Below are 57,671 nucleotides of genomic sequence, written 5' to 3' on the forward strand. Positions count from 1 at the left end.
TTGCCGCTGCGCTCGAAGCCGACGAATGCCTGATCTACACCGACGTGGATGGCGTCTATACGACTGACCCGCGCGTGGTAGACGACGCCCGTCGCCTGGACAAAATCACCTTCGAAGAGATGCTGGAAATGGCCAGCCTCGGTTCCAAGGTGCTGCAGATTCGCTCGGTGGAGTTTGCCGGCAAGTATCGCGTGAAGACCCGCGTGCTGTCGTCGCTGACCGACCCGCTGATGCCGCTCGACGTTGAGATGAACTCGGGCACGCTGATTACTTTTGAGGAAGATTCGAACATGGAAGCCGCCGCCATTTCCGGCATCGCCTTTGCCCGCGACGAAGCCAAGATCACCGTGATCGGTGTGCCGGACAAGCCTGGCATCGCTTATCAGATCCTGGGCCCGGTCGCCGACGCCAACATCGACGTCGACATGATCATCCAGAACCAGTCGGTGGAAGGTAAGACGGACTTCACCTTCACCGTGCCGCGTGGCGAATACCAGCGCGCCCTGGCGATCCTGAACGACAGCGTGAAGGCGCACATCGGTGCGGCCAGCGTGTCGGGCGACCCGAAGGTGTCGAAGGTTTCGGTGGTGGGTGTGGGCATGCGCTCGCACGTGGGCATCGCCAGCAAGATGTTCCGCACGCTGTCGGAGGAGGGCATCAACATCCAGATGATCTCTACCTCGGAAATCAAGATCTCGGTGCTGATCGATGAGAAGTACATGGAGCTGGCCGTGCGCGCGCTCCACAAGGCGTTCGAGCTGGATCAGGCGTAATCGGCTGAACTGGCGCCGGATGGCCCGGGGGTGGCGACCCCCGGGGCCGCAGATTCTCACCGCGTGTCATGCAGTTGTCGTTGACCGGGTGGGGTGAAGTGGCTAGAATACGCGCTTCGTTGCACGGGCTCCTTCGTGTGACGCAAGTTTGGGAGACGTGGCCGAGAGGTCGAAGGCACTCCCCTGCTAAGGGAGCATCCGGGCCAAAACCTGGATCGAGGGTTCGAATCCCTCCGTCTCCGCCAGTTTGGCGCTTCTCGCGGGAAGCGCACACAACAGGCGGATGCGAGTCGAGCTGACGTGACGGCTCGCATTGCACTGCACGTCAAAAAGCCCGCATGGTTTGCGCCATGCGGGCTTTTTCTTTTGTCTGCTCCGCACGCATGCGCCTTCCGAAGATGGCGCGCGCATGCGTTAGTGCATTAACGCATCAGCCTTGGCCGACGACGTCCGGCACACCGGCGGTCACGTTGAAGCCACAGTCCACGTACGTGATCTCGCCAGTCATGCCGCTGGCCAGATCCGACAGCAGGAACGCCGCCACGTTGCCCACCTCCTCGATGGTGACGTTACGGCGCAGTGGTGCCACGTCTTCCATGTACTTGAGCAGCTTGCCGAAATCCTTGATGCCGGAGGCGGCGAGCGTCTTGATCGGGCCCGCCGAGATGCCGTTGGCGCGGATGCCCTTCGGACCCAGCGCGCTGGCCAGATAACGCACGCTCGCTTCGAGCGACGCCTTGGCCAGGCCCATCGTGTTGTAGTTCGGGACCACGCGCTCAGCACCCAGGTAGGTCAAGGCCAGCAGCGAAGCATTTGGCGAGAGCATCGGCAGCGCGGCCTTTGCCAGCGCCGGGAAGCTATACGCCGAGATGTCGTGGGCGATGCGGAACGATTCGCGCGACAGGCCATCGATGAAGTTACCGGCAATCGCTTCGCGCGGCGCAAAGCCGATCGAGTGCACCAGGCCGTCGAAATGACCCCAGTGCTGGCCAAGATCTTCGAACACCTTGGCGATCTGTTCATCGCTGCTGACGTCGCAATCAAACACCAGCTTGCTGTCGAACTCGGTGGCGAATTCAGTAATGCGGTCCTTGAAGCGTTCGCCGACATAGGTGAAGGCCAGTTCCGCGCCTTCGCGCTTACAGGCGTTGGCGATGCCGTAGGCGATCGAGCGGTTGGACAGAAGGCCGGTAATCAGAATGCGCTTGCCAGCGAGGAATCCCATGGTTTCTCCGTACAAATGTGGGGCAACGTCGCGCCCGTATGTTGCTTGGGTTACTCGTCACTGCGGTTAGGCAGCGGCGGTATCCCGGGCACGAGGCAATTAGGTGGGCGCGATCATACCGGAAAGCGCGGGGCGGCTCCGCATTTGCGCAGTGCCGCACGACCGGCTGCCAGTCTTGTCAATGCGGGACGATCCTCGGGCCGGAATTGGTCGGATTGCCATGTGAGGGCGTTAGAATCGTCCAAAACAGTTTTTCAGACAGCGATCAATCGGATCAACGCATGCAAGGACATTGGGGGCAAGGGGCGCAATGAGCGTGCGCGTTGCGACACACAAGCGATTCATGGCGCTGGTCAGCCTGCTGGCGGCGCTCTGCGCGACACCCGCCTGGGCGGCCCATGGCTACGCCGAATATGGCGACCTCAAGTATCCGGCCGGTTTCTCGAACTTCGGCTATCTGAACCCGAAGGCGCCCATCGGCGGCATGCTGCTGCTCGGCAATCCAGACCGCCGCACGAGCTTCGACAAGTTCAATCCCTTCACGATCAAGGGGACGTCGGCACCGGGGCTGAATCAGCTTGTCTTCGAAAGCCTGCTCATTACAAGTTGGGACGAGACCGCCAGCGGCTATGGGTTGCTTGCCGACGACGTGACGGTGGCGCCCGACGAGCTTTCGGTCACGTTCCACATCAACCCGCGCGCCCGATTCTCCAACGGCGATCGCGTGCGCGCTTCAGACGTCAAATACTCCTACGACATGCTGATGGGCAAGGGTGCGAGCCCGGCCTACCGCAGCATGACCGCGGACGTGGCCAAGGTGACGGTGGTGGACGCCAGCACCATCCGTTACGACTTCAAGCGCAGGAACAAGGAGCTGCCGCTCATCGTCGGTGGGCTGCCGGTGTTCTCGCCAAAGTGGGGCAAGGGCAGTGGCAAGCCCGACGACCCGGACGGCGGTAAGGATGTCGCGTTCGACAAGCTGACCTTCCAGGACCCGATTGCCAGCGGCCCGTATGTGATCGAGCGCTTTGATCCGTCGCGCGGCATTACCTTTCGGCGCAATCCCGACTATTGGGGCCGTGATCTGAACGTGCGCCGTGGTTCGTTCAATTTCGAACGCATCCAGTACAAGCTCTACAAGGACGAGACGGCCCGCCTCGAAGCCTTCAAGGCCGGCGAGTACGACGCCATGGTGGAATACCGCGCCAAGAACTGGGCGAAGAGTTACGTCGGCGTGAAGTTCCGCAGCGGTGAACTGGTCAAGAGCGAATTCCCGCATCGCAACGGCGCGGGCATGCAGGGCTTTGTGATGAACCTGCGGCGCCCGCTGTTCCAGGACCTTCGGGTGCGCAAGGCGCTGGCGCTGGCGCTTGATTTCGAATGGCTCAATCGCCAGCTTTTCTATGGCGCCTATCGCAGGCTCGACAGCTACTTCGCCAATAGCGAGCTGGCCGCGTCGGATTCGCTTACGGGCATGCCTGGCAAGGGCGAACTGGCGTTGCTGGAGCCGCTGCGCAGCAAACTCGATCCGGACGTGTTTGGCGTGCTGCCCGCACCGCCTTCGACTGATCCTCCCAGTTCACTGCGTGACAACCTGCGGCAGGCGCGCCGCCTGTTGGCGCAGGCCGGTTGGACGTACGCAGACGGCGCGCTGCGCAACAGCAAGGGCGAGCCGTTCGTCTTCGAGATGCTTGACGACGGCGGCGCCATGAGCCGCGTCATGGCGGCGTATGCGCGCAACCTGGAAAAGCTCGGCATCCAGGTCAACCAGCGCATGACCGACTTCGCGCTCTACCAGAAGCGATTGGAGGAGTTCGATTTCGACATGATTTCGCTGCGCTTCCCCGATTCGCAAAGCCCCGGCAACGAGCTGAAGGACCGCTTCGGCTCTGCCGCGGCCGACGAGGCAGGCTCGGATAACGTGATCGGCCTGAAATCGCCCGCCGTCGATGCACTGATCGATGATGTGCTGCGTGCTGACAGCCGCGACGAGCTGGTCATCGCTTCGCGCGCGCTCGACCGCGTACTGATGCAAGGCTGCTATGTGATTCCGCACTGGTATTCGGCTTCCCACCGCGTGGCCTACAACAAGAACCTGATGTACCCGGATCGTCTGCCGTATTACTACTCGGCCGAGGCCTGGGTGCTGACGGCGTGGTGGCGGACGCCGGAATCCGCCCAATCGGCTGCCAAATGACCGCATCGGTGACACCATGTTCGCGTACCTGATCAAACGGTTGCTGCTTCTGATCCCGACACTGATCGGCGTGATCACGCTGACGTTTATCGTGATCCAGTTCGTACCTGGTGGCCCGGTCGAGCAGATGATGATGGAGATGAAAGGGCGCGGCGCAGGCAGCGAGGCCAGTGGCGGCGGTGCGTTTGACTATCGCGGCCGCCGCGGCGTCGATCCTGAGAAGATCAAGGAAATCCGCGCGCTGTATGGTTTCGACAAGAGCCCTGTCGAGCGCTACTTCCTGATGCTCGGCCGTTTTGCACGCTTCGACCTTGGCGAGAGCTATTTTCAGCACCGTAGCGTGTGGGACCTTATCAAGTCGAAATTGCCGGTATCGATTTCGATCGGGTTGTGGACGTTCTTTCTCACGTACCTGATAGCGGTGCCGCTCGGCATTGCGAAGGCCGTGCGGGCTGGCAGCCGGTTTGATCTGGTGACCAGCATCATCGTGTTGGTCGGCTACGCCATCCCGGGCTTCGTGCTCGGGGTGCTGCTGCTTGTGCTGTTTGGCGGCGGCACGTTCTTCCAGTGGTTCCCGATCCGGGGGATCACATCGGATAACTGGGATCAGCTCAGCCTGCTCGGCAAGATCACGGATTACCTTTGGCACATCACGCTGCCCGTCATGGCGTCGGTGGTGGGCAGCTTTGCCGTCATCACCATGCTGACGAAGAACGCGTTTCTTGAGGAAATCCGCAAGCAGTACGTGCTGACGGCACGCAGCAAGGGGCTGTCGGAGCGGCGCGTACTGTGGAAGCACATCTTCCGCAACGCGCTGCTGCCGCTGGTGACGGGCTTCCCGTCGGCCTTCATCGGGGCATTCTTCACTGGGTCGCTGCTGATCGAGCAACTGTTCTCGCTCGACGGCATGGGCTTGCTGTCGTATGAGGCGGTGGTGCGGCGCGATTATCCGGTCGTGCTCGGCACGCTGTACCTGTTCACGCTGATCGGGCTGGCCGCGCGCTTGATTTCCGACGTGTGCTACGTGCTGGTTGATCCGCGTATCCATTTCGGCTCGGTCGGGCGATAGGCGGGCCGGCAACCATGACCCAGTATTCGCGCACTTCCACGCATCCATCCAATACGGCAACGCCGCATCCCGTGCGGCATTCGCCGTCGCCCCTCAAGCGGGCGTGGCGCCGCTTCAAGCAGCATCGGCTCGGTTACTGGAGCCTGATCATCTTCGTGGCGCTGTTCGTGCTCAGTCTGGGCGCCGAATGCATCTCAAATGACCGGCCGCTGGTGGTCAAGTACCACGGCCACTGGTATTTCCCGATCGTGAAGGCCTACCCCGAGACGACCTTCGGCGGGGATTTCCCGACCCCGACGGATTACCTCGATCCGTTCATCCGAGACAAGTTCAAGGAGCCGGGAAGCTTTGCGATTTATCCGCCCAATCCGTATTCGTACGAGACGCTGAACTATTTTTCGAAAGAGCCCAACCCGGCGCCGCCCTCGGCTGAGAACTGGCTCGGTACCGATGACCGTGGTCGCGATGTGTTTGCGCGGCTGCTGTACGGCTTCCGTGTCTCGGTGCTGTTCGGGCTGGCGCTCACGGTGCTTGGCGTGCTGGTCGGCACGCTGACGGGCGCGCTGATGGGCTTCTTCGGCGGGCGCTTCGACATGGTGTCGCAGCGGCTGATTGAAATCTGGAGTTCGATGCCAGAGTTGTACCTGCTGATCATCTTCGCGTCGATCTTCACCCCCAGCCTTGGGCTGCTGATCATTCTGCTGTCGCTGTTCGGGTGGATGAGCCTGTCGGATTACGTCCGCGCCGAGTTCTACCGCAACCGCTCGCTCGACTATGTGAAGGCCGCGCGGGCGATGGGCCTGTCCAGTTGGCAGATCATGTGGCGCCACATCATGCCCAACAGCCTGACGCCCGTGATCACCTTCCTGCCGTTCCGCATGAGTGCGGCCATTCTTGCGCTCACCAGCCTGGATTTTCTTGGCCTGGGCGTGCCGCCATCCACCCCCAGCCTGGGTGAACTTCTCGCACAGGGCAAGGCCAACCTGGATGCGTGGTGGATCTCGCTGTCGACTTTCGTGGTGCTCGTGCTGACCCTCGTGCTGCTGACCTTCATGGGCGACGCGCTGCGCGATGCCTTCGACACGCGCCTGTCGTTCGCCCAACTGCGTACGCGCCAGAAACCGGCGGGGGTGAAATGACCCGCGTTGATCTGCATGCCTCCACGCCGAAATACGACGGCCCGCTGCTGCGCCTGGACGATCTGTGCGTGCATTTCGAATCCGAACACGGCGAGGTGACGGAAGCCGTCAAGCACGTCTCGCTCGACTTGCACGCCGGCGAGCGCTTCGCCCTGGTGGGCGAATCGGGCTCCGGCAAGTCCGTGACCGCGCTATCGATCATGCGATTGCTGGCCGACGCGCAATACAGCGGCCGCATCCTGCTCGAAGGCCGCGACCTGCTGGCGGCCAGCGAGCGTGAGATGCGCGGTCTGCGTGGCGCCGATGTCGCCATGGTGTTCCAGGAGCCGATGACGGCGCTCAATCCGCTGTACACGATCGGCAACCAGATCGTCGAAACACTGGAATTGCACGAGGGTCTGGACAAGCGCGCCGCCAAGGCGCGCGCGATTGCTCTGCTGGAACGCACCGGCATTGCCGAGGCGCCGCGCCGGTTTGACGCCTTCCCGCACCAACTGTCGGGTGGTCAGCGCCAGCGCGCAATGATCGCCATGGCGCTGGCGTGCTCGCCGAAGCTGCTGCTGGCCGACGAGCCGACCACCGCGCTGGACGTGACGGTGCGCATGCAGATCCTGCAATTGCTGCGCGAGCTGCAGGCCGAGTTCGGCATGGCCATCATGCTGATCACGCACGACCTGAACATGGTGCGCGCCTTTGCCGAGCGCGTTGGCGTGATGGAGCGCGGCGTCTTGGTCGAAACCGGCAACACGGCCGACGTGTTTGCCGCGCCCAAGCACCCGTACACGATCCGCCTGCTTGAGAGCCGCCCGCAGCGCGACGTGCTGCCGCTGGTGCCGCTTGCGCCCGTGCTGCTCGAAGCCGACAAGCTGACGGTCACCTACGAACGCCATCGCCCCGGGTTTGCCGGCTGGTTCAGGACCGACCCGTTCACCGCGGTCGACTCCGTGTCGCTGCAACTGCGTGAAGGCGAGACGCTTGGCATCGTGGGCGAGTCAGGTTCCGGCAAGACCACGCTCGCACAGACGCTGCTGGGTCTGCAGGCGGCAAAGAGCGGCGACCTGCGTTTCCTGGGCAATTCGCTGCTGCGTATTTCGCGCGACGAGCGCCGCGCAGTGCGGGCGCGCATGCAGGTGGTATTTCAAGACCCATACGGCTCGCTGTCGCCGCGCATGACGATCGAGGAGATCGTCGGCGAAGGGCTGGCGCTGCACCAACCGCACATCAACGCCACGGAGCGACGTCACCGCGTGATCGAAGCCCTGCGCGAGGTGGGGCTTGATCGCACGGCGCTGGGCCGCTATCCACATGAGTTTTCGGGCGGGCAACGCCAGCGCGTCGCCATTGCCCGTGTCCTGATCCTCAAACCGCAGCTGCTGGTGCTCGATGAGCCGACTTCAGCACTCGATGTGTCGATCCAGCAGCAGGTGCTTTCACTGCTGTCAGCCCTTCAGAAAAAGTACAACCTGTCGTATCTATTCATCAGCCACGACCTTGCTGTCATCCGCGCGATGTCACATCGCGTGGTGGTGATGAAGGATGGAAAAGTGGTGGAAGAGGGTGACACTGAAGCGGTGTTGGCGTCCCCCTCGCACCCCTACACCTGCAAGCTGATGGCGGCTGCCTCACTCATCCCTGCGCGGGATAACCCGTAAAACCCATCGCGTTTGCCCCGAATCAGTGCAGTTTTGATGCGCGGTTTTTGTAAGAATGCGCATCCAAAGTCATGTCTAAGTGCCTGATTTGCATGTGGATTCCGAAGAATTTGTAACGACCTTTGACAAGTCAAAGTGTCACTTTTATCATCCTGCGAGATTGTTTTAACAAGATTCGGACTGGTCTCATTTGCGGGGGCATATGTTCGCCGCATCATTACGAGTTTCCGAGGGAGAACCAATGCAGCATTTCGTACTTCATTCCATGGCGCGCCTGGCGGTAGGGGTTGTGATCGGCTGCGGCGTGATCGTGTCGAATGCAGTGCACGCTGATACGGTCTTCAAGGACACGGAAGTCCGCGCCGACGTCAAGCCTGAAGCCAAACCGGGCCTCATCTCCAACGTGATGAGCAAGACGGGTGACGTGGTCATGAACGCGCTGGGCATGATCGGCCTGCGTTACCGCTTCGGTGGCAACACGCCGGAATCGGGCCTCGACTGCAGCGGATTCGTCCGCTACGTCTTCAACGACACCTTTGGTTTCCTGCTGCCGCGTCGCGCTGTGGAAATGAGCCGCGTCGGCACCAGCGTGGACACAGCTGAACTGCGTCCCGGCGACTTGGTGTTCTTCAACACCATGCGCCACACCTTCTCGCACGTCGGTATCTATATTGGCGACAACAAGTTTGTGCACGCACCGTCCACGGGCAGCAAGATTCGCGTGGATGACATGACCGCCTCGTACTGGGTGACGCGCTACAACGGCGCCCGCCGCATCGAAGGCAACTCCGGTGCGGCCATCAAGGACGGCGCCGATAACTTCGTCGAGCAACTCAAGCGCGTCGATCCGAACGCCGCCGGCAAGCCACTCGCAATGTACGGCGGTTGATTCGCTCGGACTCGCTATCACACAATAGAAAAAAGACCGCCGCGGCGGTCTTTTTTGTTGCCTGCTGAAGGGGCATCAGCGGGGTGGCAGCGGGGTGCCGACGATGGTCTGCGTCAGATGCAGCTTCTCCCGCAGCAGCGGCATGGCGGCCTGGGCGGCCTGCTCGCCTGCCAGAATCGCCTCGTTGCGCGCGGTGAAGTCGCTGCCCTTAACAAACGGCAGCGATGGTGTGATCACCACGTCCGCCTGAGCCAGCTCGGTCTTGTTGATGCTCTGACCCATGATGGCCGTCGTCTGCAGCAGCATGCTCGCTTGCCCCGATACCGCCTGGTTGGACGGGTCTGCCGAGATATTCACCGCAATCACGAACGTTGCGCCCATCTGCTTGACGTACGTCACGGGCACGGGCGCCACCAGTCCCCCGTCGACGTATTGGCGGCCGCTGATCGTTACCGGCTGGAACACGCCTGGGATGCTGCACGACGCACGCACCGCCTGACCGGTATTGCCGCGCCGGAACAGGATCGGCTTGCCGCTCGCCAGGTCCGTCGCCACGATGCCCAGCGGAATATGCATCTGCTCGATGGTCTTCTGCTTGACCAGCCGGTTGATGTACTTCTCCAGCGCCTCGCCCTTGAGCCAGCCGCCGAAGCGCGTGCCGAACGGCAGAGCCCAGTCGGCGATCATGGCTTCGTCCATCTTGAGCGCCATGCGGTTCATTTCCAGCCCTGACATGCCGGACGCGTAGATCGCCGCTACCACGCTACCCGCACTTGTGCCGGTGATGAAGTCGATCTGAACGCCCTGGGCTTCCAGCATCTTGATGACCCCGATGTGCGCAAAACCGCGCGCGGCACCGCCGCCTAGAGCCAATCCGATTCGCACGGGCTGTGTGGCCGGCTGCGCCGTAGGCGGCAGCACGGCCGTGGCGGGAGTGGCAGGTGTCTCGGTTTTGCCGGATGAGAAACCCGTCACGGTGCAGGCGGAGAGGACGGCGGCGCCGGCGGCGCCCAGGAAGAGGCGGCGTTGCATGAGGAGGTTGGGGCGGTTTGATATGCCGCGCAGTGATGTTCAGTCGTAACCGAGCGCACTGCGGCCGGCCGCCATTGTGCCAAAGTTCAGCGACAGGTCGGCCGGATATGCGTGGCACGGTTGCTATAATTTCGGTTTTGATAGAGGCCGCTCAGGATCCGCGCTCGCGGTCCGACCATGCGGCCTTATTCGTTCAGCCATTCCTATGACACAGCGCGTCCGCACTCGTTTCGCCCCAAGCCCCACCGGCTTCATCCATCTCGGCAACATCCGCTCGGCACTCTATCCGTGGGCTTTCGCGCGCAAGATGAAGGGAGACTTCATCCTGCGCATCGAAGACACCGATGTGGAGCGTTCCAGCCAGGAAGCCGTCGACGTGATCCTGGAGGCGATGGCATGGCTGGACATGGACATCGATGAAGGCCCGTTCTACCAGATGCAGCGCATGGACCGTTACCGCGCCGTGGTCGCGCAGATGGTGCAGCAGGAACTGGCTTACCCGTGCTACATGAGCACCGAAGAGCTTGACGCCCTGCGCGAAGCGCAACGCGAGCGCGGCGAGAAGCCCCGCTACGACGGCACCTGGCGCCCCATGCCCGGCAAGGTCTTGCCCACGCCGCCGGCCGGCGTGCAGCCTGTGATCCGTTTCAAGAATCCCATCGGCGGTAGCGTCGTTTGGGACGATGCGGTGAAGGGCCGCATCGAAATCTCCAACGACGAGCTCGATGATCTCGTGATCGCGCGCCCGGACGGCACGCCGACGTACAACTTCTGCGTGGTCGTTGACGACATGGATATGCAGATCACGCATGTGATCCGCGGAGACGACCACGTCAACAACACGCCCCGCCAGATCAACATCCTGCGCGCGCTTGGTGGCACGCCGCCGGTCTACGCCCACTTGCCGACCGTGCTCAACGAGCAGGGCGAGAAGATGAGCAAGCGGCACGGTGCCATGGCCGTCACGGGCTACCGTGATGCGGGCTATCTGCCCGAGGCCATCGTCAACTACCTTGCCCGCCTCGGCTGGGCGCACGGCGATGCCGAGATCTTCTCGCGCGAGCAGTTCATCGAATGGTTCGATCTCGAGCACCTGGGCAAGTCGCCCGCGCAATACAACCCTGAGAAGCTCGCCTGGCTGAACAACCACTATATCAAGCAGGCCGACAATGCGCGCCTGGCTGATCTGGTGAAGCCGTTCATCGAAGAGCTGGGTGGCAAGGTGGATGGTGGCCCCGTCCTGGCTGACGTGATCGCTCTCGTGAAGGACCGTGCCAACACGCTGCGTGAAGTCGCCCAGACGGCGCTGCTGTTCTATCGCTCCGATCTGGCTGTCGAACCGGAGCTGGCCGCGCTGCACCTCACCGAGGACGTACGCCCTGGCATCGCAGAGCTGGCTGAGAAGCTCGGCGCGCTGCCTGAGTGGAAGCGCGAAGCGATTGGTGCAGCCTTCAAGGAAGTGCTCGCCGCACACGGCTGGAAGATGCCGAAGCTGGCGATGCCGGTGCGCTTGCTGGTGGCCGGGCAACTGCAAACGCCGTCGATTGATGCCGTGCTGGAACTGTTCGGCCGCGACGTTGTTCTGCGTCGTCTGGCGGCGTGACGAGCACGACGCAAAAAATTTTGCGAAAGGGTATTGCCAAGCGCTAAATACTTCCCCTATACTCTTGTTTTCGCTGCAACACGAAGCGAAATGCAGTAAGAAGCAAGCAGTAAAAGGCAGTACCTCGGGGCTATAGCTCAGCTGGGAGAGCGCTTGCATGGCATGCAAGAGGTCAGCGGTTCGATCCCGCTTAGCTCCACCAAAATGCCGGAAGATTCGATTCAAAAAATAATTTGAAAAGAGGCTTCCAAAACGCAAAAAAGTTCGTTATAGTAGCGGACTTCGCAGCGTAAGACAGAAAGCGTTGCAAAACAGTTTCTGTCCCCTTCGTCTAGAGGCCTAGGACATCACCCTTTCACGGTGAGTACAGGGGTTCGAATCCCCTAGGGGACGCCAAAACAAGAGCTTAACCAGAAGCTCATTAGCAAAATCAGTCTCTAGCTGATTTTGCAACCGACACGGAGCGGTAGTTCAGTCGGTTAGAATACCGGCCTGTCACGCCGGGGGTCGCGGGTTCGAGTCCCGTCCGCTCCGCCAAATCAAAACCCGCTGCTTGCAGCGGGTTTTTTCTTTTGCGCTTTCAATTCAAGCCACGCTAATCAAGATTGATGCTGCTTTAAAGTGAGTGTGAATGGCTCGCTTTAATTGGCAGCGCGGCTCACGCGATTGAAATAGCTGACCAGCAGCGCGCCAGCCACCAGCAAACTGAGCCCATTGGCGGCCCAGAAACCGGCTGCGCCGCGCAGTGCCGCAGCAATGTCCCCCAACAGCCCAAATCCAAGCACATAACCGCCGCCAAGCCCTACGCCCCACAGCGATAGCGCATAGATCACAGTCGGGATGAGCGCGATTTTGTATGCGCGCAGAATGAACGCCGTCATGACCTGGAGCGCATCGAACATCTGATAGAAGGCGATGAAAGGCAGCAGCGGCACCGCAATCGCCAGGACGGCGGCATCGTGCGTGTATAGGCTGACCAGCTCCCGCCGCAAGAACAGCACGGCCGCGCCAACGATGACCGCACACATCACCGCCAGCTTGATGCCATTCAGTGAGATGCGCCGTGCTGCTACGCGATCGCGGGCCCCAATTGATTGCGCGGCCAGCGTGGACGTCGCGATCGATAGCGACAGGGGCACCATATACGCAACCGCTCCAAGATTGGCGGCAATCTGATGCCCGGCCAGGACCACCGTGCCAAGGCGCGCGATGAAGATCGCCATCAACGTGAACGACGTGATCTCGATCAGGTAGGTGAAACCCATTGGCACGCCCAGGCGTACCAGCGCCCACAGCCGCGCGCGGTTAGGGGGCGAGTAGTGCGTGAAAATCGCGAACGGCTTATATGCCGGATTGCGCATCAGGATGATGACCGCTGCGACGAACCATAGCCAACTGATGATCATCGAGGCAAGTGCGCAGCCTGGGCCGCCCATCGCCGGGAAGCCCATGCCGCCGTACAGAAATAGTGCGTTGAGAGGAAACTTGATGGCGAGGCCTGCGAGCTGCAGTACCGTCACCATCACCGGGCGCGACAGCGCGTTGTTCAACGCAGAGTAGATCCGGAAGCCGAGTGCCGCAGGCAACGCGAGCGCTTCATACCGCAAATAGGCGGTGGCTTTCTCAGTGAGTTCTGGCGTGGCGTCCGCCAGGTGCAGTAGTGGGGCGGGGAACCAGAGGATCAGCATACCGATCGCGGCGAGCACCAGTCCGAGCCAGGCGGCCTGGCGCACTTCTTCGCCGATCTCGCTGTGCCTTTGCGCGCCGTAGAGTTGTCCTGCGATGGGCGAGAGCGCTTGCAGCACGCCCATCAGGCTGATGTACACCGTCACGTAGATCGAACCGCCGAGGCCGATGGCCGCGAGGTCTGCTGCAGAGGCGCGGCCAGCCATCGCCGTGTCCAGTACGCCGAAGGCGATGACAGCCAACTGGCCGATCAGTACCGGCCAAGCCAGTTCGGTAATGCGGCGGACGTCGGCGACAAACATGAGGGGCTACGGAAACCTTACTGGCGCAGCTTGCGTCGGCGTGTGGTTGCCGGGGTGGGCGGCGGATGTTTGGCGGCCGCGGCCTCAGTCAGGCGGTACATGCGGAAGTGCTCATCGCGATCGGCTGGGCGGCGGCCTTCCCAGATCAGGCGCCACTCGTAGTTGGAGACGCTCGTCGGTGCGCCGTAGTCGTACGGATCATGACGCAGCAGGATGTCGCAGTTGTCTTCGGCGCTGCCAAAACGGATGTGGCCGAAGTACGCAAATGAGGCGAGCTGCGCATCGCCCATACGGATCGGCTGCACGCACGTGTAGGTGCGCGGCAGTGCGAGGGCGGCCGACTGCGCGACATCGCGATATGTCTTGGCGTAATTGATGGTGGGTAGCCACAGCGTCATCATCAGCACCCACATTAGCGTGGTGCCGGCGGCCGAGATCACCACTGCGCGCCAGATGGCCTTTGGTGCGCGTGATGTACGCCAGACGACGATCAGCACCCACGCCGCGGTCACGAGCAGTGCGCAGACCAGTGCGGTCCAGCTGAACTCGGGGCGATAGCCCGGCACGATGCGGTACACGTTGCGCGCAAGCTGAGGCGGAAAGCCCGTCATCTTGGCGATCCACAGCAGCCAGAGGGTGCCACCCAGAATGGTGAAGGCCAGCAGCGCAAACCAGTCGATTGCGCTGATGGCGCCACGCTTGAGTGTCGGCAGCGCGAACGTGGCCATCACCGCCATCGGTGGAATCAGCAGCAGGAAGCCGTCGTCGCCCGGGTGGGGCTGCATGAGCAGCAGCACCAACTGCGGCAGCAGGACGGCCAAGGGCAACGTGATATGCGGAGCGGTGCGCATGCCGCCCCAGCTCTTCCACGCCCATGCGGCCAGCGGCCAGACCGGCCAGGCGAACAATGGCAGGTTGCGCGCGACAAAGCCGAGCGAATGCGCCGTCGGGCCAGCGTATTGGTGGCGATCGAAGCGTGCCCATTCGCGAACGTAGGTCACGGCGTCAGTCGGATTATTTGCCAGCAAGTACGCCATCGCCGGCCACGAGCATCCCAGTACGAGCGACACGGGCAGTGCCACTGTGAGCAGTGCGCGCAGCGGCAGCACGCGCGTGGCATGCGCGGCGATCAATACGGCCACCGTGATTGTCAGGGGCAGGATTGGGCCGCCCGCCAGCGACAGGCAACCGATGCCGATGCCGTAGATGAGACTGCCGTGCACCGGCTTGTCCAGCGCTCGGATCAAGCCATACACCGCGACCGCCACGAAGCAGAGCGCCCCAACCAGCGGTGTCGTTTCGTGACCGCGCTGCGCGAGGCCTACGCAGGCGAGGAAGATCAGTAGTGCGCCATCTGCCAGCGTACGGCCGTAGTCGCGCGTGTTGGGCTGGCCACCAAAGACGAATTCAAACGGTTGGACTTCCGCGCGACGACCCAGCAGATAGGCGCCATACCAGATGCACGCGCTGGTGACGAAGAAGAAGAGGGCGGTCGCCAGGCGCGACGCATCCGCGGGGCCGAGCCATTGTCCGAAGAGGCGAATGAACGCCCCGCCGATCCAGAACACCAGCGGCCCCGATTGCACGACAGGGCGCCCGACGATGTTCGGCATCAGCCAGTCTTGCGCGTTGCCGGTGGCCAGCGTCCACATCGCGCCGAAGCCGGCGGCGTCTTCGTTCTTCCACGGGTCGCGCGAAAACAGGCCCGACAGGCCGTAGATCACGCAGATGGCGAGCAGCAGCCAACGCGGCAACTCACGGGTGGCGGCGGCAGTCAGGCGGATGCGCGAGACGCGGGTGGTGTTCATCGAGTGTCAGACCGGGCGAGCCCGGCCGGGGTTGCACAGCGACGTGCTGATCGTAAAGAGAGGGGCCGAATCAACGGCCTAACATGTGCCGAAAAACAAAAAAGGCAGCCGGAGCTGCCTTTTTCTGACCACTAAGACGGTCTGCACTGAGCGGGTCATGCGCTGAGCCGTCTCCGGCGCCGGTATTACTTGGCAGCCTTGCCGATCTTGCTGCCGAACTTGTTGCGGAACTTTTCGACGCGGCCTGCCGTGTCCAGAACCTTTTGCTGGCCCGTGTAGAACGGGTGCGATTCGGACGAGACTTCGATCTTTGCCAGCGGATATTCCTTGCCGTCCAGCGTGATCATTTCCTTGGTCTGGATGGTCGAGCGGGTGATGAACTTGAAGTCGCTGGACATGTCCTGGAACACGACTTCGCGGTAATTCGGGTGAATGCCTTCTTTCATGATGGGCCCTGGGGTAGAGGTAGCCAATTCGCGGCGCGCTTCAGGTGCTCACATGGTAGGAGCCACCGTGCGACCAGCCCTCGAATCACTTGCCGGGTGGAGAAACGAGGATTATGCCAGACAAACAAAGGCTTGAGCAACGCGCCAGCCGCAAAATCCGTCGTGCCGGCGCATCGGAAAGTGACTTTAGGAGCCTATTTCGATCAAGGTTTGGCCAGACGCTCGATGGTGAGCACGCCGTGGCCGTCCAGATCCATGGTCCTGGTGTCGCCGATGCGCAACGAGGTGTCGAAGTTGCGCGCCCAGGTGTCGACGTGTGCAGGGGCCTCGGTGTCGGGCGACGGCTGGAACCGATGCAGCGTTACACCGATGGACAGCGTCTGGAACTCGCCCGACGCTCCCATCGGCCGCAGGGTGACGTCCACGCCGGTCTTGGCCCAGCGGTGGCGCATGAATTGGCAGGTAGTGGTGTCGCAGCCGAGCGGGATTGTGTCATCGGGCAGGCCGGCGGCGAAGCGCGCCTCCCATTCTTTCCTGGGCATCGAGCCGCCCACGTCGTACGTGTGGGTACGTTCGAGCAGTGCGATGTGCTCGCCCGTGGTGGATGTGTCGGCCGAAAGCGTGACGCGTTTGGTTTCTGATTGCCCATCGAATTGGGCGGTGACGCTGAGGATTACGGGCACGGCTGGCTGTGCCCACGCTGTGCCGGCAGCGAGACAACAACCGAGCAGCGTTGTGCGAAGCGCTTGGCGAATCGTCATGGCAGGAAACCCTCCGGGCGTTGTTCAGAATGCAGCACGCGCCGTGCCGGATCTTGCAGGTAGAAGGCTTGCAGGAGCACGTACAACGATGGAAGCGTCTCAAACAAAGCCACCGGTTCAACGAAGAACACTTCCGACGCTACCGCAAAGAACTCGGCCGGATGCTGTGCGCCATAGGGGTCGAGCAATGAAAGGATCGGGTCGTCGCCCCACCGGCGCTCGGGAATCTGGTCGCAACGATTGGCGAAGGCGTCGTACTCGGCATAGAGTTCATCGGCCCATTGCTCGCGGTCAACATCGGCATGCAGCCGCGATGAAAACGCCGGGACGCCGTCCGATTCGCCGTTGAGCATGTCGAGCTTGTGTGCAAACTCGTGCACGACCACGTTGTATGGCTGCGCGCCTGGCGCGGCCAGTGCGCCCCCAAGTTCAATGTCCTGCCACGAGAGGATGACCGGGCCGTGCTCCCATGCCTCGCCGGCGGCTTCTTCGCGCACGTTGTGTACGACGCCGTCTTCATCCATGACCTCCTTGCGGATGACGAACTCTCCGGGGTAGATGACCACCCCGTGCCATCCGGCATACCACGACATGCCCAACTCCAGGATCGGCACGCTGGCCTGCACGGCTACGCTGATCACCATGTCGTCGGTGAGCGGCAAATCGTGCGCGGTGGTGAATTCCTTTTCGGCGATGAAGAGCGTGGCCTTTTCACGCAGGCGTGCGAGGTCTGCGTCAGACCAGTCGACCAGGAAGGGCAGGCTATCGAGCGCACGTAACCACAGCGCGTCGGAGATGGCGTAACGGTTCAGCCGCCGCGTGCGTGCGCGGCCGGAGAACCACCGGAGGACAGACGAAAGCATGCGTCCAGTATATCGGCCGGCGCCTGCAGCTTTGCGACGCGCGCTAGCGCCCTTGTCGGGGAATCAGGCGACTGAGAGGAGTCGTGCACCGCGCTGATTGGCGACGTACACGGCCTCGGTGCGGCTGCGGACTTTCAGGCGCCGATACAGCGTGCTGATATGCGCCTTGGCTGTCGCCTCGGAGATGTTCAGCATGCGGCTGATGGTCTTGACCGGATGCCCGCGCGAGAGCAGCACCAGAATCTCGTACTGCCGCGGCGTGATTCCGAGCAGCTTCGGATCGGTCTGCGGGTCGCCTGCAAGCGCCGGGTTGGGTGCGCCGTCCAGGCGTGATTCCGGCAGCAGCGCGCTGGCCGGAATGTACTGACCACCCACCAGAACGAGCTCCAGCGAAGCCGCGATGACTTCGCCCGGCGAATGCTTGAGCGTGTAGCCTGACAATCCCATCTGCATGAGCGTACGGATGATGTCGGGCGATTCGGATTCGGCCAGCACGACCACGTGGCGCGCGTGCGGCCGATGCATGATTTCGCCGATGGCCGACAACTCGTCGAGATGTGGCAACGGCAGGCCGATCACAAGGAGTCCGGCGTCGGCATTGGTTTCGATGGCGTCGAACATCCCTTCGTCCGGTTCGACAACCGTGACGCCAGTGACGCCCTTGAGCGTCCGTAGCAGGTGCGCAATGCCTGTACGCACCAACGGATGGGCTTCGATCAAAACAGTGTTCATCGTTGTTCTCGACCTGTTACCGATCTTGCGAACATCCTTGTCGCCCAGGCGAGATACAGGCCGGAGCAGACCCCCGTTCCGAATCATTTTAGTGGCGGAAGTCAAAAATGACAGCCGCCACGGCCATGCCTCGGGACCCTCCTTGCGGCGTCCTGGGTACTGTAGCCCAGCGTTTGCCAGGGCGCGCAATTCGACCACCGCAGCACCTGCGCCCGATAACCGCGGATTTTGTGGCGACGGCTGTTTCAGTCGCGACACAAAAAGCGCATGCCATGCAGGGTCGCGCGGTTCTCCGTGTGGAAAATATCCCGTTAAAACAAGGCGTTAGCCATCATGGCATGGATGTCGCTCTATATCCCGTCGGGGAGGAGCGAGCCATGCCGACAATCGCGCAGCGCTGTGCTCGACGTTTGCCGTTCGGGTGGACGGTCGAGAAGACCGGAGTGGTCGCAAATCGCACGGCCATGATCGTCATGGTGCCTGCGCTTGCAGTAGACGGCGATTTCGTCGCGCGGCGTCCAGTTACACCGCTGATCGCCCTTCGAAGCGTTCTCGCCGATACGTTGCCGGCGCGACTCGCATTCGGTCTCATTCCCACCCGCGCATTCGATCCATCCACCGGTTCTGTCGTGTCCGCACTCACGGACGGCGAACTGAGTACGTCGCATGCGTGGCTTAACAATCCAACGGCGAAGGGGCTTTCGCAATCCCCCCGGAAGTGGGGTGCTTTGCGGTATGTGCCGCTTACCGTGTCAGATTGCCGGCGCCGCAACAGTCTCTTGGCAAAGGTTGTCGTTGGTTGCGCAGCCTTGGGCGCACCAAAATGTGGCGCTTTCGCAACGTGCGCCGAAGAGGCCGGCGTAGCGGCTCTTCAACGGTTTCGTGCTCCGTCCCCCGGCGGGCACTCTTTTCTTAATAGCCATCCTGGAGCTAGATCCCGATGCAAACCAACCTGGCCGCGTTTGCGGCGCTGGCACCGCCGATTGACTCCGTTGCCGGCAACTGAATTGAATGCACTGAACCAAATGCTGGATGAATCCGGTTGGGGGAAGCAGGCAGTGCCAGGTCGGTCATTTTTTGTTCTTGCCCTCAATGCCCCTCAGGAGCGCAGCGCTAACGCTACGCCCCCGATCGCATGAAACCGATGAGACGGACGACGCTCAGGCCGTATGCAGAGGATGCTCTGCGCGAATGCCGTGCTTTTGCATCAGCCGGTACAGCGTGACTCGGGACACCGCCAATTCGCGCGCCGTCATGCCCATGTGGAAGCCGTTGCGCGCGATGGCCGTACGGATGGCGTCCGACTCGGCGCCTTCGCGCGCTTCTTCCAGCGTCTGGCCCGACACGGATGCGTAGCCTTCGAGATGCAGGTCAGCGGCGGAGATCTTGCGGTTGTCGGTCATCACCAGCGCGCGGCGCACGCGGTTGATGAGTTCGCGTACGTTGCCCGGCCACGGGTAATGCATCATCGCGTGCAACGCGCAGGGCGTGAACCCGCGGATGCGGTGCGAGGCTTCGCTCGCGTGCTGGGCCAGGATGTGTTCGGCCAGCAGCACGATGTCGCTGCCGCGCTCGCGCAGCGGCGGCACCGACAGGGTCAGCACGCACAGTCGATGGAACAGGTCGGTGCGGAATCCGCCGTGGTGTTGGGCTGCCTCCAGATCCACGTGTGTCGCCGAGATGATGCGGATGTCCAGCGGGATCGCCTGGTGCCCGCCCAGCCGCGTGATCGTGCCTTGCTGCAGGAACCGCAGCAGGCTGACTTGGCTCTCGAGCGGCAGGTCGCCGATTTCATCGAGGAATAGCGTGCCGCCATTGGCATGCTCGACCCAGCCGATATGACGTTGATGCGCGCCGGTAAATGCGCCTTTTTCGTAGCCGAACAATTCGGACTGGATCAGGTGCGGCGGAATCGCTCCGCAGTTGATGGCGATGAACGGCCCGCCCGCGCGCGAGGACGCTTCGTGAATGGCCTGCGCTGTCAGCTCTTTGCCGGTGCCCGACTCGCCCGCAATGAAGGCTGGCGCACTGTTCTGCGCGACCTTGCGGATGGCGCGGAACAGGCTGTGCATGGCGGGGCACTCGCCCAGCATGCGAGCGTGATTCGCCTTGGGCGCCGGCGTGACTTCTTGTGCGAGCGAGGCCATGCCCCAGGCGTGACGCAGCGAATACGCGGCCTCATCCATACGCAGCGGCATCTGCACGTAGTCCACGCAGTAGTCGCGCACGAGTTGGCGCACGCGTTCGTGGTTCAGCATGGCGGGCGGTAGGGCGGCCACCCAGCCTACATGCGAGACCTGCATGCAGCGCTCGAGCAAATCCAACTCCGCAGCGGAGAACGCGCTGCTGAAATCGACCAACCCGGCCATGGGAACGCCGTCGCGAATGGCGCAACCCAGTTCACGCATCGACGTTACGCGCCGCACGTGCCACTCTGCACCCAGAATCGTCTCGTCGATCTCCCCCATCCCTGCGCGCGACGCCACTACGACGGTTCGGCACGCAGCAGTACATTCCAGCGACTCTTCGCGCATGGTTTCCCCCGTTCGATTCTTGGTGTGGTTCGTTCTTTGCCGAGGCGGCTCGGCCAGGGCAGGCTTGCAGTATGGTTGCCGAGTTTCTCTTTTGCGATGACGTTTAAGGACGATGGTGGCAAACGCTTGCGCGCCCGCGCTGTAATGCAAACGAACTAGCGAATTTCACAGCTATGACGAGGAAATCCGCTGGAAAAACAGGCGGTTGACGCAGCAATAAAAAAGCGCACCACAATGGGTGCGCTTTTCGCTATGCGGACAGGAGATTCAGCCGCCGCGTCGCATCATGTCGAAGAACTCGGCGTTGTTCTTTGTCGTCTTGAGTTTGTCGAGAAGGAATTCCATCGCCTCGACCTCATCCATGTCGTGGATGAACTTACGCAGAATCCACACCTTCTGCAGAATGTCTGGTTTGATCAGCAGCTCTTCGCGGCGCGTGCCCGACTTGTTCAAATTGATGGCGGGGTAGACGCGCTTCTCGGCCAAGCGGCGTTCCAGGTGCACTTCCATGTTGCCGGTGCCCTTGAATTCTTCGTAGATCACGTCATCCATGCGGCTGCCGGTTTCGATCAGCGCCGTGCCGATGATGGTGAGCGAACCACCTTCTTCCAGGTTACGTGCCGCACCGAAGAAACGCTTCGGCCGCTGCAGCGCATTGGCGTCGACACCGCCGGTCAGCACCTTGCCCGAGGTCGGCACCACGGTGTTGTAGGCGCGGGCCAGACGCGTGATCGAGTCCAGCACGATCACCACGTCCTTCTTCAGTTCGACCAGGCGCTTGGCCTTTTCGATGACCATTTCGGCCACTTGCACGTGACGAACGGCAGGCTCGTCAAACGTCGAGGCCACCACTTCGCCGCGCACGGTACGCTGCATTTCGGTCACTTCTTCCGGGCGCTCGTCGATCAGCAGCACGAACAGCTCGGCTTCCGGATGGTTGGTCGCGATGGCGTGCGCAATGTGCTGCAGCATCACGGTCTTGCCGGACTTCGGGCTTGCCACCAGCAGCGCGCGTTGGCCGCGGCCGATCGGGGCGATCATGTCGATGATGCGGCCGGTGATGTTTTCTTCGGCCTTGATATCGCGTTCGAGCGTGAGCGGCTTGTTCGGGTGCAGCGGCGTCAGGTTCTCGAACATGATGCGGTTCTTGACCGCCTCAGGAGGCTGCGTGTTGACCTTGTCGACCTTCACCAGCGCAAAGTAGCGCTCGCCATCCTTGGGCGTGCGGACTTCACCTTCGATCGTGTCACCGGTGTGCAGATTGAATCGGCGGATCTGCGACGGGCTGATATAGATGTCGTCGGTGCTGGCCAGATACGAGGTTTCCGGCGAGCGCAGAAAACCGAAGCCATCGGGCAGCACTTCAAGCGTGCCGTCACCGAAAATCGTTTCCCCCTGTTTCGCCTTCTTTTTCAGGATGGCAAACATCAACTCCTGTTTGCGCATGCGTTGGGCGTTATCGATCTCCAGCTGCCCCGCCATTTCCAGCAATTGGGACACGTGCAAGGATTTCAGTTCTGTCAGATGCATAGACGAAAGATGAGGGAAGGGCCCGAACGGGCGGCGAAACGAGAAACGGGGGGAGGGGGAAAGGTCGAGCGAACGCTCGGAGAAACAGATTGGCTGCAATCTTAGCACAACGCTGGCGAGCTTCCAGGCGGAAGTGCGCCAGCGTGGGCGAGGGGCAACGCGAAGGGTCGCCCGCAGCCGAAAAAGGGCTTACAGGTGGCTGTCCAGGAATGCGGTCAGCTGCGACTTGGACAGTGCGCCCACCTTTTGCGCGGCCACAGCTCCATTCTTGAACAGAATCAGCGTCGGGATGCCGCGAATACCGAACTTGGCCGGCACGCCTTGGTTTTCATCGACGTTGATCTTGGCGATCTGCACCTTCTCGCCGTAGTCCTTGGAAACTTCGTCCAGGATCGGGGCGATCATTTTGCAGGGGCCGCACCATTCGGCCCAGAAATCGACCAGCACGGGTTTGTCGGACTTGAGCACGTCTGCCTCGAAGGACGCGTCGCTCACATACTTGATCTGTTCGCTCATGGCGGGAACCTCTGTTATTTCGTAATAGCTGGCGACGTGCGCCGAACCCATACATTACACGATTACACGAACCGGCGTGTATTGAGACCACTGTCGGCGCGGATGCTGCTGATATAGTACCGACGCCCTCATTTTCAACCGATTCAATCGTTGATTGTGGCTATCAGGCCGATAGCCGCACGTTTCCCGGTATATCGCCATATTCCCTCGCATGCAGACGCTTGCCTTCGCGCCTGGCCCAGCATTCCTTTCCCATGCCGCCGACGCTGCATGGCGCTTTCTGGATGTGCATGCCCAATCCTCGCGTGCCGCCACGGTTGTTGTGCCGACAGCCGCGCAGATTCCTGGGGTGCGCAGTGCCCTGCACGCCAGTGCGCAAGCAGCCGGCACGCCGCGCTTGCTCCCTCGCATTCTGACGCTGGGGCACTGGCTGCTCGATTTGCCACCCGAAGCGGGTGTGCCGGTTGCGCGCACGCCGCTGTCGCGACTGCTCGCCGTGCAGCAGGCCCTCAAGACGCAGGCATGGCTGCGTGAAGCGCTTGGCGCACAGGACGATGCCGCCCTGTGGGGCGTGGCGCAGGTGCTTGTGACGGTGTCGGATGAGTTGTCGCAACGTTGGCTGACGCTGGATGCCGCGCACAGTGGCGCCGATGGGCGTTCCGACGAGCTGGAGTCGGCATTGGCGGAGGCGTTGGAGCGTATCTACGCACAATTGTCCGAGCGTTTCCTCGGTACCGAATCGCGCATCGTGCTGACGTTCTGGCGGTTGCTTTCGGGCGCGGCGGACCCGATTCCAATGCGCCTGCGGGCCATGCGGCGCCTGCTGGACGAACTGGACGGGCCGATCGTGTGGATGAGCCCGACCGATCCCGAGGCAGTTGATCTGGATTTCCTGCAGCGCGCCGCCGAGCGCGTGCCTGTGCTCAACATCGGCTATGACTGGAATGCCCCTGAAACCGGCGCGTCTGCGGCGCCCGCCACACACGCGGATTTCCGCGATCTGCTGCTGCATGCCTGGCCCGAATGCGCCACGCCCGCCCAGGCGGCGGACGATGCTGGCGACGCGCAGATTCCGGCGCCAATCCTGCGCATTGCGGGTGCCGCCCGCTTTGAGGACGAGGCGGCCTTCGCCGCGCATACGCTGGTCGACTGGTTGAACGCCGGACGCCGCTCGCTGGCGTTGGTGGCGCAGGATCGCATCGTCGCGCGGCGTGTTCGCGCGTTGCTGGCCCGGGTGAACGTGCCGGTGCGCGATGAGACTGGCTGGAAGCTTTCCACGACGCGCGCTGCTGCGGCACTGATGCGCTGGGTCGACGTGGTGCAGGGCGATGGCGATACCGCTGCGCTGCTCGATTTCATCAAAAGTCCGTTCTGTTTGCGCGATGCCGACGCAGGTGTTGCCACGCCCGCATGGGTTGCGGAACTGGAGCGTCGCGTGCGCCGGCATAACGTTTCGGGTGGCTGGGGGCGGTTGCGCCGACTGGTGGCCGATCGCTCCACCAATGAAGCCGATGGCGAAGCAAAGGTCAGCCGCCTGGCCGATCGCCTCGGCGTGCTGGCTGATGAGGCGGCCCTGTGGCGCCGCGCCGGCAGCGCCACGCTCGACGCATGGGTAACGCTGCTGGCAGGCACGCTCGATCGTCTGCATATGCGCACCGGTTTGCAGAACGACGATGCAGGCCGCCAGTTGCTGGACTGGATTGACCGCCTGCGGACTTCCATACATGGCAGCACCGATGCGGGCGCGCGGTTCTCGCTCACCGAGTGGCGTGCGTTGCTGTCGATGCTGCTCGAATCTGCGGTCTTCAGCGAGCCTTCACCCCCTGCGGATCGGCGTGTTGTCATCCTGCCGCTGAACGGCGCGCGCATGCGGCGCTTCGATGGCGTCGTGGTGGTGGGTTGTGACGATGCGCAATTGCCGTCGGCGCAGCCGGAGTGGCTGTTCTTCTCCAACGACGTGCGACGCGAACTCGGTTTGCCCGACCGGGCCCAGCGCTTTGCGCAGCAGGCGCGCGACCTGGCCGAAGTGCTGCTCAACCAGCCCGAGGTGGTGTTGACCTGGCAACGCCATGGCGGACGCGGCGAGCCGCATCGCCTTTCGGGATGGCTCGAACGCTTGCAGCGCCGGTTGGCGGTGAGCGGCGTTCGGATCGATACGTCGGTCACGTTGCCCAGTCTGCAGACCACGAGCCAGCCCACCGACATGCCCGCGCCCGCCGCTCCGTCTCTGGTGCCGTCCACGCTGAGTGCGGCCGCTTACAACAGCCTGCGCCGTTGCCCATACCAGTTTTTCGTCGGTCGCATGCTTCGTCTGGGCGAGCTGGAAGAGGTGTCCGACGAGCTGGAGAAGCGCGACATTGGCGAGATCCTGCATGCGATCCTGCATCGTTTTCACCGGCAGTTGCTGGAAGTGCCAATGCACGATCCGGCGGATCGTCAGGGCTTGCTGCTAAGCATCACCGATGAACTGTTCGGCCCGCTGTTGGCCGAGGATGGCAACGCGCTGCGTTTCTATCGGCGCTGGCTCGGGGTGATGTCGTCGTACTTGGCGTGGCAGGCCGCGCGCGAGGCTGACGGCTGGCGCTTTGAGGCGGGCGAGGTCGATGCCGATACGTCCATCACGTTGCCGGACGAGCGCCCGCTGCGCTTGCGCGGCCGAATCGACCGCATCGACGTGCACGCCGAACACGGCGTGGCGGTGCTCGATTACAAGACGCAATCGCAAATGGTGCTGGTGCGTCGCGCCAAGTCGCCGTTTGAGGATTGCCAGCTGCCGTTTTACGGCGTGCTCGATGCGCGCGCAGACTCCGGCGGCTGGGTTTCGTTGGACGGCGAGGCACGCGGGGACAAGCGCGACGTTGCATTGCCCGACTTTACGCAAGTCGTCGACTGGTTGATCGAACAGATGCAAAAGGACATGACGGCCCTTGCAGCCGGTGCGCCGCTGCCGGCCTTCGGTGATGAATCGGCGTGCCGCTACTGCGCGGCGCGTGGCCTGTGCCGCAAGGGGTATTGGACAGACGGCGCACCGCGTGAGCCGGAGGGCACGGCATGAGCGATCACGCTTACGAACGCGATGGCGCAGCGGTCTCGCCCGAGGCCTTCTCGCGCGCCGCGTGCGACCCGCAGGGCTCCGTTGTGGTTGAAGCGTGCGCGGGCAGCGGCAAGACGTGGTTGCTGGTCACGCGCATGCTGCGCCTGCTGCTGGCGGGTGCGGCACCATCGGACATTCTCGCCATCACGTTCACGCGCAAGGCGGCCGAAGAGATGCGCCAGCGTTTGCTCGATATCCTCGCGCAACTGGCCAGCGCTGACGATGAAGGCGTCGTGCGCGAGCTGATCGCGCGCACGGTGGATGAGCGCGATGCGCCCGCGCTGATTGAAACCGCGCGTGGGTTGTATGCCCGCGTGCTGGAATCGCCGTCGCGCATGGCGATCGACACGTTCCACGGCTGGTTCGGTTCGCTGCTGCGCGGGGCGCCATTGTCGTCTGGCGTGCAGCAGGGCGCATCGTTGCGTGAAGATGCCGGGCGGCTGCGGCGTGAAGCTTGGGCGCCTTTCTGGCGCGGCTTGCTGGCCGACGATCAGGCTGACTTGCGCGCCGCGTATGAAGCGCTTGCCGATCTGGTCGGCGATTTCCAGGCCGGTCGCCTGCTCGATGCAATGTTCCATCAGCGCAGCGATTGGTGGGCGTACAAGGCCCAGGCGGCGGGGCGTCCGCTGGATGCATTGGACGCACTGCTTGGCGACGATGCGACGGTCGATCCGTTGATCGAAGCGCTGCAGGATGCGGCGTTGTTGGCCGACATGCTGCGCGCGTCCGGCTGGCTTGGGCAGGGCGGTGCGGCCGAGGGCAAGCGCGCGGTCACCATCGAATCGGCGGTCACCGCAGCGCGCGGAACCGATGTGTCGGATGAGGCCGCTCGTGCGCAAGCATTTGATGCGCTCTTCGCCGCCTTCCATACGCAAGCCGGCAAGGCGCGCGCGTGCAAGCCGACCAAGGCGCTCATCAAAGCCGTTGGCGACGAGCACGCACAAACGCTGGTGACCTTGCACACCACGCTCTGCGAAGCGCTGACCACCATCCAGGCCCGCCGCCAGGAAGCCCGCGTGCGCGCCGTCAACGCAGTATTGTTTGCGCTGGGCGATGCACTCATCGAACGCTATCAGGCCTACAAGCGCCAGGCGCGCGCGATGGACTTCACCGATCTCGAATGGGAAGCCGCGCGCCTGATGCAGCAAGACGATACCGCCGCCTACCTCCAGGTGCGGCTCGACGCGCGCTACAAACATCTGCTGCTCGACGAGTTTCAGGATACGAACCCGATGCAGTGGCGCATCCTGCAGGGCTGGCTGGCCGGTTATGCCGGCACCGGCACGCAGCCGAGCGTGTTTCTGGTGGGCGATCCAAAGCAATCGATCTACCGTTTCCGCCGCGCGGATGCGCGATTGTTCGATGCTGCGCGTGAAATGCTGGTCGCAGAATTCAACGCGACCGTGCTGCGCACCAACCGCACGCGTCGCAATGCGCCGGCCGTGCTGGAGTGGGTCAATGCCGTGTTCCTGCAAGCGCGGGCGCGCGGTGACTATCCCATCTACGCCGAGCAAAGCACTGCCGTGGATGCACCCATCGGGCAGGCGCTGCTATTGCCACTGGTGCCCGTGTCCGAAGCCGAACAGGCTGACGAAGCCGCCCCCCGCGATACGCTCACCGAGCCGCGTGAGGAGGCCGGCGATTCGCAGCGCTATGAAGAGGGCCGCCAAGTGGCCGCTTGCCTGCGCGCATTGCACGCTAACGAGCGCATTCGCGAGGGTGGCGTCGAGCGCCCCGTGCGCTGGAGCGATTTCCAGCTGCTCGTCCGCCGCAAACGCTATCTCGCCGATTACGAACGCGCGCTGCGCGACGCCGGCGTGCCATATCTGAGCCCGCGCCGTGGCGGTCTGCTGGCGACACTCGAAGCGCTTGATCTGTGCGCGCTGCTTGATTTCCTGATGACGCCGCAGGCCGATTTGTCGCTCGCGCATGTGCTGCGCAGCCCCATCTTCGCCGCCACCGACGACCACCTCATCGCACTGGCGCGGGTTGGCGAAAGCACGGTCGCATTGACGTGGTGGGAGCGCCTGATCGCGCTGGCCGCCCAGCCTGATGCGGCGGACACCTTGCGCTACGCGCATCGCATGCTGTCGCGCTGGCTGGCAGTGGCGCCCACGCTGCCCGTGCACGATCTGCTCGATCACATCGTCTACACGGGCGAACTCAAGCGCCGCTATGCAGAGCGCGCACCGGCCGCAAACCGCGATCAGGTGCTTGCCAACCTGGATGCATTTTTGAAGCTCGCGCTCGATCTGGATGGCGGCCGCTATCCGAGCCTGCCGAAGTTCATGGCCGAACTGCGCGCCATCCGCCAGGGTGACGAGGACGAAAGCCCTGACGAAGGCATGCAGGGCGACACGGAAGCGCCGGACGCCATTGATGCCGAAGTTGCCAGCGAAGGACTTGACGCCGTACAGATCCTGACCGTACATGCCTCCAAGGGGCTCGAGGCGCCGTTCGTCGTGCTGCTCGACAGCCACCACAGCGACGCGCGTGTCGATACGGCCGGCATCTTGATTGATTGGCCGCCCGGGGCGCAGGCGCCTGTGCATTTTTCTGCGTTTGGAAAAACGTCCGAGCGCGGTCTCGCGCGCGAGTCTCTCTTCAAGCAAGAAAACGAGCTTGCCGAGCGCGAGAACTGGAACCTGCTCTACGTGGCGATGACGCGTGCGCGGCAAGCGCTGATCGTTTCCGGTGTGGCGAACAAGCGCGATGTCACAGCGGCCCAATCAGTCGATGAAGGTGATGCGCCCGAGGTGGACGGCACGGCGAGCTGGTACACGCTGCTCGCCACGGCAGGCGTGGCGTCACCTGCGCCGATGCTAGATGGCCTAGCAGATTCGGCGGGCAATGCGGCAGGGGCGGAGGCGGTCTCTTACCACGACTTCCGCGCGCCGCTTACGGTGACGGTGCGTGTCGGTGCAGTCGGCGCATCCGCAGAGGGGCCTGCCGATATCGTCTTTGACCAAGGCGCCGTCGCGCAGGGCGAACTGCTGCATGCCGTGCTCGAGCGCCTGACGCGCCGGGGCTTGCCTGAACAGGCGCCCGACGCAGAGACAATCGCGCGCTGGTTCGGTGCCACCGGCGTCACGCAAACCGACGCCACGCGCGCCGCCGATGCCGTGCGCCGGATGCTTTCAGCCGAGGCGCTCGCGCACGTTTTCGACCCCGCGCGCTTCGATGCCGCACATAACGAGATCGAACTCTTCGGCCCAGACGGCGCGCTGTTGCGCATCGATCGCCTGATCGAACGTGGCAAAGACGTCCTCGTGGTCGACTACAAACTGCGCTTGCTGCCCGTTGAACGTGCCGCCTATGCGGATCAGTTGCGCGGCTATGTGGCCGCCGTCGCGCCGATGTATCCGGGGCGCACCGTGCGCGCAGGCGTGGCGACCGCGCAGGGGGAGTGGATCGACCTGGACGCGTTGCCCAAGCCGGTGCAGACGTCACACGACGACAGCCAAGGCGCGTTGTTCTGACGCGGGCGGCACAAACAGAAAAGGGGAGGGTGATGCGGACGGGCAAAAGAAAAGGGGGACGAGCCTGACCCTCGGCACTGGCGGAAAACGGCTGTGGCTGCTTCGTTCCCGACCTGACCAGGTTGACCGCGCCACCATGCGAGGAGGCCCGTCCGACCGGCATTGTAACCGACTCCCACGTCCCCACCTGAATATCCTTGCAATTCGCTCGGCGCGCATGGCGGTTGACCCCTCCGAAGCCGCGTCGGAAATCCACCTCGCTTTGCTACAATCCGCCGCATGAGTTATCAAGTGCTCGCCCGCAAGTGGCGCCCTCGCGATTTCACCACGCTGGTCGGTCAGGAACACGTGGTGAAAGCGCTCACGCATGCGCTCGAACAGCAGCGCCTGCACCACGCATACCTGTTCACGGGTACGCGCGGTGTCGGCAAGACGACGCTGTCGCGCATCCTTGCCAAATCGCTCAATTGCGTCGGCGCAGACGGGCAGGGCGGCATCACCGCGCAGCCGTGCGGCGTGTGCCGCGCCTGTACCGAGATCGATGCCGGGCGCTTTGTCGATTACATCGAGATGGATGCCGCCTCCAACCGCGGCGTCGACGAGATGGCGCAGCTGCTGGACCGCGCGGTCTACGCGCCAACCAGCGGCCGCTTCAAGGTCTACATGATCGACGAAGTGCACATGCTGACCAACCACGCCTTCAACGCGATGCTGAAGACGCTGGAAGAGCCGCCCGAGCACGTCAAGTTCATCCTCGCGACCACCGATCCGCAGAAGATTCCGGTGACGGTGCTGTCGCGCTGCCTGCAGTTCAACCTCAAGCAGATGCCGCCGGGGCACATCGTGTCTCACCTGGACCGCATCCTTGGCGAAGAGGGCATCGCCCACGAGCCGAATGCGTTGCGTCTGCTGGCGGCCGCTGCCCAGGGTTCGATGCGCGATGCGCTGTCGCTCACCGATCAGGCCATTGCGTACAGCGCTGGCGAGGTGAGTGAAGCTGCCGTGCGCGGCATGCTTGGTGCGATCGACCAGAGTTACCTCGTGCGTTTGCTCGATGCGCTGGCCGATGAGAATGGCGCGGCGCTTGTCGAGATCGCTGACGAGATGGCCGGGCGCAGTCTGAGCTTCTCGGGCGCGCTGCAGGATCTTGCATCCCTGTTGCAGAAGATTGCGCTGGCGCAGGTCGTGCCTGCTGCCGTGCAGGACGACTGGCCCGAGGCCGACGATGTGCGCCGCCTTGCCGAGCGCTTCGATGCGCAGTCGGTGCAACTGTTCTACCAGTTTGCCAACCTGGGCCGGAACGAACTGGCGCTTGCGCCGGATGAATACGCCGGCTTCACGATGACGCTGCTGCGCATGCTGGCGTTCCAGCCCGGACAGTCGGGTGGGGACGCGCCGCCGCCTTCGGGCGGTGGTGGCGGGAAGCGGGCGATGCCGCTGGCAGCAACCCCGACCGCATCGACGCGCTCTGCGGCCCCGGCGATTGCGCCCGTGGCGGTGCGTCCGGAGCAGGTGGTCGAGGCGCCGCGTGCGACTTACCAAGCAACTCCGACGGCACCTGCGCCCGTTGCGGCGGTTGCAGATACGCCGGCTGCGGCGCCAGCGCGTCGCTCGCCGGCGATGGAAGCCTTGGCCGCTGCGCGTCAGGCGTCGAGTCGTGGCCGCGGCGGAGCTTCTGCACCTGTCGCTACGCCGGTAGCGGCGCCCGCGCCTGTCGCGCCTGCCTCTGCATCCGCTGCAGGTCCACGTCCGAATCCGGCTGCTGCGCCGGCATCCGCACCGCAGCGCCGTGAAAAGCCGGTTGCAGTTGCCGCGCCCACCGATGACGGCCCGCCGCCCTGGGATGAAATGCCGGGCGAGTTTGCTTCGCCGTCGCTTGAAGAGATGGACGCCGCGTTTGCCGGCTGGGATTCCGCTTCCAACGTGCGCCCCGGAGCGTCTGAGCCGGCGGCACGTCGTCCTGCACCGATCGAAGCGCCGGCAGCTGCGCCTGCGCCGGCTAAGGCGGTCGCCCCGGAGCCGGTAGCCGCAGCGACGCCGCCTGATCTGAGCGCCAGCGGTCTTACCACGTTCGACGGCAATTGGCCGGCACTGGCAGCGAGCCTGCCGATCCGCGGTCTGGCACAGCAACTGGCCTACCAGAGCGAGTTGGCTGCCGTAGAAGGCGTCACGATGCGCCTGCGTGTACCGTTGCCTCCGCTGACTGACGCCAACGTCGTCGAGCGCCTGGAGGCAGCACTGACGGAACACTTCGGCACGCCCGTTCGCGTGGCGTGCGATATCGGGCCTGCACGCGCCACCGCGGCGGCTGTCGATGCCGAACAGCGCGCCGAGCGCCAACGCAATGCCGAAGACGCCATCGCCGCCAACCCGTTTGTGCAGGCGCTGGTTCGTGACTTTGCCGCGCAGGTCGTTCCCGGTTCGATCCAACCGCACGCGCACTGAATCGCATTCCAAGACTGAACATTGAATACCAGCGCGCCAACCTGAGCGGCGCGCCCTTCACGACCCATTTCAAGGAGCAACGACCATGATGAAAGGCCAGATCGCGGGGCTGATGAAGCAAGCCCAGCAGATGCAGGAAAACATGAAGAAGGCCCAGGAGCAGCTTGCGTTGATCGAGGTGGAAGGCGTGTCCGGTGCCGGCCTCGTGAAGGTGGTGATGACCTGCAAGAACGACGTGAAGCGTGTGTCGATCGACCCGAGCCTGCTGGCCGAAGGCGAAGACAAGGATCTGCTGGAAGACCTCATCGCCGCTGCGTTCAATGACGCCGTGCGCAAGGCCGAGGCCACTGCGCAAGAGAAGATGGGCTCGCTCACCTCCGGTTTGGGCGGCATGGCGAGCATGCTGCCGCCCGGCTTCAAGCTGCCGTTCTAAACGACGCTGATCAGGATCGCGCCATGGTGCTGGAATCCGCGCTGCTGCACGTCAGGCCCGGCCAGGAAGCTGCCTTCGAGGCGGCCTTCGGCGAGGCTCGCCACATCATCGGTGCGATGCGGGGCTTCGTTTCGCTTTCACTGTCGCGCTGCGTGGAGAAGACCAGCGATTACCTGCTGTTGGTGCAGTGGCAGACGCTGGAAGACCATACCATCGGCTTTCGTCAGTCGCCCGAGTACCAGCGGTGGCGCGCGCTGCTGCATCATTTCTATGACCCGATGCCGGAAGTGCTGCACCACACGACGGTTCTGGAGCACGTGTGATGCGTAACGCTCCAGGCACGCCATCGGCGCTGCAGATGCTGGTTGAAGCCTTGCGCGTGCTGCCGGGCGTGGGCCCCAAGTCTGCCCAGCGGATGGCGTATCACCTCATGCAACATGACCGCGAGGGCGCCGCGCAACTGGCGCAGGCGCTGTCGGAGGCGACGGAATCGATCCAGCACTGCAGCCGCTGCAATACCTTTACCGAGCAGGAAATCTGCGAGACCTGCCTGGACACGCGCCGCGATGCGTCGGTGCTGTGCGTGGTGGAAACGCCCGCCGATCAGATGATGATCGAGCAGACGCTGACTTATCGGGGCCAATACTTCGTGCTGATGGGGCGGCTCTCGCCGCTGGACAACATCGGCCCAAAAGAGATCCACCTCGAACGCTTGCTGGCCCGCGCCACTGACCCTGCGCTGGGCGGGCCCTGCTCCGAGGTCATCCTTGCCACCAACTTCACCAGCGAGGGTGAGGCGACCGCCCACTACATTGGCGAGATGTTGAAGGCGCGCGGTATCAAGGCGACGCGTCTGGCGCGTGGTGTGCCGGTGGGCGGTGAGCTGGAATACGTGGACGCGGGCACCATTGCCCGCGCGGTGCTGGATCGGCGCCAGCTCTGAACCGGCGCACCTGAATCTCAGAATTCGGTATGCAGGCGCGTACCGAAAAATACCGCAGGACCGCGATCCGCGTTGTAGCCGGGATTGCGAATCCATTGCGCGTCGGCACTGATCCACAGGTGCTTGGTCGCCTGGAAGCTATAGAACGCCTCGACGATCTGCTCGGGCGCATAGTTCAGCTTGCCGTCTCCCAGGAATACCCCCAGGCCGCCTTGCTGCAGGTAGCGACGGTGATCCGGCGACAACATGTTGATAACCGCCGCGAGCCCGACCGTGTCATCCGAGCGGCCCCACTGGCTGCCCTTGACCAGCGTGCCGAACGACACGGAGCGATCGATCTCCGTAAAGGCGTAGGTTTCCGTCTTGCCGTCCGCCCAGGATGCACGTGCGAAGACGCCAATGTCATCGTTGATCTGCTGTTCGCCGCCAATACCGACGCCGACCTTGGTGTTGTCGCGTCGCGCCAGGCTGATGTCCGGCGCGCTGCCCGTCGACTGGCCGAGGGCGAGGGCATCGTCGTAGCGGGCCATGTCGGTCCTATTTCTGAAGAGCATCACGCGCAGCTTGCCCGGCTGGCCCGCGAGCGTGTGGCTCCGCTCGACTTCAAACACGTCGCCGTAGTGGCGGCCGATGCGCGTGTCGAGCGGCAGGCCGTTGGATTCTTCCGGCTGGATGAAGCGGCCGATGCGATAGGCCCAGTCGCCGTCGTAATACTCCAGGGCGGCACCCCAGGTGTAGCCGCGTGCATCAGCAGCGTAGTCGAACGCGCCGTGCGTGAGGAACGACCAGTTCAGGAATTGCGTGCGCGGATCGTGCGCGTAGGTCACGCTGTCGAACACGTCCAGCACCGAAAAATTGCCGGCTGTGAAGACAAGGCGACGCTTGTCGACTTGGCCGGCAAACTGGTTCATCTCGGCTTCCCTCTCTTCAGTGCCGCCACCCAGGCCGACCGTCTGGCGGAAGAAGGCGCGTGCGCGGTAGAGCGTCGGGTTCGGCCCGGCGGTCTTGGCCAACTCACCATTGGTGAATCCGGCCAGGCCATGCAGACCCGAGAAGGGCTGGCCGAACGCCATTTCCGGATTGAAGTGCACTTCAGCGCCTTGCCACAGGCGCATGCCCAGATCAAGCGTGGTCGTGACCGAATAGCTGGTGGTGGATTTGCCTGACAGGCTGTTCGGCCCGCTGTACGGCGAGTGGAACGACAGGTCGTGCTGCCACACGTAGGTGGCCTGGCCATGCACGGCAAAGCGGTCGGGATCGTTGATCGCCCAACTGGCGGTGTCGCCTGTGCTGCTTTCGGCTGCCAAGGCATGCCCGGCGCTCAAGGATAGGGCGCACAGGGCGGTCAAGCGGGCAAGACGGAACGGAAGCGGCATGGCGGCAAGCAAGGAGAACGCCGTTAGAATCCCTTTTTCGGATCCGGGAACGGCAAAAGTCCGCCATGTTAAACGTGGGCGGGTGACGGTCGGATGAAACACGCACGGAACGTGCCCCGATGTCACATCCGATGTTGTGTATTTCCCACCTTCAGCTTTCCACAATGAATCTCGCCCGCTTCGATCTCGTCACCCTCGGCCTGTTTGTGGCGGTGGCCCGGCTGGGCAGCATTTCGGCTGGGGCGCGCCAGTCGCACTTGGCCGTGGCCGCGGCAAGCAAGCGCATTTCCGATCTGGAAGCGGCCGTGGGCGCGCCGTTGCTGTATCGCCATGCCGCCGGCGTGGAACTGACCGAGGCCGGCCAGGCGTGCTTCCGCCATGCTGTGGGCATCCTGCAGGACGTCGAGCGTATGGCCGGCGCACTGTCGGACTTTGCCGCGGGCACCCGCGGGCTGGTGCGCGTGTGGGCCAACACGTCGTCGATTACGCAATTCCTGGCAGATGACCTGGCCGCCTTCATGCTGGCCAATCCGGCCATCCGCATCGCGCTGGAAGAGCAGGACAGCGGCGATATCGTTGCCGCGCTGCGGGAGAACCGGGCAGACCTTGGCATCTTCGCGGCCGGTACACCCTGCGACGGGCTGCAATCGTTCGATTACCGCGAGGACGATCTCGCGTTGGTGACACCGCGCGGGCATCCATTGGCCGGGCGCAAGCACGTCCATTTCGCTGACGCCGTGGATTTCGACTTCGTCAGCCTGCCGCCGGGCACGTCGCTGGCCGCGCAACTGGTCGACGAAAGTGTCCGCCTGGGCAAGCCGCTGCGTTTGCGTATCCAGGTGCGCAGCTTTGAAGCCGTCTGCCGCATGGTGGCCTCCGGTCTGGGCGTGGGCGTGTTGCCGCGCATTGCGGCGCAGGGGCATGTATCGAGCCTGCCGGGCGCCGGTCTGGCCCTCGTGGCACTGCAAGACGAATGGGCGCATCGCCGCCTGTTGGTGGGCGTGCGCGACCCCGATGCCCTGACCAGCTCTGCGCGCCTGCTGATGACGCATCTGCTTGGCAACCCCGCTGCATTTTGAATTCAACGTTTTCTACAACCATGCCGACACAGGTTTTGCAGGACATCCGCGTGCTCGAACTCGGGCAACTGATTGCCGGGCCGTTTGCAGCCAAGACGCTCGCCGACTTTGGCGCGCAGGTCATCAAGATCGAGCCGCCGGGGCAGGGCGATCCGCTGCGCAAATGGCGGATGCTGCATGAGGGCACGTCAGTCTGGTGGGAAGCGCAGTCGCGCAACAAGCAGTCGGTTTGTGTGGACCTGCGTGTGCCGGAGGGGCAGGAAGTCGTACGCAAGCTGGCCGCCGAAGCCGATGTCCTGATCGAGAATTTCCGCCCCGGCACGATGGAAAAGTGGGGGCTGTCGTACGAGGCGCTTTCCGCCGTCAATCCGAAACTGATCATGCTGCGCGTGTCTGGCTATGGCCAGACGGGCCCCAAACGCGACGAGCCGGGCTTTGCCGCCATTGCCGAAGCCATGGCCGGCCTGCGCTATCTGACCGGTGAGCCGGGGCGGCCGCCTGCACGTGCGGGGCTGTCACTTGGCGATACGATCGCCGGCCTGCATGGCGCGCTGGGCGTGTTGTTGGCTTTGTACGAACGCGACGCGCGCGGCGGCAAGGGGCAGGTGATCGACGTGGCGCTGTATGAATCCGTGTTCAACCTGACGGAGAGCCTGCTGCCCGAATACTCGGTGTTCGGGGCAATCCGCCAGCCGGCGGGCGGGGCGCTGCCGGGCATTGCGCCATCGAACGCCTACCGGTGCGCCGGCGGCGAGTACGTTCTGATTGCCGCCAACGGCGACAACATCTTCCGCCGCCTGATGCAGCAGATGGGCCGGCAAGATCTGGCCGACGATCCCGATTTGGCGCGTAACGACGGCCGCGCCGCCCGGGCGGAAGAAATCGATGCCGCTATCAACGCCTGGACGGGCACGCTGCCCATCGCCGATGTACTGGCCGCGCTGCATGCGGCCGAAGTGCCCAGCGGCCCGATCTACACCGTCGCCGACATTGCCGCAGACCCTCACTACCGCGCGCGCGGTGTCATCGAAACGGTGCGCGCGCAGTCGGGCATTGATGTGGAGATGCCAGGCGTGGTGCCCAAGCTTTCCGCCACGCCGGGGGCGGTGCAGGCGAGCGCGCCGCGCCTGGGCCAGCACACGCGGGACGTACTGCGCGACCACGGCCTGACCGACGCGCAGATCGACGCGCTGGCTTCGCAAGGCATCATTGCCGAAGCCAAAAGCTGAACAGCTAGGACGATCCCGCATGTTGTGTTGCAAATCGTTGCGGTAATATCGCCGCCGAGGCAGTGAACGCCGCAAAACGGGAGACAGACATGGGGACACGAGTCATTGGGCGCTGGGCAAAATGGGTGGGCGCAGCACTGTGTGCGACGAGCCTGGTGGCTGCCAGCCCCACCGTTCTGGCACAGGGCAAGCCTGAAAAGAGCAAGGTCACCATCGCAGTGGGCGGCAAGGCGCTGTTCTACTACTTGCCGCTGACGATTGCCGAGCGCCTGGGCTACTTCAAGGACGAAGGCCTGGACGTTGAAATCGTCGACTTTGCCGGCGGTGCGAAAGCGCTGCAGGCGGTGGTGGGCGGCAGCGCCGACGTGGTGAGCGGCGCGTATGAGCACACGCTGGTGCTGCAGGCCAAGGGCCAGATGTACCAGGAGTTCGTGTTGCAAGGGCGTGCCCCGCAGATCGTGCTGGCGGTCAATAACAAGACGATGCCCAACTACAAGTCGATTGCCGATTTGAAAGGCAAGAAGATCGGCGTGACGGCTCCGGGTTCATCGACCAACATCATGGTCAACTACGTGCTGGCGCGCGCCGGCATCAAGCCGAACGAAGTGTCGATCATCGGCGTGGGCCCGAGCAGCGGCGCGATTGCCGCCGTGCGTGCCGGCCAGATCGACGCCCTGGCCAACCTGGACCCCGTGATGTCGATGCTCACGCAGAAGAACGAAGTGCGCGTCGTCTCGGATACCCGTACGCTGGCCGATACCAAAGCGGTCTTCGGCGGCAACATGCCGGCCGGCTGCCTGTATGCATCCACGGCGTTCATCCAGAAGAATCCGAACACGACGCAGGCGATGACCAACGCCATGGTGCGCGCACTCAAGTGGCTGCAGAAGGCGGGCCCGTCGGACATCGTCAAGACGGTGCCGGAAGCCTATCTGCTGGGCGATCGCGCGCTGTATCTGGCAGCGTGGGACAAGGTGCGCCAGGCCATCTCACCGGATGGCACGATGCCCACCGACGGCCCCGCCACGGCACTGCGCACGCTGTCGGAGTTTGATGCGGAAGTGAAGGGTAAGCAGATCAAGCTAGACCAGACCTTCACCAATGCCTTCGTGCAGAAGGCCAACGCCAAGTACAAATAATTCCGACAGGCTTTCAGCAACGCGCCCGGCTCCGCCCGGGCGTATTGCTTTTGGACCGCAGACCATGTCCCATCCCGCGCTTTCGTTCGATCAGATCACCTGTACGTTCATTTCACCCGACACGCCGGGCCAGCGTTACACCGCCGTCCAAAACACCTCGCTGGAGGTGCAGGCTGGCGAGTTCGTCTCCGTGGTGGGCCCGACCGGCTGCGGCAAATCCACCTTGCTGAATCTGGCGGCGGGCCTGTTGCAGCCGTCTTCCGGGCAGGTCCGGGTGTTTGGCGAGCCGCTGGTCGGCATCAATCGTCGCGCCGGCTACATGTTTCAGGCAGAGGCGTTGATGCCATGGCGCAGCGCGCTCGACAACGTGACGGCCGGGCTGCAGTTTCGGGCCATGCCCGACAAGGATGCGCGTGATCTCGCCATGTCTTGGCTCGCGCGCGTGGGTTTGGCTGGGTTTGAAGACCGATATCCGCATCAGCTTTCCGGCGGCATGCGCAAGCGCGTGAGCCTGGCGCAAACGCTAGTGCTCGACCCAGACATCATTCTTATGGACGAGCCGTTTTCCGCGCTCGACATTCAGACGCGCCAGCTGATGGAAAACGAGGTGCTCGATCTCTGGGCCGCCAAGCGCAAGGCGGTGCTGTTCATCACGCACGATCTGGACGAAGCCATTGCCATGAGCGACCGCGTGGTCGTGCTGGCCGCCGGCCCCGGCACCCACCCGATCGGCGAATTCACGATCGACCTGCCGCGCCCGCGCGATGTGGCCGAGATTCGCGACCAGGCCGGCTTTGTCGACCTGCATTCGCGCATCTGGGATGTGCTGCGCGAAGAAGTGCTCAAGGGCTATGCGCAGCACCGCCGCGTGGCTTGAACTGAATCTGATCGATTGCATCCATGGCTAACCGTCCGCTTTCTCTATTCGCGCTGCGCACCTGGCAGCTTGGCCTGCTGGTCGTCACGTTGGGCGTGTGGCACTTCGCCACGCGCTCGCAGGAAGTCGCGTTCTTCTTCGGAGAACCGCTCATCGTTGCCCAGCGCATCTGGGCGTGGTTCGTTTCTGAAGGCGACATCTATCAGCACCTTGGCGTGACATTGGCCGAGACGGTGCTGGCATTTGCGATCGGCACGGCCACTGGCCTGGGTGCGGGGCTGTGGCTGGCGCTGAGCCCGGCCGCATCGGCGGTGCTTGATCCGTACATCAAGGCGGCCAACTCGATGCCGCGCGTGATCCTGGCGCCAATCTTTGGCGTGTGGTTCGGGCTGGGGATCTGGTCAAAGGTCGCGCTGGCGGTAACGCTGGTGTTCTTCATCGTCTTCTTCAACGTCTATCAGGGCGTGAAGGAAGTGAGCCCGGTCGTGCTGGCCAATGCGCGCATGCTGGGCGCATCGCAGCGGCAACTGCTGCGCTTTGTCTACCTGCCGAGCGCGACGAGCTGGGTGTTCTCGTCCCTGCATACGTCGGTGGGCCTGGCCTTCGTGGGCGCGGTGGTGGGGGAGTATCTCGGCTCCGCACGCGGTGTCGGTTACCTGATCCTCCAGGCCGAAGGTACGTTCGACATCAACACCGTGTTTGCGGGCATCGTCGTGCTGACGGTCTTTGCGCTGGTGCTCGACTGGCTGGTCGGCTTGATGGAAAAGCGCTTGATGCGCTGGCAGCCGAAGACCGGCGAGACAGAAAAGCTCTGAGCGAGCGCGCTAACGACGCGAACATCACATCGACCCTGTTCGTAGCAGGGTCATGCAACTAGACGGTCGGTCTACTACAATGCGACGCATCATGAGCAAACACCCCGAACCCGTCACCGCTGAAGGCGCCGAAGCCCGGCACGACACCCGCGACCGCATTCTGGACGCCGGTGCCGAGCTGATCCTCGGGCGCGGTTTCTCGGCTGTCGGCTTGGCGGAAATCCTCGGCCGCGCGCAGGTACCCAAAGGCTCGTTTTATTACTACTTCGGGTCGAAGGAAGACTTTGGCGTCGCCATGCTGGAGCGCTATTTCCAGGACTACGACGCGGGCGTTGTCAGCCTGTTCAACGACACGCGCATCACCGCCCGCGAGCGGCTGCTGCGCTATTTCACGGCCTGGATCGATCTGCACGAGCGCAGCGCATGCGAGGTCACATGCCTGGCGGTCAAGCTGTCGGGGGAGGTATCGGATTTGTCGGAGCCGATGCGCAAAGTGTTGTCGACGGGAATGACGCGCATGGTCGAGCGCATCGCCACGGCAATCGAGGCGGGCGTCACCGACGGTTCGTTAGCGCCTGTGGAGGATGCGCGCCAGTTGGCCGAAGGGCTGTACGCCATGTGGATGGGCGGCGCGCTGTTGGCCAAGGCGCACCGCAATGTCGCCGCGTTCAAGAGCTGTGTGACGCAAACGGAAATTCTGCTGGCCAAGCCGAAACACTGATTGCAAAAGCCATTGCCGGCGAGGCACGTTCCTCGCTTTTTCTTTGACTCCGGTTCTAGATGACCGGTCGAATAGTCTCTCTTTCAGGAGCTGATATGACTCAACAATTGCTGTCCCCGATTCAGACCGGCCGTACGACCCTCGCCAATCGTGTCGTGATGGCGCCGCTCACGCGCTCGCGCGCCGGTCAGCCTGGGGACGTGCCGACCGAGCTGAACGTGACTTACTACGCCCAGCGTGCAACCGCCGGCCTGATCGTCACGGAAGCAACGCAAATTTCCCGCCAGGGCCAGGGCTACGCCTGGACGCCGGGTATGTACACCGACGAACAGGAAGCCGGTTGGAAGGCGGTCGTGGATGCCGTGCACGCCAAGGGTGGCCGCATCTCGCAACAGCTCTGGCACGTGGGCCGCATTTCCAACACGTTGCTGCAGGAAAACGGCCAGGCGCCTGTCGCGCCGTCGGCCATCGTCGCCAAGGGCGCGCAGAGCTTTGTCGTGCAGCCCGACGGCACGCCCGCCAATGTGCCGACCAGCGAGCCGCGCGCGCTCGCCACGGAAGAAATCCCTGGCGTGATCGCGCAATATCGTCAGGCTGTGCTGCGTGCACGCCGCGCTGGTTTCGACTTCGTCGAAATCCACGCCGCCAACGGTTACCTGCTGCACCAATTCCTGTCGACCAACAGCAATCAGCGCACCGACCAATACGGCGGCTCCCTGGAAAACCGCGCCCGACTGATTCTCGAAGTGGTCGATACCGCCATCGCCGAGATTGGCGCAGACCGCGTCGGCATCCGCCTCTCGCCGCACTTCGTCGCGCATGACATTGCCGACGCACAAGCCGAAGAAAGCGCGTTGTACTTGGCCCGCGAGCTGACCAAGCGTGGCATCGCCTATCTGCACATCGCCGAGCCGGATTGGGCTGGCGGCCCCGAGCTGACCGACGATTTCCGCCGGCAACTGCGCGACGCCTTCAAAGGCACGCTTATCGTGTGCGGCCAATACACGGCGGAAGAGGGCGAGCAGATGATTGCCTCCGGTCTGGCGGATGCCGTTGCGTTCGGTCGTCCGTTTATTGCCAACCCCGATCTGGTGGCGCGCTTCCGTGTCGGCGCCTCGCTTAACAAGCCCGATCGCGCAACCTTCTACGGCGGCCAGGAAAAGGGCTACACCGACTACCCGACGTTGGAAGAAGCGGCCTGATAATCGGTCGCGTCAAAAAGAAAGCCGCGCAGGCGATCAACCTGCGCGGCTTTTTTGTCTCCGGCGCCTCCGTTTTTAAGGCTGGATCACCACCTTGCCCGTCACCTTGCGCGCCGCCATGTCGAGCAGCGCCTGTGTCGTCTGCTCCAACGGATAGCGCGCCGAGATGTGCGGACGAATCTTGCCTTCCTGCATCCAGCCGAGCATCTGCATCATGTTCGCCAGATTCGCCTTCGGCTCGCGACGTGCAAACTCGCCCCAGAACACGCCCACCAGCGACGCGCCTTTGAGCAGCGCCAAGTTCAACGGCATCTTCGGGATCTCGCCGTTGGCAAAGCCAACCACGAGGTAGCGGCCACGCCAGGCGATCGAACGGAACGCCGGTTCTGCATAGATTCCGCCGACCGGGTCATAGATCACGTCCGGGCCCTTGCCGTCGGTCAATTCCTTGATGCGCTCGCGCAGGTCTTCGGTCGAATAGTTGATGAGCGCATCGGCGCCGTGGTCTTTGCAGACGGCGAGCTTCTCGTCGCTCGACGCCGCCGCGATGACGCGTGCGCCAATTGCCTTGCCGATCTCAATGGCCGCCAGCCCGACGCCGCCCGCCGCGCCGAGCACCAGCATCGTTTCGCCAGCCTTCAGTTGCCCGCGATCGACCACCGCGTGGTGCGACGTGCCGTATGTAAGCGTGAATGCGGCTGCGGTGTCGAATGCCATGCCAGGCGGCATTGGCATCACCACCTTGGCCGACGCCTTCACCTGTGAAGCAAAGGCGCCTTGGCCAAGGAAGGCGATCACGTGGTCGCCGGCCTTGAGGTGCGACACGCCTTCGCCCACCGCATTGACCACGCCTGCGACTTCCGAGCCGGGCGTAAACGGCAGCTCCGGCTTGAACTGGTATTTGTTCTGGATGATCAGCACGTCAGGGAAATTCACCCCCGCAGCCTTCACGTCGATAACCACTTCACCGGCACCCGGCGAGAGGTCCGGCAGCGTTTCGATCACCAGCGATTCGGGCGGGCCCCAGGTTTTGCAGACGACGGCTTTCATCATGTGTCTCCTCAACAGTCTTGCGTTGGATTGTTCGCCATCTCGCATGCATTGCACGCGATCTCGTCCGGCAGTGTAACCGAATAAAAGCACGGTCGTTCGATTTAGCCGGCGGCGATAAATCGTGCGGCTTGTCGATGCATTTTTTGTAAGCGTGTAGAACGTGTGCGCGAGCACGATTCGCGAACGTTGCTCGGTTACAATCCGCGCCATGCATATTCTCATTGCCAACGACGACGGATACCTCGCGCCCGGGCTCGCCGCGCTGCATCGTGCGCTGAGCCCGCTGGGCCGCGTGACGGTGGTCGCACCGGAGCAGAACCACAGCGGCGCGTCGAACTCGCTCACGCTGCAACGGCCGCTTTCGGTGTTCGAAGCAACCGAGGGTGCCCAGAAGGGCTTTCGCTTCGTCAACGGTACGCCAACGGACTGCGTGCACATCGCGCTCACCGGCATGATCGAAGAGAAGCCCGATCTGGTCGTCTCGGGCATCAACCAGGGCCAGAACATGGGTGAAGACGTGCTGTATTCCGGCACCGTCGCCGCTGCCATCGAAGGTTATCTGTTCGGTATTCCGTCGATTGCGTTCTCGCAGGCCGACAAAGGCTGGACGCACCTTGACGCTGCCGAGCGCGTCGCCCGTGAGGTTGTCGAGCGCTATCTGTCCGATCCGCCGGATGGCCCGGTCCTGCTCAACGTCAATATCCCGAATCTGCCGTACAGCGAGCTTGGCGGCTGGCGCGCAACGCGTCTAGGCAAGCGGCACCAATCGCAGCCGGTGATCCGCCAAGCCAATCCGCGCGGCGAGCCGATCTTCTGGGTCGGTGCCGCCGGCGATGCGAAAGACGCCAGCGAAGGCACCGATTTCCATGCCGTCGCGCATGGCTTCGTCTCGCTGACACCGCTGCAGCTCGATCTGACCGATACGGCCCAACTGCGCACTGTGCGCCGCTGGCAGACGCCATGATCGCCTTGGTGGCACATGTCTGAACGCCCGCGCGACCGGCGCTTTCCGCTGACGCTCGATGCTGTGGTCGAGCGCAAGCCCGTGGAACGTCAGCGTGAAACGCGCATCTCGTCGGGGGTGAGCGCAGTGTCGCGCCCCACGCCGGTGCGCATGGCATCCGTCGAGCGCGCGTCGCCCGCATCCGCTCCGGCGCCTGCGCCACAGCGTGTGGCGGGTGTCGATGCGGCAGTCGGTGCCGTCGCCGCGAGCGCCGTTCAGGCACGCACGGCTGCAGCGCACGCCGCGGCCGGTGGCATGGCATCGGATCGTGCGCGTCAGGCGCTGGTTGGCCGTGTGCAGGCGGGAGGCGTGAGTGATAAGCGCGTGCTGGCTGCAATCGGCACGGTGCCGCGTCATCTATTTGTCGATGCCGGCCTTGCCTCGCAGGCGTACGAAGATTCCGCATTGCCGATCGGCCATCAGCAAACGATCTCGAAGCCGTCAGTGGTCGGACGGATGATCGAGCTGTTGTTGAGTGGGCGGCCCGGCCGCACAGGCATGCCGCTGGCTCGCGTGCTGGAAATTGGTACCGGCTGCGGCTACCAGGCAGCCGTTCTCGCACAGCTTGCCGACGAGGTGTACTCGATCGAGCGCGTTCGCCCGCTGCATGAAAAAGCCAAAGCGAACTTGCGGCCACTCCGCGTGCCAAACATCCGTCTGCACTATGGCGACGGCATGCTGGGGCTGCCGAAGGCCGCGCCGTTCGACGCCATCATCCTGGCTGCGGCGGGGCTGGAGGTGCCGCAGGCGCTGCTCGACCAGTTGGCAATCGGCGGCAGGCTGATCGCCCCCGTGGCCACCGACCGCAACAGCGGCCCCGCGCAGCAGCTCGTTCTCATCGAGCGCCGCAGTCGCTTCCAGTTTCACAGTACCGCGCTTGAAGGCGTTTTCTTTGTCCCGTTAAAATCAGGAACTGTTTAGCATGTTCATTTCCCGGAGCTCCATGAACCGTCCAAGCCCCGTACGCGCAGGCCGGCTCGCCGTGGCGATGGTATCGGCCGCACTATTGGCGGCTTGCGCATCCTCCGGCAACCAAGCGCCTGTCCTCGATCGTACATCGCGCGCAGGCAACACAGGCACCGTGTCGCAAGAGCCGCCGCCCCCCGGCTACTATCGGGTCAAGCGTGGCGATACCTTGTACAGCATCGCCTTGCGTAACGGCCAAGCGCCGCGTGACCTGGTGGCCTGGAACAACATCGCCAACCCCAACCAGATCGAAGTCGATCAGCTGTTGCGCGTCGTTCCGCCGAACGCGGAAGTCAGCAGCACCGGGGCCGTGGTCACGCCGGTTCGCCCCGCCAACACGAGCACGCAGCCGGTCGATTCCGCACCGGTCACGCCGCCGCCCGCAGCGTCGTCCAGCGCTCCTGCCGGGGCAACCGACGGCGCAATTTCGCTGGCGTGGCCTGCCCGCGGCTCGCTCATCAACCGTTTCGATGACAAGAGCAACAAGGGCATCGACATTGGTGGCAAACGTGGTGACGCGGTGGTCGCTGCCGACGACGGAAAAGTGATCCACGTTGGACCCTTGCGTGGGTACGGGAATCTTGTCATCATCAAACACAACGACACGTTCCTGACCGCCTACGGCAACAACGATAAGGTTCTGGTCACCGAGCAATCCACGGTTAAGAAAGGGCAGAAGATCGCCGAAATGGGCAGTACCGATGCGGATCGCGTGAAGCTTCATTTTGAAGTGCGCCGCAACGGTAAGCCGGTCGATCCGATGCGCTACTTGCCGCCTCAATAGAGGAATGCATGCCGCGCCAGAAAGCCGCCACGCCCGTCACCCCCGCCGATGACAACATCGACGCTGCTGTAGAGGGCCAGCGCACCCCGAATGGGCGCGCGGGGCGGCGTGCGCGCGGCGAGGCGCAGCCGCCCGCTCAAGAGATCGAAGTCGTCGACGCGCTCGTCGACGACCTGCCCGTTTCCGATTCCGCCGAACTCAACGACACGTCGGACAGTGCCGACGAGCCCGATGAAGAAGAGGAAGAAGGTGAAGAGGCCGAGGAAGCTGCACCAGAGGAAGATTTCCGCAAGGTGCTACAGGCCGAACTGGCCGCCGACACCGTTCAGCACTATCTCAATCGCATCAGTATCAAGCCGCTTCTGACGCCGGCCGAAGAGCTGCATTTCTCGACGTTGGCCAAGGCTGGCGAGTTTGCAGCGCGCCAAGTCATGATCGAGCGCAATCTCCGCTTGGTCGTAAGCATTGCCAAGGGCTATCTGAACCGCGGTGTGCCGCTCCTTGATTTGATCGAAGAGGGCAACCTGGGTCTGATGCACGCGATCGAAAAGTTCGATCCGGAACGCGGATTCCGCTTCTCCACCTATGCAACGTGGTGGATTCGCCAGAGCATCGAGCGCGCGATCATGAATCAGGCGCGCACGGTTCGTTTGCCGGTGCATGTGATTCGCGAGCTCAACCAGGTGCTGCGCGCCAAGCGCCATCTGGAAAAGAGTGGCGTGGATGGCCGAGACGCAAGTCTTGAAGACATCGCCCACCTGCTCGGCAAGACCACGGAGGAAGTGCAGGACGTGCTCTCGCTCAATGAGCACACGACTTCGCTGGATACGCCGTTCGATCTCGATCCGGGTACGAGCCTGCTCGATTTCCTGTCGGACGAGCATGGTGCCTCGCCCGATCAAGAGGTGGCACATCGCGAGCTGTCGCTGTTGATGAAGTCGTGGCTCGCACGCTTGTCTGACAAGCATCGCTATGTCGTTGAGCGCCGCTTCGGCCTTAACTACATCGAGCCGGCCACGCTGGAAGAACTTGCCGCCGAGATGGGTTTGACGCGTGAACGCGTGCGTCAGATTCAGCAGGAAGCGCTGGTCAAGCTCAAACGCCATTTCGCCTCGCAAGGCGTGCGCAAGGACGCGGTGCTGTAAGGCACTGCTGTCCCTTTGTCCCTCGTCTCTTTTTCTAGTCGTTCCGAAGCTCCAGCAGCATCGGTTGATGATCCGATGCCTGGGTGGTGCTGTTGACTTCCAGGCGCAGCACGCGCGGCTTCAGTGGTTCGCTGACCAGCATGAAATCGCACGCGTAGGCCGGTTCGGTCCAGCCAGCGCGGTCGTGCACGCCGAAAGTCGGTGGCTGCGGCGTCGCGCCGTGCGCAATCTCCCACGCATCATGCAAAGCGGGTTCGCGAGTGAATGGCACGGTGGCCAAGCGCTTGGGCGTCGAGTCGGGCTTGCAGTTGAAATCGCCGCAGACGATGGTTGCCGAGGTCTGTGCAAGCGGGCGGAAAGGGCCAGCTTCGGGCTCTGTGCCAAGCACGGATGGTTGAGTCGTGCGCGCGCAACCTTCTGCGTGGATGGCCCGCAGAGCATCGATTTGTGCGACACGCTGATGTTCCGAGTAGTACTCCAGATGTGTGGTGACAACACGCAAGGCACCGAACGGCGCCTGCACGATTGCCTCAATGGCCATGCGCGGCATGCACGGTGTGGCATCGGGCGGACAGGACAATGCGTGGCGCCGGATGTAATGCACGGGCAGGCGCGTGACAATGGCGTTGCCGAAGCGCTGCGCATGCGCGCCGTTGTGGCGCTCCAGCGCGAATCCACTGATGACGGTGTATTCGCTGCCAAGCGCCTCGGCCAGCTCGCTCCATTGGTCGATGCCCGGTCGGCCCGGGAGGTCGCTGAAGCCGGAGGTGACTTCCTGCAGGCATAACACGTCAAATTCGGCCATCGCACGTGCTTGCGCGAGTTGGCGCTCGAGGCTGACGTGTCCGTCGGCGCCCCGGCCCCATTGGATGTTCCACGTCAGGATGACGGTGCCCATGCTGGTCCTCCGGTGTCTTACAATGCCGCCCTTGTCCTCATCTTCCCCAGGCTCGCTCGTGTCTCAAGCTGCACCCAACGTCACGCCTTCCTCTTCTGCTCCAGCAACGGTTGCGCCGGACGCACCGTCGGCCAAGCCCCGTGGCCGCCGTAAGCCCGAAATGCCTGTGGCAGGGCCGCTGGAAATCGTCTCGCTCGATGGCGAAGCGCGTGGCATCGGGCGTTTGATGAACGAGGATGGCACGCCGGGCAAGGTTGTTTTTGTGGAAGGCGCACTGCCGGGTGAGCGGGTGATGTATCGCAGTCACCGCGTCAAGCCTTCATACGAGCAGGCGAGCGTCGTGAACATTCTGCGCCAGTCCGCCTCGCGCGTGACGCCGCAATGCAAGTTCTTTGGTGTGTGCGGTGGTTGCTCGATGCAGCATCTGGATTCGCGCGCGCAGGTTGCGATCAAGCAGCGCGTACTGGAAGATGATCTGTGGCATTTGGCCAAGCTGCGTCCGGACGTGGTGTTCCGGCCCATTGCCGGCCCGGATTGGGGCTACCGCTATCGGGCGCGTTTGACCGTGCGCCATGTTGCGGCCAAAGGTGGCGTGCTGGTGGGCTTTCACGAGCGCAAAAGCAGTTATGTGGCGGACATGACGTCGTGCGAGGTGTTGCCGGCGCACGTGTCCGCGCTGCTGGTGCCGTTGCGCGAATTGGTGGGGCGCCTGTCGATTGTGCAGCGCATGCCGCAGATCGAGCTCGCGGTCGGCCAGGATGTGACCGCGCTGGTGTTGCGTAACCTGGAGCCGATCACCGCTGAGGATGAGGCCGAACTGCGCACTTTTGCCGATCATCACAACGTTCAGTTCTGGCTGCAGCCCAAGGGGCCGGATACGGTCTATCCGTTCCATCCGCTGGATCGTACGCTGACGTACACGCTGCCCGAGTTCGGCATCACCATGCCGTTCAAGCCGACTGATTTCACGCAGGTCAATCACCAGATCAACCGGGTGCTGATGTCGCGGGCGCTGAAGCTGCTCGATGCGCAACCGGGTGATCGGCTGCTCGACCTGTTCTGCGGTATCGGCAACTTCACGCTGCCAATGGCGACGCGTGCCCGCGAGGTTATGGGGATCGAGGGCAGTGAGGCGCTGACGACGCGTGCCTTGGCCAACGCCCAGTACAACGGCCTGGACGCGAAGACAACATTTGCTTGCCGCAATCTGTTCGAAGTGACGGCTGATGATATTGCCGCGCTGGGCAAGTTTGACCGTTGGCTGATCGATCCGCCGCGCGAAGGCGCGCTGGCTGTGTCCAAGGCGCTGGCCGAGTTGTTTCAGCGTGGCGGTGATGCGGCTGAATTGTTGCCGAAGCGCATCGTCTACGTGTCGTGCAATCCGGCGACGCTGGCGCGCGACGCGGGTCTGCTTGTGCATGAAGCCGGCTACAGGCTGGCCGGTGCGGGCGTAGTCAACATGTTCCCGCACACATCGCACGTCGAGTCGATGGCGGTATTCGAGCGCGACTAAGCACTCGTCACGTAATCTTGCCGACAACAAAAAAACCGGCGCACTAGGCGCCGGTTTTTTTGTTGCTACGCGCCAGTGCTCGCGCGTGGGGAGGGCGAATTTCGGTCAGTTGCGATTTCCGCCGAAGATGCCGAGGATCGCCAGCAGGTTCGTGAAGATGTTGTAGACGTCCAGGTAGATCGCCAGGGTGGCGGTCACGTAGTTGGTCTCGCCGCCGTTCACGATGCGCTGCACGTCGAACAGGATGTAGGCAGAGAAGATCGCGATGGCCAGCACCGAGATCGTGAGCATCATTGCCGGCAGTTGCAGCCAGATATTGGCTACCGAGCCTACGATCAGCACCAGCACGCCCATGAACAGCCATTTGCCCAGGCCAGAGAAATCACGCTTGCTGACCGTGGCGACCGTCGCCATCACACCGAAGATGATCGCTGTGCCACCGAACGCTGTCATGATGAGCGACGCGCCGTTCGAGAAGCCCAGGATCATGCCGATCAGCCGCGACAGCATCAGCCCCATGAAGAACGTGAAGCCGAGCAGCAGCGCCACCCCCAGGCCGCTGTTCTTGAAGCGCTCAATGGCGTAGAAGAAGCCAAAGGCCACTGCCATGAAGATGACGAACCCCATCAGCGGGTTGCGTCCCATCAGGTTGAAGCCAGTGGCGACACCGATCCACGCACCGAGGATGGTGGGGATCATGGAAAGCGCGAGCAGCCAATAGGTATTGCGCAGCACGCGGTTGCGGACGGCCAACGCGCCGGCGGTGCCGGAAGCGCCAAAACCGTACGTGTTGAGTTGGTTGTCCATGCGAACTCCTTGGGGTGAATGACATTGCAGACAATGCGACGACACAGCGAATGTGGCATCCGAAACCGGCTTTTGCAAGCCGCATCGTCCTTACTTGGAGAGCCAGCATGCCACGCGGTTCCGGTCGCTGGCAGGCAATCACGGCGGAAAACGCGCTTCGCAGGTGACTTTCCGTGCGCCCGATAAGGGGATCCTAAGGCGCGTTCATCGAACTGGCGGTTGTGCTTAGTACGAAGTGATCGCTGAATCTCGTGGCTCTGCCAGCATTCGCGGGGCGGGGTTGCACCGCTTGACATTCAATCTGGCTCCCTCCCGTGTTAGAATCTAACGTTTATCTTTCACGTAACACCTTCATTTTTTGGAGTTTTTGATGGCGCTCGAACGCACTTTGTCGATTATCAAACCGGATGCCGTGGCCAAGAATGTCATCGGCCAGATCTACGCCCGCTTCGAAGGCGCAGGCCTGAAGGTCGTCGCGGCCAAGATGATCCACCTGTCGCGCGCAGAAGCCGAGCAGTTCTACGCCGTGCACAAGGAGCGCCCGTTCTTCAAGGATCTGGTTGACTTCATGATCTCGGGCCCGGTGATGGTGCAGGCGCTGGAAGGCGAAAACGCAATCGCCAAGAACCGTGACCTGATGGGCGCAACCGATCCGAAGAAGGCTGAGAAGGGCACGATCCGCGCCGACTTCGCCGACAGCATCGACGCCAACGCCGTGCACGGTTCGGACGCTGCTGAAACGGCTGCCGTGGAAGTCGCTTTCTTCTTCCCGGGCCTGAACATTTACAGCCGCTAAGCGTCAACACTAGACTGGAATTGGTGGTTTCGGGTTGCAAGTCATGAGCGATGTGGTGAATCTCCTCGATTTCGACGCACAGGGCCTTATCGCGTACTGCGAGAGCCTGGGCGAGAAGTCGTTTCGCGCCAAGCAGGTGCAGCGCTGGATTCACCAGTCGGGCGCATCCGATTTTGGCGAGATGACCGATCTCGCCAAGTCGCTGCGCGAAAAGCTCGCGACCCGCGCCAACATCCAGGCGCCGGCGGTCATTACCGATCACCTTTCGTCGGACGGCACGCGCAAGTGGCTCGTCGACGTAGGGCAGGGCAATGCCGTCGAGACGGTCTACATCCCCGAAGAGACGCGTGGCACGTTGTGCGTATCGTCTCAGGCGGGGTGTGCCGTCAACTGCCGGTTCTGTTCGACCGGCAAGCAGGGCTTCTCGCGCAATCTCAGCACGGGCGAGATTATCGGTCAGCTGTGGATGGCCGAATTCGCCATGCGCAAGCAGCTCGGCCGCGGCCCCAAGGACGATCGCGTTATCACCAACGTGGTGATGATGGGCATGGGCGAGCCGCTGCTGAACTACGACGCCGTGGTGCCGGCGCTGGCCCTGATGCTGGATGACAATGCGTATGGCCTTTCGCGGCGCCGCGTAACGGTGTCCACTTCTGGCGTTGTGCCGATGATGGACCGCCTTGCGCGCGATGTGCCTGTGGCGCTTGCAGTGTCTCTGCATGCGTCCAACGATGCGTTGCGCGACGTGCTCGTGCCGCTCAACAAGAAGTACCCGCTGGCCGAACTGATGGCAGCTTGCCGCCGCTATCTTGAGTTTGCGCCGCGCGATTTCATCACCTTTGAATACTGCATGCTTGATGGCGTCAACGACACCGTCGAGCATGCCCGTGAACTGCTGCGCGTCGTGGCCGACGTGCCGTGCAAGTTCAATCTGATCCCATTCAACCCGTTCCCGGAATCGGGGTTGAAGCGCTCGAACAATGAGCAGATCCGCCGCTTCTCACAGGTGCTGCTGGATGCCGGCATTGTCACGACCATCCGCAAGACGCGGGGTGACGACATCGATGCGGCCTGCGGTCAGCTCGCCGGCGAGGTCAAAGATCGCACACGCCTGGCCGAGCGCGGCAAGTTCGGCAAGATCGTCGAGATCCCCGTGGTCGGGGCCGACTCAACTCACCGCATGGGTACCGCATGAAGCGTTGGTCGACTGCTGTCAGTCTGGTCTTCACGCTGGCAGCTGCCGGGTGCGCATTGTCGCCGCCGGTCCAGACACAGACACGAGAAGTCACGACCGTCCCGGATCAAAAGGCTGACGCCGGCCGTCGCGCCGCGATCCGGTTGCAGCTCGCGACGCAATACTTGGAAGCTGGTCAGAATGCGACAGCGCTTGAGGAAATCAAGAACGCCATCGCGATTGATCCGAGTGTCCCAAATGCGTATCACATCCGCGCGCTGGCCTATATGAATCTCGGTCAACGCGAACAGGCTGACGAGAGTTTCCGCAGCGCGCTGGCAGCGACTCCGCAAGATGGTGACCTGCTGAACAACTATGGCTGGTTCCTGTGCTCGCAAGGCGGCAAGCCGGATCAAGGCATGGCGATGTTGCGCCAGGCCATCGAGACGCCTGCTGCTGCCAGCCCGGCCAAACCGTGGACGAACCTGGGCGTTTGCCAGATGCGTCAGGGCGATCTTGATAGCGCGGAGAAGAGCCTGACGCGCGCCACCTACATCGACGCGAACAATCTGCTGACTAACCTCACGTTGGCGCAGCTTTATTACAAACGCCGCGAATATGCGCGTGCCATGCCGTTTATCGAACGTGTGAATGGCCGTGGCAATGCGACGGCAGAAAGCCTGTGGCTGGGCGCACGCATCGCGCGTCGCCTGGGTGACACTTCGCAGCAGAACGCATGGAGCGCGCAATTGCAGCGTCGCTTCCCCAATGCGCCCGAAGAGGCGGCATTCGAACGAGGAGCCTGGGATGACTGACCGCGACGTGGCAAGCGCTGCCGACCTCTCTCACGGCACAGCGCCTGCCTCGAATCCGCCTGCCGCCGCGTCGCCTGAGCGCGACGATGCGTTGCGTCAGATTGCCGAACGTCTGCGTGCCGGCCGCGAGCGTCAGCGTCTGACGGTCGACGATCTGGCCACGCGCTTGAAAGTGGCGCCGGGCAAGTTGTTGGCGGTGGAGTCGGCGGATGTCAGTGCGTTGCCCGACATGACGTTTACCAAGGGCCTCATCCGCGCCTATGCGCGCGCTCTGCAGGTCGATGTCGATGATCAGCTTGCGCGTTTGAACGCGCGTGCGCAGGTCACCAACATCGGATTGCGCCCTGAAGGCGGGCTCGGTGAATCGTTCTCCGACAAGCCGAGCTTTGCCAAGCGTCGGGGTGGCAGTGGTCGCTGGCTGATTGGTGTGCTCGTTGCGGTGATCGTGGCCGCCGGTGCGCTCGCGGGTATGGACCGTCTCAAGCAGTGGTTTGCCACGCAAACGGCGGCTACGCAGAGCACCGACTCAACCGCGAAGGAAGCACCGACTGCGGAGCAAGCCGCGCCCGCGCAAGTGGCTCCGGCGGCTGAGCAGGCACCGGCAGAAGCGCCAGCCGCTTCGATGCCGACGCCATTGACGCCCGTTGCACCGGCCGCTCCGGCCTCCGGTGTGGTGACTGCGCCGCTGGCGCCGCCGCCTACGCTGCCGCGTTCGGACAACGGTGGCGCGCCGGCTCCCGCTGTAGCGGGTGCGAGTGCCAAGCCGGCTGTCATCAACGTCGACGCTCCGGTCGTTGCGCTGCCGGCAGAAGCCGCCAAGCCGGCTGAATCGGGCAGCGGCACGGTCTCGGTACGCTTTTCGGGTCCGTCCTGGTACGAGATCAAAGATAAGACCGGCAAGACGCTCGCCAGCGGTATTTCCAAGGAAGGCGACGCACGCGATCTCACCGGCACGCCGCCGTTCAAGGTCGTCTTCGGCAATGCGGAAGCTGTTGAATCGCTGGCCGTGGGCGGTGCCACCGTCGATCTTCAGAAGTACGCCCGCAATCGCGTGGCACGGGCTACGTTGCCCTGAACCGTTTTGTAAATGGCGCGGTGCCTGTAGGCGGCGCGCCTTGCCTGATCATGGAAATCACCACGCCTCTCGATTGCGCTCCAGCCTTGGTGGGCCCGTTGCCGCGCCGGAACTCGCGCGCGGCAGAAATCCGCTGGGGCGATCGCGTTGTGCACGTTGGCGGCGATGCGCCAGTCTGCGTGCAATCGATGACGAATACCGACACGTCGGACGCCATCGGTACCGCAATCCAGGTAAAGGAACTCGCACGCGCCGGCTCTGAGTTGGTGCGCATCACGGTCGATACGCCGGCCGCTGCCGCTGCAGTGCCGGCCATCCGCGAGCAGCTCGACCGCATGGGTGTGGACGTGCCGCTGGTCGGCGATTTTCACTACAACGGCCACAAGTTGCTGCAGGACTATCCGGAGTGCGCGCAGGCGCTTTCCAAGTATCGGATCAACCCGGGCAACGTCGGGCAGGGTGCCAAGCGAGACACGCAGTTCGCACAGATGATCGAGATCGCCTGCCGCTACGACAAGCCGGTGCGTATCGGCGTGAACTGGGGCAGCCTTGATCAGGATCTTCTCGCGCGCATCATGGACGAGAACGCACAGCGTGCAACTCCGTGGGATGCGCGGGCTGTGATGGTCGAGGCGCTGATTACCTCGGCGATCCAGTCAGCGCAGAAGGCTGAAGAGCTTGGCTTGCCGGGCAGCCAGATCATCCTGTCGTGCAAGGTGTCAGCGGTGCAGGATCTGATTGCTGTGTACCGCGAGTTGGCGCGTCGCTGCAATTACGCGCTGCACCTGGGGCTGACAGAGGCAGGCATGGGTAGCAAGGGGATTGTCGCTTCCACGGCGGCGCTTTCGGTGTTGCTGCAGGAGGGCATCGGCGACACGATCCGCATTTCGCTCACGCCGGAACCGGGTGCGCCGCGCGAGAAGGAAGTCATCGTCGCGCAAGAGATTCTGCAGACCATGGGCCTGCGCAATTTCACGCCCATGGTGATCGCGTGCCCGGGTTGCGGGCGCACGACCAGTACGGTGTTCCAGGAGTTGGCGGCGCGCATCCAGTCGTACCTGCGTGAGCAGATGCCGACGTGGAAAAAGCAGTACCCCGGCGTCGAAGAGATGAACGTGGCCGTGATGGGCTGCATCGTCAACGGCCCCGGCGAGAGCAAGCACGCCAACATCGGCATTTCGCTGCCAGGCACGGGCGAATCGCCGGCGGCGCCGGTGTTCGTTGACGGCGTGAAGGTGAAAACGCTGCGCGGCGAGCGCATCACAGAAGAATTCCAGACGATCGTCGACGAGTACGTGCGCACGCATTACGGCGCACAGACCCCGGCGACGGTCTAAGCGGCTCAGGCTTCAAAGCTTGAAGCTGAAGCGCGAAACGACCGGCCGGCCCCCGCACGAAGGTAGATGCGAGAGGCGGGCTTTCAACGTGACATCATGAGCGATACACAGAAACAACGCGTGCAGAAGATCGCCGGCGTCAAAGGCATGAACGATCTGCTGCCTAGTGACGCCCCGCTGTGGGAGCATTTTGATAACGCCGTGCGCAGCATGCTGCGCGCCTATGGCTACCAGCAGATCCGCACGCCGATCGTCGAGCAGACGCAATTGTTCGTGCGTGGCATCGGCGAGGTGACGGACATCGTCGAGAAGGAGATGTACACCTTCACCGATGCGTTGAACGGCGAGCAACTGACCATGCGCCCGGAAGGCACCGCCGCCGCCGTGCGCGCCGTGATCGAGCACAACCTGCTGTACGACGGCCCGAAGCGCCTGTGGTACACCGGCCCGATGTTCCGCCACGAGCGTCCGCAGCGCGGTCGCTATCGCCAGTTCCATCAGGTGGGTGTGGAAGCGCTGGGCTTTGCGGGCCCGGACATCGACGCAGAAGTCATCCTGATGTGCCAGCGCCTGTGGGACGATCTCGGTCTGGTCGGTCTGAAGCTTGAGTTGAATTCGCTCGGTCAGGCGGAAGAGCGCGCTGCGCACCGCGCCGATCTCATCAAATATCTGGAAGGCTTCCAGGACATTCTGGATGAGGACGGCAAGCGCCGTCTTTACACCAATCCGCTGCGGGTGCTCGACACAAAGAATCCGGCGCTGCAGGAAATGGCGGGGGGCGCGCCGAAGCTGATCGACTATCTGGGCGACGAATCGCGCGCACACTTTGAAGGCGTGCAGAGGCTGCTGAAGGCGAACAACATTCCGTTCACCATCAATCCGCGTCTGGTGCGCGGGCTGGATTATTACAACCTGACCGTCTTCGAGTGGACCACCGATAAGCTGGGTGCGCAGGGCACCGTGGCCGGCGGCGGCCGCTATGACCCGCTGATCGAGCAGATCGGCGGGAAGCCAGCCCCCGCATGTGGCTGGGCGATGGGCGTGGAGCGCATCATCGAACTGTTGCGTGAGGAAAAGCTGGAGCCCGAAGCGCAAGGCTGTGACGTGTACATCGTCCACCAAGGCGATGAGGCGCAGGTGCAGGCGTTGATTGCGGCAGAGCGGCTGCGCGATGCCGGCCTCGACGTCATCCTTCACGCCTCGCCTGAAGGCCGCAACGGTAGCTTCAAGTCGCAGTTCAAGCGCGCTGACGCAAGTGGCGCATCCTATGCGGTTATCATTGGCGACGATGAAGTCACCCAAGGTGTTGCACAGATCAAACCGCTGCGTGGCGATCCGGCCGCGGATGCCCAGCAGACTGTGCCGTCGGACCAACTGGTCGACCGCTTGATTGATGCCATGGTGGCCAACAACGACTAATTGCGACAGTGCGTTCGGCAGCGAACCACCGCGATCCACTTCCAATATTCAAGCTCTGCAAAGCATGGCCTACGATCTCGAAGAACAGGAACAGATAGAGAGTCTCAAGCACTGGTGGCGTGATAACGGCAACGTGATCACGTGGGTCGCCATCGTGGTGCTGCTGGCCGTGGCCGGTTGGTTCGGCTGGAAAAACTGGCAGCGTAAGCAGGCCGGCGAAGCGTCCGTGCTGTACGAGCAAGTGCAGAAGGCCGTTGATGGCAAGGACGCTGAAAAGATCAAGCGTGCCGCGACTGACATGGAAGACAAGTTCGGCGGCACGGCCTACGCGCAGATGACCGCGTTGGCCGCGGCCAAGGCGCTTTACGAAGCCAACGATGCGGCCGGCGCCAAGGCGCAGCTGCAATGGACGGTTGATCACGCGCGCGACGATGAATACAAAGCGCTCGCCAAGCTGCGTCTGGCCGGTCTCCTGCTCGATGAGAAAGCCTACGATCAGGGCATCGCGCTAGTCTCCGGCGACGTAGCGCCGGCGTTCGCGGGCTTGTACGCCGATCGTCGCGGCGATCTTCTGGCCGCGCAGAACAAGAACGAAGATGCCCGTGCCGCCTACAAGCTGGCGCTGGAAAAGTTCGGTCCGGCCGATGCTTCGGCGCGCCAGATCGTGCAGTTCAAGCTGGATGCCCTGGGCGGCGCCTGATTGGCGCACCCCATGCAATTCGACGCATAACAAAAGGATCCCGATTTCATGATTCACGCACTTGAGCAGGGTGGTGCTGCGCGCGGTGTTGCACGGGCGGCACGCGTGGCAGTGCTGGCACTGGCAGCGACGGCCGTCCTTGGCGGTTGCTCGCTGTTCAGCAGCAAGAACAAGCATGAGCCGGCCAAGCTGAAGGACGTTCAGCAAGTGCTGGCCGTGCGCCAGGTGTGGAGCGTGAGCGTCGGCAAGAGCGGCCGCTACGTGATGCAGCCGGCGGTGGCGGGCAACAACGTCTATGTGTCGGCCGCTGGCGGTACTGTGACCGCCCTGGATGGCGCCACCGGTCGCACGGTTTGGCAAGGCAAGGCAGACGTGGACCTCACCTCCGGTCCTGGCAGCGATGGCACCCTGACAGCCGTGGCGGGTGAGAAGGGCGCGGTCATCGCGTTCGACGAGAAAGGCGCAGAGAAGTGGAAAGTTGCTGTCAACGGTGAAGTCCTGACGGCGCCGCTGGTTGGCCAGGGATTGGTGATCGTCCGTACGACCGATGGCCGCGTCATGGGTCTGGACCCCAGCAATGGCGAACGCAAGTGGATT

48 protein-coding genes, 4 tRNA genes and 1 other RNA gene (2 of these 53 only partly in view) are annotated in these 57,671 nt (G+C 63.1%); 37 read left to right on the forward strand and 16 right to left on the reverse strand.

From position 1 onward, the window contains the following. Window positions 1–773 carry the 3' portion of an aspartate kinase gene (locus ACU8YE_RS02440; protein WP_045204290.1) on the forward strand. Its footprint begins 478 nt before the window's first position, so 773 of the gene's 1,251 nt are visible here — the last part of the coding sequence; its start codon lies off the left edge, out of view; the stop codon is at window positions 771–773. A 151-nt stretch (window positions 774–924) separates the two neighbouring features. Further along, window positions 925–1,018: transfer RNA gene (locus ACU8YE_RS02445), tRNA-Ser, on the forward strand. 185 nt (window positions 1,019–1,203) lie between these two features. Here ACU8YE_RS02445 and fabI read toward each other — a convergent pair. After that, window positions 1,204–1,998: an enoyl-ACP reductase FabI gene (gene fabI, locus ACU8YE_RS02450; protein WP_232042477.1), complete on the reverse strand. Its 795-nt coding sequence runs from the start codon at window positions 1,996–1,998 to the stop codon at window positions 1,204–1,206. 310 nt (window positions 1,999–2,308) lie between these two features. Between fabI and ACU8YE_RS02455 the strand changes: the two genes are divergently transcribed. From ACU8YE_RS02455 to ACU8YE_RS02475, 5 genes are all read left to right on the forward strand, one after another. Next, complete coding sequence (locus tag ACU8YE_RS02455; RefSeq protein WP_446928032.1) at window positions 2,309–4,195, forward strand: extracellular solute-binding protein; 1,887 nt, start codon at window positions 2,309–2,311, stop codon at window positions 4,193–4,195. Window positions 4,196–4,211: 16 nt separating this feature from the next. Next, on the forward strand, window positions 4,212–5,264 hold the full coding sequence (locus tag ACU8YE_RS02460) for a microcin C ABC transporter permease YejB (protein ID WP_232042479.1): 1,053 nt from the start codon (window positions 4,212–4,214) through the stop codon (window positions 5,262–5,264). Between the two features lie 14 nt (window positions 5,265–5,278). Further along, window positions 5,279–6,403 carry an ABC transporter permease gene (locus ACU8YE_RS02465; protein WP_232042480.1) on the forward strand — a complete coding sequence of 375 codons (1,125 nt, stop codon included), beginning with the start codon at window positions 5,279–5,281 and terminating at the stop codon, window positions 6,401–6,403. Beyond that, complete coding sequence (locus tag ACU8YE_RS02470; RefSeq protein ID WP_322016511.1) at window positions 6,400–8,055, forward strand: ABC transporter ATP-binding protein; 1,656 nt, start codon at window positions 6,400–6,402, stop codon at window positions 8,053–8,055. Before ACU8YE_RS02465 ends, ACU8YE_RS02470 begins: the two co-directional genes overlap by 4 nt. A 241-nt stretch (window positions 8,056–8,296) precedes the next feature. After that, on the forward strand, window positions 8,297–8,944 hold the full coding sequence (locus ACU8YE_RS02475) for a C40 family peptidase (protein ID WP_027677664.1): 648 nt from the start codon (window positions 8,297–8,299) through the stop codon (window positions 8,942–8,944). A gap of 75 nt (window positions 8,945–9,019) precedes the next feature. Here the strand turns inward: ACU8YE_RS02475 and ACU8YE_RS02480 are convergent, their stop codons facing one another. Next, window positions 9,020–9,976 carry a patatin-like phospholipase family protein gene (locus ACU8YE_RS02480; protein ID WP_440476113.1) on the reverse strand — a complete coding sequence of 319 codons (957 nt, stop codon included), beginning with the start codon at window positions 9,974–9,976 and terminating at the stop codon, window positions 9,020–9,022. Window positions 9,977–10,181: 205 nt separating this feature from the next. On the opposite strand from ACU8YE_RS02480, the gene gltX reads away from it, so the two are divergent. The 4 genes from gltX (at window position 10,182) to ACU8YE_RS02500 (ending at window position 12,116) form a co-directional block, all read left to right on the forward strand. Next, window positions 10,182–11,579, forward strand: a complete 1,398-nt coding sequence (gene gltX / locus ACU8YE_RS02485) for a glutamate--tRNA ligase (RefSeq protein WP_414560512.1) — start codon at window positions 10,182–10,184, stop codon at window positions 11,577–11,579. Window positions 11,580–11,705: 126 nt separating this feature from the next. After that, a tRNA-Ala gene (locus ACU8YE_RS02490) sits at window positions 11,706–11,781 on the forward strand. 118 nt (window positions 11,782–11,899) lie between these two features. Continuing rightward, a tRNA-Glu gene (locus ACU8YE_RS02495) sits at window positions 11,900–11,975 on the forward strand. A 64-nt stretch (window positions 11,976–12,039) separates the two neighbouring features. Continuing rightward, a tRNA-Asp gene (locus tag ACU8YE_RS02500) sits at window positions 12,040–12,116 on the forward strand. A gap of 104 nt (window positions 12,117–12,220) precedes the next feature. Here ACU8YE_RS02500 and ACU8YE_RS02505 read toward each other — a convergent pair. From ACU8YE_RS02505 to trxA, 9 genes are all read right to left on the reverse strand, one after another. Next, complete coding sequence (locus ACU8YE_RS02505; RefSeq protein ID WP_446928033.1) at window positions 12,221–13,567, reverse strand: MATE family efflux transporter; 1,347 nt, start codon at window positions 13,565–13,567, stop codon at window positions 12,221–12,223. 17 nt (window positions 13,568–13,584) lie between these two features. Next, complete coding sequence (locus tag ACU8YE_RS02510; RefSeq protein WP_260802666.1) at window positions 13,585–15,375, reverse strand: ArnT family glycosyltransferase; 1,791 nt, start codon at window positions 15,373–15,375, stop codon at window positions 13,585–13,587. 185 nt (window positions 15,376–15,560) lie between these two features. Beyond that, window positions 15,561–15,821, reverse strand: coding sequence for a type B 50S ribosomal protein L31 (locus ACU8YE_RS02515; RefSeq protein ID WP_004626237.1), 261 nt, complete (start codon window positions 15,819–15,821; stop codon window positions 15,561–15,563). A 203-nt stretch (window positions 15,822–16,024) separates the two neighbouring features. Further along, window positions 16,025–16,582 (reverse strand): hypothetical protein, encoded by a 558-nt coding sequence (locus tag ACU8YE_RS02520; protein ID WP_446928034.1) that lies wholly within the window; start codon window positions 16,580–16,582, stop codon window positions 16,025–16,027. After that, window positions 16,579–17,445 carry a M90 family metallopeptidase gene (locus tag ACU8YE_RS02525; RefSeq protein ID WP_446928035.1) on the reverse strand — a complete coding sequence of 289 codons (867 nt, stop codon included), beginning with the start codon at window positions 17,443–17,445 and terminating at the stop codon, window positions 16,579–16,581. Before ACU8YE_RS02525 ends, ACU8YE_RS02520 begins: the two co-directional genes overlap by 4 nt. Before the next feature lie 63 nt (window positions 17,446–17,508). Further along, complete coding sequence (locus ACU8YE_RS02530) at window positions 17,509–18,177, reverse strand: LuxR C-terminal-related transcriptional regulator (RefSeq protein ID WP_009238433.1); 669 nt, start codon at window positions 18,175–18,177, stop codon at window positions 17,509–17,511. Between the two features lie 1,160 nt (window positions 18,178–19,337). Then, entirely contained in the window at window positions 19,338–20,711 is a 1,374-nt protein-coding gene (locus tag ACU8YE_RS02535) for a sigma-54 dependent transcriptional regulator (protein ID WP_232042488.1), read from the reverse strand. 267 nt (window positions 20,712–20,978) lie between these two features. Continuing rightward, window positions 20,979–22,241, reverse strand: a complete 1,263-nt coding sequence (rho, locus tag ACU8YE_RS02540; protein ID WP_004626250.1) for a transcription termination factor Rho — start codon at window positions 22,239–22,241, stop codon at window positions 20,979–20,981. 189 nt (window positions 22,242–22,430) lie between these two features. Next, entirely contained in the window at window positions 22,431–22,757 is a 327-nt protein-coding gene (gene trxA / locus ACU8YE_RS02545) for a thioredoxin TrxA (RefSeq protein ID WP_004626253.1), read from the reverse strand. A 211-nt stretch (window positions 22,758–22,968) separates the two neighbouring features. On the opposite strand from trxA, the gene ACU8YE_RS02550 reads away from it, so the two are divergent. Both ACU8YE_RS02550 and ACU8YE_RS02555 read left to right on the forward strand, forming a co-directional pair. Further along, entirely contained in the window at window positions 22,969–25,812 is a 2,844-nt protein-coding gene (locus ACU8YE_RS02550) for a PD-(D/E)XK nuclease family protein (RefSeq protein ID WP_446928036.1), read from the forward strand. Then, window positions 25,809–29,330: a UvrD-helicase domain-containing protein gene (locus tag ACU8YE_RS02555; RefSeq protein ID WP_446928037.1), complete on the forward strand. Its 3,522-nt coding sequence runs from the start codon at window positions 25,809–25,811 to the stop codon at window positions 29,328–29,330. Before ACU8YE_RS02550 ends, ACU8YE_RS02555 begins: the two co-directional genes overlap by 4 nt. Window positions 29,331–29,384: 54 nt before the next feature. Here the strand turns inward: ACU8YE_RS02555 and ffs are convergent. Further along, an RNA gene (gene ffs / locus ACU8YE_RS02560) (signal recognition particle sRNA small type) lies at window positions 29,385–29,483 on the reverse strand. Between the two features lie 126 nt (window positions 29,484–29,609). Here ffs and ACU8YE_RS02565 point away from each other — a divergent pair. The 4 genes from ACU8YE_RS02565 to recR all read left to right on the forward strand — a co-directional run bounded on the left by ACU8YE_RS02565 (window position 29,610) and on the right by recR (window position 33,151). Continuing rightward, window positions 29,610–31,775, forward strand: a complete 2,166-nt coding sequence (locus ACU8YE_RS02565) for a DNA polymerase III subunit gamma/tau (RefSeq protein ID WP_433866853.1) — start codon at window positions 29,610–29,612, stop codon at window positions 31,773–31,775. Between the two features lie 85 nt (window positions 31,776–31,860). After that, window positions 31,861–32,208 (forward strand): YbaB/EbfC family nucleoid-associated protein, encoded by a 348-nt coding sequence (locus ACU8YE_RS02570; protein ID WP_024975986.1) that lies wholly within the window; start codon window positions 31,861–31,863, stop codon window positions 32,206–32,208. Between the two features lie 23 nt (window positions 32,209–32,231). Beyond that, a complete protein-coding gene (locus tag ACU8YE_RS02575; RefSeq protein ID WP_260802660.1) occupies window positions 32,232–32,531 on the forward strand; it encodes an antibiotic biosynthesis monooxygenase family protein in 300 nt (99 codons plus the stop codon). Continuing rightward, a complete protein-coding gene (gene recR, locus ACU8YE_RS02580) occupies window positions 32,531–33,151 on the forward strand; it encodes a recombination mediator RecR (RefSeq protein WP_260802659.1) in 621 nt (206 codons plus the stop codon). Before ACU8YE_RS02575 ends, recR begins: the two co-directional genes overlap by 1 nt. A 17-nt stretch (window positions 33,152–33,168) precedes the next feature. Here recR and ACU8YE_RS02585 read toward each other — a convergent pair whose 3' ends face one another. Further along, complete coding sequence (locus ACU8YE_RS02585) at window positions 33,169–34,458, reverse strand: carbohydrate porin (protein ID WP_446928038.1); 1,290 nt, start codon at window positions 34,456–34,458, stop codon at window positions 33,169–33,171. A gap of 233 nt (window positions 34,459–34,691) precedes the next feature. Between ACU8YE_RS02585 and ACU8YE_RS02590 the strand changes: the two genes are divergently transcribed. The 7 genes from ACU8YE_RS02590 (at window position 34,692) to ACU8YE_RS02620 (ending at window position 41,589) form a co-directional block, all read left to right on the forward strand. After that, a complete protein-coding gene (locus ACU8YE_RS02590; protein WP_446928039.1) occupies window positions 34,692–35,606 on the forward strand; it encodes a LysR substrate-binding domain-containing protein in 915 nt (304 codons plus the stop codon). A 20-nt stretch (window positions 35,607–35,626) separates the two neighbouring features. Further along, on the forward strand, window positions 35,627–36,835 hold the full coding sequence (locus tag ACU8YE_RS02595) for a CoA transferase (protein ID WP_433866858.1): 1,209 nt from the start codon (window positions 35,627–35,629) through the stop codon (window positions 36,833–36,835). Between the two features lie 89 nt (window positions 36,836–36,924). Next, entirely contained in the window at window positions 36,925–37,974 is a 1,050-nt protein-coding gene (locus tag ACU8YE_RS02600; RefSeq protein ID WP_440818259.1) for an ABC transporter substrate-binding protein, read from the forward strand. Window positions 37,975–38,038: 64 nt separating this feature from the next. Further along, window positions 38,039–38,851: an ABC transporter ATP-binding protein gene (locus ACU8YE_RS02605; RefSeq protein ID WP_316868809.1), complete on the forward strand. Its 813-nt coding sequence runs from the start codon at window positions 38,039–38,041 to the stop codon at window positions 38,849–38,851. 23 nt (window positions 38,852–38,874) lie between these two features. Next, entirely contained in the window at window positions 38,875–39,666 is a 792-nt protein-coding gene (locus ACU8YE_RS02610; RefSeq protein ID WP_343618705.1) for an ABC transporter permease, read from the forward strand. Between the two features lie 91 nt (window positions 39,667–39,757). Then, a complete protein-coding gene (locus ACU8YE_RS02615) occupies window positions 39,758–40,387 on the forward strand; it encodes a TetR/AcrR family transcriptional regulator (protein WP_260802656.1) in 630 nt (209 codons plus the stop codon). 95 nt (window positions 40,388–40,482) lie between these two features. Beyond that, window positions 40,483–41,589, forward strand: a complete 1,107-nt coding sequence (locus ACU8YE_RS02620; protein ID WP_232042501.1) for an alkene reductase — start codon at window positions 40,483–40,485, stop codon at window positions 41,587–41,589. A gap of 75 nt (window positions 41,590–41,664) precedes the next feature. Here the strand turns inward: ACU8YE_RS02620 and ACU8YE_RS02625 are convergent, their stop codons facing one another. Next, the gene (locus ACU8YE_RS02625; RefSeq protein ID WP_009238416.1) at window positions 41,665–42,639 is read right to left on the reverse strand and encodes an NADPH:quinone oxidoreductase family protein; all 975 of its coding nucleotides are present in this window, start codon (window positions 42,637–42,639) and stop codon (window positions 41,665–41,667) included. A gap of 211 nt (window positions 42,640–42,850) precedes the next feature. Here ACU8YE_RS02625 and surE point away from each other — a divergent pair, with 211 nt between their 5' ends. From surE to rpoS, 4 genes are read left to right on the forward strand one after another with little or no spacing between them, the layout of a single operon-like run. After that, the gene (gene surE, locus ACU8YE_RS02630; RefSeq protein WP_414560523.1) at window positions 42,851–43,606 is read left to right on the forward strand and encodes a 5'/3'-nucleotidase SurE; all 756 of its coding nucleotides are present in this window, start codon (window positions 42,851–42,853) and stop codon (window positions 43,604–43,606) included. 15 nt (window positions 43,607–43,621) lie between these two features. Then, window positions 43,622–44,566, forward strand: coding sequence for a protein-L-isoaspartate(D-aspartate) O-methyltransferase (locus tag ACU8YE_RS02635; RefSeq protein ID WP_446928040.1), 945 nt, complete (start codon window positions 43,622–43,624; stop codon window positions 44,564–44,566). A gap of 1 nt (window position 44,567) precedes the next feature. Continuing rightward, entirely contained in the window at window positions 44,568–45,395 is an 828-nt protein-coding gene (locus ACU8YE_RS02640; RefSeq protein ID WP_316877780.1) for a peptidoglycan DD-metalloendopeptidase family protein, read from the forward strand. Window positions 45,396–45,403: 8 nt separating this feature from the next. Further along, window positions 45,404–46,540, forward strand: a complete 1,137-nt coding sequence (gene rpoS / locus ACU8YE_RS02645) for an RNA polymerase sigma factor RpoS (protein WP_316868814.1) — start codon at window positions 45,404–45,406, stop codon at window positions 46,538–46,540. Window positions 46,541–46,574: 34 nt separating this feature from the next. On the opposite strand, the gene ACU8YE_RS02650 is transcribed toward rpoS, so the two are convergent. Beyond that, window positions 46,575–47,438, reverse strand: coding sequence for an endonuclease/exonuclease/phosphatase family protein (locus ACU8YE_RS02650; RefSeq protein ID WP_322016528.1), 864 nt, complete (start codon window positions 47,436–47,438; stop codon window positions 46,575–46,577). Between the two features lie 160 nt (window positions 47,439–47,598). Between ACU8YE_RS02650 and rlmD the strand changes: the two genes are divergently transcribed. Next, window positions 47,599–48,951, forward strand: a complete 1,353-nt coding sequence (gene rlmD, locus ACU8YE_RS02655) for a 23S rRNA (uracil(1939)-C(5))-methyltransferase RlmD (RefSeq protein ID WP_232042994.1) — start codon at window positions 47,599–47,601, stop codon at window positions 48,949–48,951. 105 nt (window positions 48,952–49,056) lie between these two features. Here rlmD and ACU8YE_RS02660 read toward each other — a convergent pair whose 3' ends face one another. Continuing rightward, on the reverse strand, window positions 49,057–49,758 hold the full coding sequence (locus ACU8YE_RS02660) for a Bax inhibitor-1/YccA family protein (RefSeq protein WP_024975969.1): 702 nt from the start codon (window positions 49,756–49,758) through the stop codon (window positions 49,057–49,059). Window positions 49,759–50,128: 370 nt separating this feature from the next. Here ACU8YE_RS02660 and ndk point away from each other — a divergent pair, with 370 nt between their 5' ends. The 8 genes from ndk to bamB all read left to right on the forward strand — a co-directional run. Further along, window positions 50,129–50,554, forward strand: a complete 426-nt coding sequence (gene ndk / locus ACU8YE_RS02665) for a nucleoside-diphosphate kinase (RefSeq protein WP_045204261.1) — start codon at window positions 50,129–50,131, stop codon at window positions 50,552–50,554. Window positions 50,555–50,597: 43 nt separating this feature from the next. Continuing rightward, a complete protein-coding gene (gene rlmN, locus ACU8YE_RS02670) occupies window positions 50,598–51,749 on the forward strand; it encodes a 23S rRNA (adenine(2503)-C(2))-methyltransferase RlmN (protein WP_322016529.1) in 1,152 nt (383 codons plus the stop codon). Continuing rightward, the gene (gene pilW / locus ACU8YE_RS02675; RefSeq protein ID WP_232042507.1) at window positions 51,746–52,543 is read left to right on the forward strand and encodes a type IV pilus biogenesis/stability protein PilW; all 798 of its coding nucleotides are present in this window, start codon (window positions 51,746–51,748) and stop codon (window positions 52,541–52,543) included. Before rlmN ends, pilW begins: the two co-directional genes overlap by 4 nt. Then, window positions 52,536–53,618, forward strand: a complete 1,083-nt coding sequence (locus ACU8YE_RS02680) for a RodZ domain-containing protein (RefSeq protein ID WP_446928041.1) — start codon at window positions 52,536–52,538, stop codon at window positions 53,616–53,618. Before pilW ends, ACU8YE_RS02680 begins: the two co-directional genes overlap by 8 nt. Before the next feature lie 50 nt (window positions 53,619–53,668). After that, on the forward strand, window positions 53,669–54,955 hold the full coding sequence (ispG, locus tag ACU8YE_RS02685) for a flavodoxin-dependent (E)-4-hydroxy-3-methylbut-2-enyl-diphosphate synthase (RefSeq protein ID WP_440076979.1): 1,287 nt from the start codon (window positions 53,669–53,671) through the stop codon (window positions 54,953–54,955). Between the two features lie 96 nt (window positions 54,956–55,051). Further along, window positions 55,052–56,374: a histidine--tRNA ligase gene (hisS, locus tag ACU8YE_RS02690; protein WP_232042510.1), complete on the forward strand. Its 1,323-nt coding sequence runs from the start codon at window positions 55,052–55,054 to the stop codon at window positions 56,372–56,374. 64 nt (window positions 56,375–56,438) lie between these two features. Continuing rightward, the gene (locus ACU8YE_RS02695) at window positions 56,439–57,074 is read left to right on the forward strand and encodes a YfgM family protein (RefSeq protein WP_232042511.1); all 636 of its coding nucleotides are present in this window, start codon (window positions 56,439–56,441) and stop codon (window positions 57,072–57,074) included. A 48-nt stretch (window positions 57,075–57,122) separates the two neighbouring features. Further along, on the forward strand, window positions 57,123–57,671 hold the start of the coding sequence (gene bamB, locus ACU8YE_RS02700; RefSeq protein ID WP_446928042.1) for an outer membrane protein assembly factor BamB. 630 nt of this gene lie beyond the right edge of the window; the window shows 549 of its 1,179 coding nt (coding positions 1–549); the start codon lies at window positions 57,123–57,125; the stop codon falls past the right edge of the window.

It is taken from the genome of Ralstonia sp. VS2407, assembly GCF_052950655.1.

Coding starts and splice junctions, on each gene's coding strand:
- rlmN (WP_322016529.1), top strand. CDS start 50,598: ATGAGCGATGTGGTGAATCTCCTCGATTTCGACGCACAGGGCCTTATC.
- surE (WP_414560523.1), top strand. CDS start 42,851: ATGCATATTCTCATTGCCAACGACGACGGATACCTCGCGCCCGGGCTC.
- ACU8YE_RS02480 (WP_440476113.1), bottom strand. CDS start 9,976: ATGCAACGCCGCCTCTTCCTGGGCGCCGCCGGCGCCGCCGTCCTCTCC.
- ACU8YE_RS02575 (WP_260802660.1), top strand. CDS start 32,232: ATGGTGCTGGAATCCGCGCTGCTGCACGTCAGGCCCGGCCAGGAAGCT.
- gltX (WP_414560512.1), top strand. CDS start 10,182: ATGACACAGCGCGTCCGCACTCGTTTCGCCCCAAGCCCCACCGGCTTC.
- ACU8YE_RS02635 (WP_446928040.1), top strand. CDS start 43,622: ATGTCTGAACGCCCGCGCGACCGGCGCTTTCCGCTGACGCTCGATGCT.
- ispG (WP_440076979.1), top strand. CDS start 53,669: ATGGAAATCACCACGCCTCTCGATTGCGCTCCAGCCTTGGTGGGCCCG.
- ACU8YE_RS02615 (WP_260802656.1), top strand. CDS start 39,758: ATGAGCAAACACCCCGAACCCGTCACCGCTGAAGGCGCCGAAGCCCGG.
- ACU8YE_RS02640 (WP_316877780.1), top strand. CDS start 44,568: ATGTTCATTTCCCGGAGCTCCATGAACCGTCCAAGCCCCGTACGCGCA.
- pilW (WP_232042507.1), top strand. CDS start 51,746: ATGAAGCGTTGGTCGACTGCTGTCAGTCTGGTCTTCACGCTGGCAGCT.
- ACU8YE_RS02505 (WP_446928033.1), bottom strand. CDS start 13,567: ATGTTTGTCGCCGACGTCCGCCGCATTACCGAACTGGCTTGGCCGGTA.
- rpoS (WP_316868814.1), top strand. CDS start 45,404: ATGCCGCGCCAGAAAGCCGCCACGCCCGTCACCCCCGCCGATGACAAC.
- fabI (WP_232042477.1), bottom strand. CDS start 1,998: ATGGGATTCCTCGCTGGCAAGCGCATTCTGATTACCGGCCTTCTGTCC.
- ACU8YE_RS02475 (WP_027677664.1), top strand. CDS start 8,297: ATGCAGCATTTCGTACTTCATTCCATGGCGCGCCTGGCGGTAGGGGTT.
- ACU8YE_RS02695 (WP_232042511.1), top strand. CDS start 56,439: ATGGCCTACGATCTCGAAGAACAGGAACAGATAGAGAGTCTCAAGCAC.
- ACU8YE_RS02510 (WP_260802666.1), bottom strand. CDS start 15,375: ATGAACACCACCCGCGTCTCGCGCATCCGCCTGACTGCCGCCGCCACC.
- ACU8YE_RS02460 (WP_232042479.1), top strand. CDS start 4,212: ATGTTCGCGTACCTGATCAAACGGTTGCTGCTTCTGATCCCGACACTG.
- ACU8YE_RS02625 (WP_009238416.1), bottom strand. CDS start 42,639: ATGAAAGCCGTCGTCTGCAAAACCTGGGGCCCGCCCGAATCGCTGGTG.
- ACU8YE_RS02610 (WP_343618705.1), top strand. CDS start 38,875: ATGGCTAACCGTCCGCTTTCTCTATTCGCGCTGCGCACCTGGCAGCTT.
- rho (WP_004626250.1), bottom strand. CDS start 22,241: ATGCATCTGACAGAACTGAAATCCTTGCACGTGTCCCAATTGCTGGAA.
- ACU8YE_RS02515 (WP_004626237.1), bottom strand. CDS start 15,821: ATGAAAGAAGGCATTCACCCGAATTACCGCGAAGTCGTGTTCCAGGAC.
- ACU8YE_RS02605 (WP_316868809.1), top strand. CDS start 38,039: ATGTCCCATCCCGCGCTTTCGTTCGATCAGATCACCTGTACGTTCATT.
- ACU8YE_RS02680 (WP_446928041.1), top strand. CDS start 52,536: ATGACTGACCGCGACGTGGCAAGCGCTGCCGACCTCTCTCACGGCACA.
- ACU8YE_RS02620 (WP_232042501.1), top strand. CDS start 40,483: ATGACTCAACAATTGCTGTCCCCGATTCAGACCGGCCGTACGACCCTC.
- ACU8YE_RS02590 (WP_446928039.1), top strand. CDS start 34,692: ATGAATCTCGCCCGCTTCGATCTCGTCACCCTCGGCCTGTTTGTGGCG.
- ACU8YE_RS02570 (WP_024975986.1), top strand. CDS start 31,861: ATGATGAAAGGCCAGATCGCGGGGCTGATGAAGCAAGCCCAGCAGATG.
- ACU8YE_RS02535 (WP_232042488.1), bottom strand. CDS start 20,711: ATGCGCGAAGAGTCGCTGGAATGTACTGCTGCGTGCCGAACCGTCGTA.
- ACU8YE_RS02470 (WP_322016511.1), top strand. CDS start 6,400: ATGACCCGCGTTGATCTGCATGCCTCCACGCCGAAATACGACGGCCCG.
- trxA (WP_004626253.1), bottom strand. CDS start 22,757: ATGAGCGAACAGATCAAGTATGTGAGCGACGCGTCCTTCGAGGCAGAC.
- ACU8YE_RS02565 (WP_433866853.1), top strand. CDS start 29,610: ATGAGTTATCAAGTGCTCGCCCGCAAGTGGCGCCCTCGCGATTTCACC.
- ACU8YE_RS02455 (WP_446928032.1), top strand. CDS start 2,309: ATGAGCGTGCGCGTTGCGACACACAAGCGATTCATGGCGCTGGTCAGC.
- ACU8YE_RS02465 (WP_232042480.1), top strand. CDS start 5,279: ATGACCCAGTATTCGCGCACTTCCACGCATCCATCCAATACGGCAACG.
- hisS (WP_232042510.1), top strand. CDS start 55,052: ATGAGCGATACACAGAAACAACGCGTGCAGAAGATCGCCGGCGTCAAA.
- ACU8YE_RS02530 (WP_009238433.1), bottom strand. CDS start 18,177: ATGAACACTGTTTTGATCGAAGCCCATCCGTTGGTGCGTACAGGCATT.
- ACU8YE_RS02595 (WP_433866858.1), top strand. CDS start 35,627: ATGCCGACACAGGTTTTGCAGGACATCCGCGTGCTCGAACTCGGGCAA.
- ACU8YE_RS02600 (WP_440818259.1), top strand. CDS start 36,925: ATGGGGACACGAGTCATTGGGCGCTGGGCAAAATGGGTGGGCGCAGCA.
- ACU8YE_RS02650 (WP_322016528.1), bottom strand. CDS start 47,438: ATGGGCACCGTCATCCTGACGTGGAACATCCAATGGGGCCGGGGCGCC.
- recR (WP_260802659.1), top strand. CDS start 32,531: ATGCGTAACGCTCCAGGCACGCCATCGGCGCTGCAGATGCTGGTTGAA.
- rlmD (WP_232042994.1), top strand. CDS start 47,599: ATGCCTGTGGCAGGGCCGCTGGAAATCGTCTCGCTCGATGGCGAAGCG.
- ACU8YE_RS02520 (WP_446928034.1), bottom strand. CDS start 16,582: ATGACGATTCGCCAAGCGCTTCGCACAACGCTGCTCGGTTGTTGTCTC.
- ACU8YE_RS02555 (WP_446928037.1), top strand. CDS start 25,809: ATGAGCGATCACGCTTACGAACGCGATGGCGCAGCGGTCTCGCCCGAG.
- ndk (WP_045204261.1), top strand. CDS start 50,129: ATGGCGCTCGAACGCACTTTGTCGATTATCAAACCGGATGCCGTGGCC.
- ACU8YE_RS02550 (WP_446928036.1), top strand. CDS start 22,969: ATGCAGACGCTTGCCTTCGCGCCTGGCCCAGCATTCCTTTCCCATGCC.
- ACU8YE_RS02660 (WP_024975969.1), bottom strand. CDS start 49,758: ATGGACAACCAACTCAACACGTACGGTTTTGGCGCTTCCGGCACCGCC.
- ACU8YE_RS02525 (WP_446928035.1), bottom strand. CDS start 17,445: ATGCTTTCGTCTGTCCTCCGGTGGTTCTCCGGCCGCGCACGCACGCGG.